General features: G+C 66.2%; 50 protein-coding genes. 25 read left to right on the forward strand and 25 right to left on the reverse strand.

The window, feature by feature from the left end; translation table 11 throughout:
• Positions 1 to 182: 182 nt before the first annotated feature.
• Both HLH48_RS18045 and HLH48_RS18050 read right to left on the reverse strand, forming a co-directional pair.
• Positions 183 to 449, reverse strand: coding sequence for a transposase (locus HLH48_RS18045; protein WP_373320199.1), 267 nt, complete (start codon positions 447 to 449; stop codon positions 183 to 185).
• Between the two features lie 154 nt (positions 450 to 603).
• Positions 604 to 1,500 carry an AraC family transcriptional regulator gene (locus HLH48_RS18050; protein ID WP_182998875.1) on the reverse strand — a complete coding sequence of 299 codons (897 nt, stop codon included), beginning with the start codon at positions 1,498 to 1,500 and terminating at the stop codon, positions 604 to 606.
• A 171-nt stretch (positions 1,501 to 1,671) separates the two neighbouring features.
• Between HLH48_RS18050 and HLH48_RS18055 the strand changes: the two genes are divergently transcribed.
• The 3 genes from HLH48_RS18055 to HLH48_RS18065 all read left to right on the forward strand — a co-directional run bounded on the left by HLH48_RS18055 (position 1,672) and on the right by HLH48_RS18065 (position 3,397).
• Positions 1,672 to 2,631: an aldo/keto reductase gene (locus tag HLH48_RS18055; RefSeq protein ID WP_182998876.1), complete on the forward strand. Its 960-nt coding sequence runs from the start codon at positions 1,672 to 1,674 to the stop codon at positions 2,629 to 2,631.
• Between the two features lie 137 nt (positions 2,632 to 2,768).
• Entirely contained in the window at positions 2,769 to 2,999 is a 231-nt protein-coding gene (locus tag HLH48_RS18060; protein ID WP_182998921.1) for a hypothetical protein, read from the forward strand.
• Positions 2,996 to 3,397: an SDR family NAD(P)-dependent oxidoreductase gene (locus HLH48_RS18065; protein ID WP_264812407.1), complete on the forward strand. Its 402-nt coding sequence runs from the start codon at positions 2,996 to 2,998 to the stop codon at positions 3,395 to 3,397. The genes HLH48_RS18060 and HLH48_RS18065 overlap by 4 nt, the downstream gene beginning before the upstream one ends.
• Positions 3,398 to 3,638: 241 nt before the next feature.
• Here the strand turns inward: HLH48_RS18065 and HLH48_RS18070 are convergent, their stop codons facing one another.
• The 4 genes from HLH48_RS18070 to HLH48_RS18085 form a co-directional block, all read right to left on the reverse strand.
• On the reverse strand, positions 3,639 to 3,815 hold the full coding sequence (locus tag HLH48_RS18070) for a hypothetical protein (RefSeq protein WP_182998877.1): 177 nt from the start codon (positions 3,813 to 3,815) through the stop codon (positions 3,639 to 3,641).
• A gap of 51 nt (positions 3,816 to 3,866) precedes the next feature.
• Positions 3,867 to 4,202, reverse strand: coding sequence for a hypothetical protein (locus tag HLH48_RS18075; protein WP_182998878.1), 336 nt, complete (start codon positions 4,200 to 4,202; stop codon positions 3,867 to 3,869).
• Positions 4,203 to 4,267: 65 nt separating this feature from the next.
• Positions 4,268 to 5,083 (reverse strand): family 1 encapsulin nanocompartment shell protein, encoded by an 816-nt coding sequence (locus HLH48_RS18080; protein WP_182998879.1) that lies wholly within the window; start codon positions 5,081 to 5,083, stop codon positions 4,268 to 4,270.
• 1 nt (position 5,084) lies between these two features.
• Complete coding sequence (locus tag HLH48_RS18085; protein ID WP_182998880.1) at positions 5,085 to 6,107, reverse strand: Dyp-type peroxidase; 1,023 nt, start codon at positions 6,105 to 6,107, stop codon at positions 5,085 to 5,087.
• 313 nt (positions 6,108 to 6,420) lie between these two features.
• Between HLH48_RS18085 and HLH48_RS18090 the strand changes: the two genes are divergently transcribed.
• Genes HLH48_RS18090 through HLH48_RS18120 form a run of 7 tightly spaced genes read left to right on the forward strand, consistent with a single transcriptional unit; the run spans position 6,421 to position 13,557 of the window.
• Positions 6,421 to 7,854, forward strand: a complete 1,434-nt coding sequence (locus tag HLH48_RS18090; RefSeq protein WP_182998881.1) for a cytochrome ubiquinol oxidase subunit I — start codon at positions 6,421 to 6,423, stop codon at positions 7,852 to 7,854.
• Positions 7,855 to 7,857: 3 nt separating this feature from the next.
• Positions 7,858 to 8,877, forward strand: a complete 1,020-nt coding sequence (gene cydB, locus HLH48_RS18095) for a cytochrome d ubiquinol oxidase subunit II (protein ID WP_182998882.1) — start codon at positions 7,858 to 7,860, stop codon at positions 8,875 to 8,877.
• Positions 8,864 to 9,013, forward strand: a complete 150-nt coding sequence (locus tag HLH48_RS18100) for a DUF2474 domain-containing protein (RefSeq protein ID WP_182998883.1) — start codon at positions 8,864 to 8,866, stop codon at positions 9,011 to 9,013. Before cydB ends, HLH48_RS18100 begins: the two co-directional genes overlap by 14 nt.
• Positions 9,014 to 9,041: 28 nt before the next feature.
• Entirely contained in the window at positions 9,042 to 9,491 is a 450-nt protein-coding gene (locus tag HLH48_RS18105; RefSeq protein WP_182998884.1) for a nitrate reductase associated protein, read from the forward strand.
• A gap of 38 nt (positions 9,492 to 9,529) precedes the next feature.
• Positions 9,530 to 11,833 (forward strand): FdhF/YdeP family oxidoreductase, encoded by a 2,304-nt coding sequence (locus tag HLH48_RS18110; protein ID WP_182998885.1) that lies wholly within the window; start codon positions 9,530 to 9,532, stop codon positions 11,831 to 11,833.
• Positions 11,834 to 11,848: 15 nt separating this feature from the next.
• Entirely contained in the window at positions 11,849 to 12,655 is an 807-nt protein-coding gene (gene fdhD, locus HLH48_RS18115) for a formate dehydrogenase accessory sulfurtransferase FdhD (protein WP_182998886.1), read from the forward strand.
• The gene (locus HLH48_RS18120; protein ID WP_182998887.1) at positions 12,646 to 13,557 is read left to right on the forward strand and encodes a LysR family transcriptional regulator; all 912 of its coding nucleotides are present in this window, start codon (positions 12,646 to 12,648) and stop codon (positions 13,555 to 13,557) included. Before fdhD ends, HLH48_RS18120 begins: the two co-directional genes overlap by 10 nt.
• An 18-nt stretch (positions 13,558 to 13,575) precedes the next feature.
• Here HLH48_RS18120 and HLH48_RS18125 read toward each other — a convergent pair whose 3' ends face one another.
• From HLH48_RS18125 to HLH48_RS18150, 6 genes are all read right to left on the reverse strand, one after another.
• Entirely contained in the window at positions 13,576 to 15,363 is a 1,788-nt protein-coding gene (locus tag HLH48_RS18125; protein ID WP_182998888.1) for an adenine deaminase, read from the reverse strand.
• A 22-nt stretch (positions 15,364 to 15,385) separates the two neighbouring features.
• Entirely contained in the window at positions 15,386 to 16,774 is a 1,389-nt protein-coding gene (locus tag HLH48_RS18130; RefSeq protein ID WP_182998889.1) for an NCS2 family permease, read from the reverse strand.
• Positions 16,764 to 17,912: a nucleoside hydrolase gene (locus HLH48_RS18135; RefSeq protein ID WP_182998890.1), complete on the reverse strand. Its 1,149-nt coding sequence runs from the start codon at positions 17,910 to 17,912 to the stop codon at positions 16,764 to 16,766. Before HLH48_RS18135 ends, HLH48_RS18130 begins: the two co-directional genes overlap by 11 nt.
• A 2-nt stretch (positions 17,913 to 17,914) precedes the next feature.
• Positions 17,915 to 20,173, reverse strand: a complete 2,259-nt coding sequence (locus HLH48_RS18140) for a TonB-dependent receptor (RefSeq protein WP_182998891.1) — start codon at positions 20,171 to 20,173, stop codon at positions 17,915 to 17,917.
• Between the two features lie 138 nt (positions 20,174 to 20,311).
• Positions 20,312 to 21,118 carry a TatD family hydrolase gene (locus HLH48_RS18145; RefSeq protein ID WP_182998892.1) on the reverse strand — a complete coding sequence of 269 codons (807 nt, stop codon included), beginning with the start codon at positions 21,116 to 21,118 and terminating at the stop codon, positions 20,312 to 20,314.
• Entirely contained in the window at positions 21,115 to 22,413 is a 1,299-nt protein-coding gene (locus HLH48_RS18150) for an allantoate amidohydrolase (RefSeq protein ID WP_182998893.1), read from the reverse strand. The genes HLH48_RS18145 and HLH48_RS18150 overlap by 4 nt, the downstream gene beginning before the upstream one ends.
• A 188-nt stretch (positions 22,414 to 22,601) precedes the next feature.
• On the opposite strand from HLH48_RS18150, the gene HLH48_RS18155 reads away from it, so the two are divergent.
• Complete coding sequence (locus HLH48_RS18155; RefSeq protein WP_182998894.1) at positions 22,602 to 23,582, forward strand: LysR family transcriptional regulator; 981 nt, start codon at positions 22,602 to 22,604, stop codon at positions 23,580 to 23,582.
• 28 nt (positions 23,583 to 23,610) lie between these two features.
• On the opposite strand, the gene HLH48_RS18160 is transcribed toward HLH48_RS18155, so the two are convergent.
• The 7 genes from HLH48_RS18160 to HLH48_RS18190 all read right to left on the reverse strand — a co-directional run bounded on the left by HLH48_RS18160 (position 23,611) and on the right by HLH48_RS18190 (position 33,140).
• On the reverse strand, positions 23,611 to 25,623 hold the full coding sequence (locus tag HLH48_RS18160) for an FUSC family protein (RefSeq protein WP_182998895.1): 2,013 nt from the start codon (positions 25,621 to 25,623) through the stop codon (positions 23,611 to 23,613).
• An 84-nt stretch (positions 25,624 to 25,707) separates the two neighbouring features.
• A complete protein-coding gene (locus HLH48_RS18165; protein ID WP_182998896.1) occupies positions 25,708 to 26,475 on the reverse strand; it encodes a class II aldolase/adducin family protein in 768 nt (255 codons plus the stop codon).
• A gap of 2 nt (positions 26,476 to 26,477) precedes the next feature.
• Positions 26,478 to 27,530, reverse strand: a complete 1,053-nt coding sequence (locus tag HLH48_RS18170) for an isopenicillin N synthase family dioxygenase (protein ID WP_182998897.1) — start codon at positions 27,528 to 27,530, stop codon at positions 26,478 to 26,480.
• A 1-nt stretch (position 27,531) separates the two neighbouring features.
• Positions 27,532 to 28,386: a sugar phosphate isomerase/epimerase family protein gene (locus HLH48_RS18175; protein WP_182998898.1), complete on the reverse strand. Its 855-nt coding sequence runs from the start codon at positions 28,384 to 28,386 to the stop codon at positions 27,532 to 27,534.
• Between the two features lie 22 nt (positions 28,387 to 28,408).
• Complete coding sequence (locus HLH48_RS18180) at positions 28,409 to 30,670, reverse strand: TonB-dependent receptor (protein ID WP_182998899.1); 2,262 nt, start codon at positions 30,668 to 30,670, stop codon at positions 28,409 to 28,411.
• A 117-nt stretch (positions 30,671 to 30,787) separates the two neighbouring features.
• Positions 30,788 to 31,546: an amino acid ABC transporter ATP-binding protein gene (locus tag HLH48_RS18185; RefSeq protein WP_182998900.1), complete on the reverse strand. Its 759-nt coding sequence runs from the start codon at positions 31,544 to 31,546 to the stop codon at positions 30,788 to 30,790.
• Complete coding sequence (locus tag HLH48_RS18190) at positions 31,536 to 33,140, reverse strand: ABC transporter substrate-binding protein/permease (RefSeq protein WP_182998901.1); 1,605 nt, start codon at positions 33,138 to 33,140, stop codon at positions 31,536 to 31,538. Before HLH48_RS18190 ends, HLH48_RS18185 begins: the two co-directional genes overlap by 11 nt.
• 196 nt (positions 33,141 to 33,336) lie before the next feature.
• Between HLH48_RS18190 and HLH48_RS18195 the strand changes: the two genes are divergently transcribed.
• A complete protein-coding gene (locus HLH48_RS18195) occupies positions 33,337 to 34,209 on the forward strand; it encodes a dimethylarginine dimethylaminohydrolase family protein (protein WP_182998902.1) in 873 nt (290 codons plus the stop codon).
• Positions 34,210 to 34,303: 94 nt separating this feature from the next.
• On the opposite strand, the gene HLH48_RS18200 is transcribed toward HLH48_RS18195, so the two are convergent.
• A complete protein-coding gene (locus HLH48_RS18200) occupies positions 34,304 to 37,264 on the reverse strand; it encodes a ribonuclease E/G (RefSeq protein ID WP_182998903.1) in 2,961 nt (986 codons plus the stop codon).
• 580 nt (positions 37,265 to 37,844) lie between these two features.
• Here HLH48_RS18200 and HLH48_RS18205 point away from each other — a divergent pair.
• From HLH48_RS18205 to HLH48_RS18215, 3 genes are all read left to right on the forward strand, one after another.
• Positions 37,845 to 38,729 (forward strand): N-acetylmuramoyl-L-alanine amidase family protein, encoded by an 885-nt coding sequence (locus HLH48_RS18205; RefSeq protein WP_182998904.1) that lies wholly within the window; start codon positions 37,845 to 37,847, stop codon positions 38,727 to 38,729.
• A 72-nt stretch (positions 38,730 to 38,801) separates the two neighbouring features.
• A complete protein-coding gene (locus HLH48_RS18210) occupies positions 38,802 to 39,338 on the forward strand; it encodes a chloramphenicol phosphotransferase CPT family protein (protein WP_182998919.1) in 537 nt (178 codons plus the stop codon).
• A 309-nt stretch (positions 39,339 to 39,647) separates the two neighbouring features.
• Positions 39,648 to 41,228 carry a 2-isopropylmalate synthase gene (locus HLH48_RS18215; protein WP_182998905.1) on the forward strand — a complete coding sequence of 527 codons (1,581 nt, stop codon included), beginning with the start codon at positions 39,648 to 39,650 and terminating at the stop codon, positions 41,226 to 41,228.
• Between the two features lie 72 nt (positions 41,229 to 41,300).
• On the opposite strand, the gene HLH48_RS23350 is transcribed toward HLH48_RS18215, so the two are convergent.
• Positions 41,301 to 41,702 carry a hypothetical protein gene (locus HLH48_RS23350; protein WP_246387488.1) on the reverse strand — a complete coding sequence of 134 codons (402 nt, stop codon included), beginning with the start codon at positions 41,700 to 41,702 and terminating at the stop codon, positions 41,301 to 41,303.
• Positions 41,703 to 41,771: 69 nt separating this feature from the next.
• Positions 41,772 to 42,047: a cell envelope biogenesis protein OmpA gene (locus tag HLH48_RS18225; RefSeq protein WP_182998906.1), complete on the reverse strand. Its 276-nt coding sequence runs from the start codon at positions 42,045 to 42,047 to the stop codon at positions 41,772 to 41,774.
• Between HLH48_RS18225 and HLH48_RS18230 the strand changes: the two genes are divergently transcribed.
• The 7 genes from HLH48_RS18230 to HLH48_RS18260 all read left to right on the forward strand — a co-directional run bounded on the left by HLH48_RS18230 (position 42,034) and on the right by HLH48_RS18260 (position 48,690).
• A complete protein-coding gene (locus HLH48_RS18230; protein ID WP_182998907.1) occupies positions 42,034 to 42,255 on the forward strand; it encodes a hypothetical protein in 222 nt (73 codons plus the stop codon). The genes HLH48_RS18225 and HLH48_RS18230 overlap by 14 nt on opposite strands.
• A 184-nt stretch (positions 42,256 to 42,439) precedes the next feature.
• The gene (locus HLH48_RS18235; RefSeq protein WP_182998908.1) at positions 42,440 to 43,486 is read left to right on the forward strand and encodes a rod shape-determining protein; all 1,047 of its coding nucleotides are present in this window, start codon (positions 42,440 to 42,442) and stop codon (positions 43,484 to 43,486) included.
• Positions 43,487 to 43,580: 94 nt separating this feature from the next.
• Positions 43,581 to 44,486: a rod shape-determining protein MreC gene (gene mreC, locus HLH48_RS18240; protein ID WP_182998920.1), complete on the forward strand. Its 906-nt coding sequence runs from the start codon at positions 43,581 to 43,583 to the stop codon at positions 44,484 to 44,486.
• 12 nt (positions 44,487 to 44,498) lie between these two features.
• The gene (locus HLH48_RS18245) at positions 44,499 to 45,062 is read left to right on the forward strand and encodes a hypothetical protein (RefSeq protein WP_182998909.1); all 564 of its coding nucleotides are present in this window, start codon (positions 44,499 to 44,501) and stop codon (positions 45,060 to 45,062) included.
• A 37-nt stretch (positions 45,063 to 45,099) separates the two neighbouring features.
• Positions 45,100 to 47,013 carry a penicillin-binding protein 2 gene (gene mrdA / locus HLH48_RS18250; RefSeq protein ID WP_182998910.1) on the forward strand — a complete coding sequence of 638 codons (1,914 nt, stop codon included), beginning with the start codon at positions 45,100 to 45,102 and terminating at the stop codon, positions 47,011 to 47,013.
• 70 nt (positions 47,014 to 47,083) lie between these two features.
• Positions 47,084 to 48,235 carry a rod shape-determining protein RodA gene (gene rodA / locus HLH48_RS18255; RefSeq protein WP_182998911.1) on the forward strand — a complete coding sequence of 384 codons (1,152 nt, stop codon included), beginning with the start codon at positions 47,084 to 47,086 and terminating at the stop codon, positions 48,233 to 48,235.
• Positions 48,232 to 48,690 carry a DUF3293 domain-containing protein gene (locus HLH48_RS18260; protein WP_182998912.1) on the forward strand — a complete coding sequence of 153 codons (459 nt, stop codon included), beginning with the start codon at positions 48,232 to 48,234 and terminating at the stop codon, positions 48,688 to 48,690. Before rodA ends, HLH48_RS18260 begins: the two co-directional genes overlap by 4 nt.
• On the opposite strand, the gene glyS is transcribed toward HLH48_RS18260, so the two are convergent.
• A complete protein-coding gene (glyS, locus tag HLH48_RS18265; protein ID WP_182998913.1) occupies positions 48,671 to 50,731 on the reverse strand; it encodes a glycine--tRNA ligase subunit beta in 2,061 nt (686 codons plus the stop codon). The two genes, HLH48_RS18260 and glyS, sit on opposite strands and share 20 nt — an antisense overlap.
• A 3-nt stretch (positions 50,732 to 50,734) precedes the next feature.
• Positions 50,735 to 51,607: a glycine--tRNA ligase subunit alpha gene (locus tag HLH48_RS18270; RefSeq protein WP_182998914.1), complete on the reverse strand. Its 873-nt coding sequence runs from the start codon at positions 51,605 to 51,607 to the stop codon at positions 50,735 to 50,737.
• A gap of 184 nt (positions 51,608 to 51,791) precedes the next feature.
• Between HLH48_RS18270 and HLH48_RS18275 the strand changes: the two genes are divergently transcribed.
• The 3 genes from HLH48_RS18275 to HLH48_RS18285 all read left to right on the forward strand — a co-directional run bounded on the left by HLH48_RS18275 (position 51,792) and on the right by HLH48_RS18285 (position 54,064).
• Positions 51,792 to 52,520 carry a DUF2076 domain-containing protein gene (locus HLH48_RS18275; RefSeq protein ID WP_182998915.1) on the forward strand — a complete coding sequence of 243 codons (729 nt, stop codon included), beginning with the start codon at positions 51,792 to 51,794 and terminating at the stop codon, positions 52,518 to 52,520.
• A gap of 314 nt (positions 52,521 to 52,834) precedes the next feature.
• Positions 52,835 to 53,194, forward strand: coding sequence for a YidB family protein (locus HLH48_RS18280; RefSeq protein WP_182998916.1), 360 nt, complete (start codon positions 52,835 to 52,837; stop codon positions 53,192 to 53,194).
• A 60-nt stretch (positions 53,195 to 53,254) separates the two neighbouring features.
• Positions 53,255 to 54,064 (forward strand): transglutaminase-like domain-containing protein, encoded by an 810-nt coding sequence (locus HLH48_RS18285; RefSeq protein WP_182998917.1) that lies wholly within the window; start codon positions 53,255 to 53,257, stop codon positions 54,062 to 54,064.
• Between the two features lie 1,156 nt (positions 54,065 to 55,220).
• Here the strand turns inward: HLH48_RS18285 and HLH48_RS18290 are convergent.
• Positions 55,221 to 56,075: DUF4393 domain-containing protein (locus HLH48_RS18290; RefSeq protein ID WP_220795192.1), on the reverse strand; the 855-nt coding region annotated here is incomplete at its 5' end.

The raw sequence follows: 56,075 nt of genomic DNA on the forward strand, positions 1-56,075 counted from the left end.
CGCACTCATCGGAACCCGCTCAATGGCAGCGACAATGAAATGCGCCATATCGTCCGCCGGAAGCCACGACTTCAGGTCAGGCGGCAGAAGATATGGCTGGGATCGGTCAAACGGGATGAAACGGCTCATCCCAGCATACTATACCCTCGCCACTTCAAAGGGTACCCCAACCCGACAGGCTGCTAAAACATGCGAAAGTGATGACATGACGACTTGCGCGTGTTGAAGCATAACGCGCGTAATCCTTGACGAGCCTGCGGCATCCCGCTCTGTGGCATCGAACGCAAGGTTCGGCTGTCGAGGATGGCCGCCGTGGGTTCTGCCTTGCGGCCGGAGGCCATGCGCAGCACAGCCCGCAGGTCAGAGGCCAGTGCTTCGAAGCAGCCTGCCTCTATCCGGCGACGAGATTGCTGATAGACCGCCGACCAAGGCGGAAGGTCATCCGGCATGGCGCGTCAGGCCATCCCGTAGCGGATCACAGCGCAACCCGTTGAACAGTTTGCGCAGATCATGCCGCCGCTGTTCCGCGTCCTCATGCATAAGAGCAGGGTTCCACGCCTTCCGGGATGCGGCGGGTGAGGTTCGGTGTCGCCAGGCTTGAATTCAAGCGACCACGGCCAAGCCGGGCGACGCGCGCAAGCGGGCGATGTCGCGCGCCGGCGGTTCTCCGAAGTGGCGGCGATATTCGCGACTGAATTGCGAGGCGCTCTCGTACCCCACGCGCAAAGCGGCGGTCGCGACGTCAACGTCCTGGACCAGCATCAGACTGCGCGCGTCCTGTAGACGGAGCTGCTTCTGGAACTGTAATGGCGTCATCGCCGTCACGGCGCGAAAATGCTCGTGGAGGCTCGACGGACTCATGCCCACTTCCGTGGCCAGCCGCTCGATGCTGAACCGGTCGCGGAAGTTCTTTCCGATCCAGGCGATGGCGCGGCCGATCTGCGCGACCCGACCCTGACCGGAGGTGATGTGGTGCATCCTCGCGCCATCGGGGCCGGCGAGCAGGCGATAGAGAATTTCCTGCTCGGCAAGCGGCCCCAGCACGGGCAGTGCCGCCGGATCATCGAGCAGGCGCAGCAGGCGCAGCACCGCGTCGAGCAGGCCAGGGCTGGCGTCGGATACCATCTTGCCGATGGGCGGGGATGGCGTTTCCGGCGACGGTACGCGCGACGCCAACTCGCCCAGCATGACGGGATCGAAGTCGAGGTACAGGCAGAGATACGGGTTGTCAGGCGTCGCTTCGACCACATGGGCTATCGCCGGCAGGTCGTAGGTCACGACTCCATAGCGGCCCGGCGCATATCGGAACATGCGGTCGCCCAGCGTGACCTCCTTCTGCCCCTGCGCGACGAAGCACAATTGCGGCCGGTAAACATTCGGCATCGGCATCGTCACGGTGGAGGATCGAACAAACGTCATGCGTTCGATGGGGGTGGCGTGGAAACCATCCTTCGAGACGTACCTTACGATTATCGCTGCAATTTCCCTCAGTGCTTCCATGAATCCGATCATCGCACGCACACTGAAGCACGGCAACGAGAACCGGCCGTTCCCGGAGGATCAGGCAGAAATCTCGGCGCATTAGGCTCACGATTCGGCCGTGCCATGCATCACAGTGCCGGCGGCGCGTCGGCCATGCAAAGATTGCCGCAGAACAAGTATGGAGCAAACATGACAACCGAAAATCTGAATATCCCGCCGGTCGCACTGGGTACCTGGGCCTGGGGCGACGGCGGTGAGACTGGCGATGGCTATTTCGGCAGCAGCCTCACTCAGGCTGGCCTGGAAGAGGTTGCCGACAAGGCGCATGCGGCTGGCTTTACCCTGTGGGATACCGCCGTGGTGTACGGCATGGGTCGTTCGGAAACCGTGCTCGGGGGCGTCCTGAAGCGCTTCGACCGAAGCGCCTACCAGCTCTCGACGAAGTTTACCCCGCAGGTCGCGGGAGAAGGCGACGATCCGGTCGCCGACATGCTGGAGCAGAGCCTGGCACGCCTCGGCACCGACTATATCGACCTTTACTGGATTCACAGTCCCGCGGACGTAGCGTGGTGGACTCCGCACCTGATCCCGTTGCTGAAGAGCGGGAAGGTCAGACATGTCGGCGTGTCGAATCACAATCTGGGCGAAATCGAGCTTGCCGACCGGATTCTGGGCGAGGCGGGCTTTCGGGTCGAAGCTGTCCAGAACCACTATAGCCTTCTCTATCGCAGTTCCGAGCAGGCCGGCATCCTGGACCACTGCCGCAAAGAGGGCATTCGATTCTTCGCCTATATGGTGCTCGAACAGGGCGCGCTGAGCGGCAAGTACAGCCCCGAGAACCCGCTGCCGGAAGGCACCAACCGCGCGCAAGCCTACAATGGTATCCTGCCCCAGTTGAAGGCCCTGACGAACAAGCTTGCCGCGATCGGCGCGAAGCAGGGCGCAGCGGCTTCCGATGTCGCTATAGCCTGGGCGATCGCCAAGGGCACGACGCCGCTCATCGGCGTCACGAGGCCTGGCTACATCGATGGTCTGGCCCGGGCCATCAGCATAAGGCTCTCGGGCGACGAGATTGCGGAGCTGGAAGCTCTCGCTGACGCCGCACGCGTGAACACCTGCGGCTGGTGGGAAAAAGAGATGCGAGTCTGAGGCTCCGCTGTCTCGACGTCCTCGACCCTGCCACAGCGCGGGCGGTCGTCTCGTTCCGCCTGGGCGGCCGCAATCTTGACGGAGGACGGTCACGGCGAGGCATCGCCACCTCGGGGTCCGCGCTGCGACTGAAGGGAATGCAGCCCCGTGTCACGCGGCTGTCGCGCAAGGTGCTGATCGGCCTGGGCTCGGCCTCCGCCCTTGCGATCGCGGGCGCCATCGCGGTCTATGAAACATCGTCGTTGGCGCGACGGTTATTGGATATCCAGGTCGCCGCACAGCGTGCGTCGGTCCACCCACGTCGTTACGTCCCGGTTGGGCTTCAACAGACACCTTACGTCAGATTTAGTCGAGACTTCTACACGTGAACAATGCCGGCTACGGCTATTTTGGTGCAATCGAGGAGGGCGAGGAAGCGGGCGTCCACGCGATGTTCGAAACCAATGTCTTTGCGCCGTGGCACATGGCCAAGGCGGTGCTTCCGGGCATGCGCAGGCGCGAGCACGGTCACGTCGTCAATATCAGCTCGGTCGGCGGGATGGTCACCCATCCCGCTGTAGGCTTCTACCATATGGCCAAGTTCGCGCTGGAAGGCTTCTCCGAGACGCTGGCCAAGGAGGTTGCACCATTTGGCATCGGCGTGACGGTTGTCGAGCCAGGCGCCTTCCGCACCGAGTTTCGCGGTATGTCAAGCAAGCAGTCGAGCATCCGCCTGTCCGCCTATGCCGCAACCGCGGGCAAGGCGCGCGATTATCCAAGCGGTTGAGGCGGACAGGCCGCCGCTGCATCTCGTGATCGGCGGGGACGCGCTCGACCAGATTCGAAAGAAGCTGATGGAACTGAACCGGGAACTCGACATCTGGGAAGATCTCACGCGCAGCACGAAGTTCGCTGACGCGTCACCGCTTCCACCGTCGCGGCGAGCCTGGTCAGGAGTTATGGCAGGAGCGCGGGTTGCGCCGCCCGTTCGCTGACTGCGATTTGCTGACTGCGATGGACGAATGGCGTCAGAAGGTGGGGGCGGCCGGTTCCGGGTCCGGTTCCTGCTCGTCGATCGACAGGAGGGCCTGTTCCCTGCTGGAGAAGGGGCCAGCCAGAAGGATGGTGGTGCCATCCATGATGTACCACCCGTTCTCGCGGGGCGCGACGGGAGCGGTCCTGTCGTCAAGATAGATCGCGATCATCCGGGACGCTCCTTCATGGACGATCTGTCGGGGGCCGGCGGCCGAGGGCCGTCAGGTTTCGTCCTTCAGGGTCTTTTCTTCTTCCTGCCGGGTTGCGAAGGGGGTTTCCCGCTTGTCGTCCAGGGGATTCATGGAGCCGCCGGGATTGCCGAGATTGTCTTCCAGCCAAGCTTCCTCGATGGGCTGGCCGTTGGCGTCGAGAGGGACGGGCGAGGCGACCGGAATCTGCCCGGCATCGGCATTGAGTTCCATCCCGATCAGGTCGGACGCGGCTTCCATATAGGCGTCGGGGCCGGAGGCGGGCCTGCCGTCGGCGACCCACATTTCCTTTGCCTTGGCGAGAATGCGGGCGTCTCGTTCAGGGGAGGAGTCCAGCGGGTTTTCCATATGTCCTGTCCTTGGGCATCGCCGGCATGAAACGCTTCATGCCGGGGTTTGTTGCGGGCGGGCGATCAGGCGGCGGGGGCGGCGGGTTGATCGAGGGCGACGGTCGCCTCGCTGGTCAGGACGCGGAAGACGAAGCTCTCCTGGAGGTACAGTTCGACCGTTTCCGCGGTGTGCGACAGGTAGCCGATCGAGAAATCCTGCCCGACATCCAGCATCAGGTCGCCGCCGCGCATCGAGACGACGAATGCGCCCTCGATGGCCGGGGCCCAGATGATCTTTCCGTCGATCATGCTCTCGATATGTTTGAGGATCGGGTAGCCGTCATCGTCGCCGCCGCTGACATTGGCATAGGCCTGCGCGCCGAGGACGATGGCATACGGGCCGTTGACGCCGGCCAGGCGCAGCGCGCCGAGGGCGGCGGCGAAGGCGCGGGGATAGTCCTTGGCCTGGGCGGGGAGCGCCAGGTGGGCGTTGGACGTGCCGTGGCGGATGCCCAGGATGCCGGCCGCCGCGTAGCCGTCGAAAATCGCGCGATCCTCGGCGAAGGCGATCTGCCGGGCCGCGTCCTTGACCGGCTGCCAGTCGGAATCCAGCGAGCCGCGATCGACGGCATCGATTTCGGTGCGCAGCAGGGTGAAGGGCACGCGCAGTTCCACCAGCGGCAGGACCTCGCGCCGCAGGGCGCTGATGCCGGTGCCGGGGGCGTCGATCGGCGTGCCGCGCCCGGTGCCGATGCCGGCGAAGGCGGTGCCTTTCGGCTCCGGCGTGTCGACGACGCGGCGACCGGCCAGGTGACGGCGGATGGTGCGGGCGGCCTCGTCCTCGATCTGCGCCCAGGCCTCGCTGGAGATCGGGGCCAGGTGTTTGTGGAGATTGCTCATGTCAGGTGTCCTTCCGGAGGGAGCCGATGCCCAGCGAGCCGTCCTGCGGGCCTGTGGACGGCTGATCGGTGGTGGGGGCGGAGGGAGGGGCGGGGGCGTCCATGTCCGGCGCGTTGTCGAGGAAGTCGCCGGTGGGGATGAAGAACAGCGCGCCGGTAACGGCGGTGCTGACATCCAGCAGCCGGTCGTAATTGCCGGGCGGGTTGCCGATGAACATGTTCCGCAGCATCTGCTCGGTGCGCGCGGGAGAGCGCGCATAGCCGATGAAACAGGTGCCGAACTCGCCCTTGCCCACGTCGCCGAACGGCATGTTGTCGCGCACGATCTGGAGTTGCTGGCCGTTTTCCTCGATGTTGGTGAGGACGTTATGGGCGAAGCTGGGCTTGGCCGCTTCCGCCAGCTCGATATCCGACAGCTTTCGCCGGCCGATGATGCGTTCCTGCGTCTCGGTCGGGATGGCGTCCCATTTCTTCAGGTCGTGCAGGTATTTCTGGATGATGACATAGCTGCCGCCCGCGAAATCGGGATCTTCGTCGCCGACGATGGCCGCGTCGATCGCGGATTGTCCGGACGGGTTCTCGGTGCCGTCGACGAATCCGAGCAGGTCGCGCTCGTCGAAATATTTGAATCCGTGGATCTCGTCCACCACGCGACCGGCGCCTTCCAGCCTGGAGACGATGGCGGCCGCCAACTCGAAACAGAGATCCATCCGGGCGGCGCGGATGTGGAAGAGCAGGTCGCCCGGCGTGGCGGGGGCGTGATGCACGCCCCGGATTTCCTGAAACGGATGGAGATCGCGCGGGCGGGGCGTGCCGAAGAGTTGGTCCCATGCGCGCGAACCGATGCCGGTGACGCAGCTTAGCCTTCCGTCGGGGATGCGGAAGCCGACGCCACGGACGAGGGAGGAGAGGTCGCCCATGAGGCCGCGGACCTGCGCGTTGATCGATTCGCTCTCATCCAGCGTCACGACGAGAAAGATCGCGGCCTGGGTCAGCTTCGCATCGACGGGTTGGGGTGTGGCCAATGAACTGGAACTCCCTGCCGACGGGCTCGTATGACATTCACTGCCCGCCAACATAGGCGGATGGCGCTTCATGACAAGAGATCGGCGGTGGCTAAATAACCTGATCGATCACATATCCATCATCGTTATAATCTGTGCGCATAATGCCATAAGCAAAAGGTCTTGGACGCATCCGGCGCGCATGATCTAGCGAGACGGCGGCACATCATGGCATATCCGGTGAGACGGGCCGGAAGGCATGCCGCGGGAGCGGAAGCGCGCTTTCCGCGTTGTCCCGACGATGACGGATGTCCACGCTTTTAGGAAACCATCGATGCAGACCGCCCCCGACCCCGCACTGCTTCTCGCGCGCTTCCAGTTTGCCTTTACCGTGGGTGTCCATATCGTCTTCCCGGCCTTTTCGATCGGGCTGGCGGCGTACCTGGCCGTACTGGAGGGGGCGTGGCTGAGGACCGGGCGGCAGGTCTTTCTCGATCTCTACCGATACTGGATCAAGGCTTTTTCGATCGTTTTCAGCATGGGCGTGGTCTCGGGGCTGGTCATGTCCTACGAGTTCGGGACCAACTGGTCGGTCTTTTCGAGGAAAGCGGGGCCGATTACCGGTGTCCTGCTGTCGTACGAGGTCATGACCGCCTTCTTCCTGGAGGCCGGGTTCCTGGGCGTGATGCTGTTCGGCATGAACAAGGTCGGGCGGGGGCTGCATTTCGCGGCCACATGCTGCGTCTCGGTGGGGACGCTGATTTCGATGACCTGGATCCTGGCTTCGAATTCCTGGATGCAGACGCCGCGCGGCTATACGATCGACCCCGCCACCGGACGCTTCATGCCCGATGACTGGCTGGCCATCATCTTCAATCCGTCCTTTCCGTTCCGGCTGGTCCATATGGGGCTGGCGGCGTTTCTCTCGGTCGCGTTCGTCGTGGGGGCGACCGGCGCGTGGCATATGCTCAAGGCGCGGCGGGCGGGGGCGATTGCCAGCGAGCCGGTGCGGGTGATGTTCTCGATGGCCATGTGGATGGCGGCGATCGTGGCGCCCTTGCAGGTGTTGGCTGGCGATGCGCACGGCCTGAACACGCTGAAATACCAGCCGGTGAAGATCGCCGCGATGGAGGGCGACTGGGACACCGAGGGGCGGGCGCCGGAGATCCTGTTCGGCATTCCGAACATGAGGACGGAGCGGACCGACTATGCCATACGGCTGCCGCTCGCGGGGTCGCTGATCCTGACGCACAGCCTGGACGGCAAGGTGCCGGGGATGAAGGATTTTCCGCGCGACCAGCGGCCGCCTTCGCCGGTCATCTTCTTCTCGTTCCGCATCATGGTCGGTCTGGCGATGCTGATGGTGCTGGTCGGGTTCTGGTCGCTGTGGCTGCGGCGGACCAGCGCGCTGTTTACCAGCCCGGTCTTTCATCGGGTGGTGCTGTGCATGGCGCCCGCCGGCTTTATCGCGCTGCTGTGTGGCTGGGTGACCACCGAGGTCGGGCGGCAGCCCTGGACCGTCTATGGCCTGCTGCGGACGTCCGACAGCGTTTCGCCCATCGTACTGTCCAGCATGGCGGTGACGATGGCGGCTTTCGTGGTGGTGTATGTGATCGTATTCGGGTCGGGGCTGGGCATCCTGCTGCGCCTGCTGGGGCGCGCGCCGGTGGAAGGCGAGCAGGGGGCCAGCCCCGCGCACCCGGCCGACGTGCTGGCGACGCATACGCATCCGGGGATCGCCGGCCCCATTCCCGGTGAAGGAGCCTGAGCCATGATGGATTTCGCGCATTGGCTGCCGATCGTGTGGGCCGTCATCCTGGTGGCCGCGATCAGCATCTATGTCATTCTCGACGGGTTCGACCTCGGGATCGGGATGTTGTTCGCGCTGGAACGCGACCGGGGGCGGCGGGATGTGATGGTCAATACCATCGCCCCGGTCTGGGACGGGAACGAGACATGGATGGTGCTGGGCGGCGCCGTGATGTACGGGGTGTTTCCCGGGGCCTATGCCACGCTGCTGCCGGCGTTCTACCTGCCGATCGTGCTGATGCTGCTGGCGCTGATCTTTCGCGGGGTGTCGTTCGAGTTCCGTGTCATGACGCGGGAGACGGCGCGGGAGGGGCTGTGGGAGATGGGTTTCCTGGCCGGGTCCGCCATCGCCGCGTTCAGCCAGGGGGCGATCCTGGGCGGGGTGATCCAGGGGGTGGCCATTACCGACGGCGCCTTCAGCGGCGGCGCGCTGGACTGGCTGACGCCGTTCAGCGCCCTGTGCGGGGTGGCGGTGATGTGCGGCTATGCCCTGCTGGGCGCGACCTGGCTGGTGTGGCGGACGACCGGGGTGCTGGAGGCATCGTGCCGCCGGTGGGCCGGGCGGCTGGCCATCGCGCTGTTCCTGGCCATCGTCGCGGTCAGCCTGTGGACGCCGCTGCTGCATGCGCCCTATCTGCGGCGCTGGACCGACTGGCCGAATATCCTGTTCGTCGCGCCGGTGCCGGTGCTGGTCGTCGTGCTGGGGGGGCTGCTGGCCGCAGGCCTGCGGCGCGGCCATTCGCGGGTGCCGTTCCTGTGTGCCCTCGGCTGGTTCTTCCTGTGCCTTTCGGGGCTCGGCATTACCGTCTGGCCCTATGCCGTGCCGCCCAGCCTGACGCTGTGGGATGTGTCGTCGCCGCCGTCCAGCCAGTTCTTCCAGCTTGTCGGCACCGCCATCCTGCTGCCGATCATCCTGACCTATACCATTTATTCCTATCGCGTGTTTCGCGGGAAAGTGACGGAAGCCGATGGCTATCACTGACGTCGTACGGGGGAATGGCGACGGCGCGCCGAAGCGCCTGACGGCGCGGATCGGATGGTTCGTCGCGATCTGGGCGCTGAGCACGGCGGCGTTCTTCGTGGTGGCGTCGCTGCTCCACCTGATCGTACCCCGGTAGCGAGGCCGGGGACCCTGGACCGGATCCGATGATTTTCGACTTCGAGAGCGACTTCGCGGGCTCGCTGCGCTGTATCCCGATGATCGCGCGGCAGAAGCTCGATATCGCCGGCATCAAGCTGAGCCTGCGGCAATGGAGCCAGTTGTCGCGCGAGGGGCGCGGACGGCTTGCCGACCTGCGGTGCGGGACGGCGGAGGAGCGGGAGGCCTATCGGGCGCTGGTGCTGTGCCTGATCGCCGCGCGGAGCGACGAGCCGCCGCGCTATCTGGCGACCGCCGATTTCGCGGACTGGCGGGAGGCCGGCCGGATGCCCGATGCCGTGCGCGCGCAGGCGGACGCGGACGGCGTGCCGCCCCCGACGCCGGCGCAATGGGCGGCGTTGACACCGTTGCAGCGTTTTGCGCTGATCAAGCTCGCGCGCTCGCAGCATGAAAACGAGAATTTCGTCCCGGCCATGAGGGAATTCGGCGTCCTGTGACGGACCCGAGGCGCGGCCGGCCAGAGGAGGATGATGTCATGAGCAAAGAGAAGCCGTCGGAGTTCAAGCCGTATCATCATCCGGCCGGTGGCTGGGGGGCCGCGGGCGCGACCGCGAAGGTGCTGATGGAGCAGAGCGTGCTCGTCAAGGGCTCGCGGGGGCTGCTGGCCATGAACCAGCCGGGTGGCTTCAAATGCCCGAGCTGCGCGTTTCCCGACCCCGATCATCGCAAGACGCTGGAATTCTGCGAGAACGGCGCCAAGGCGCTGGCGCATGAAGCGACGAAGGCGCGGGTGACGCGTGACTTCTTCGCCCGGCACACCGTCACCGAGCTGATGCAAAAGAGCGATTACTGGCTGGAGATGCAGGGGCGGCTGACCGAGCCGATGCGCTATGACGCCGCCACCGACAAATACGTGCCCGTCGCCTGGGACGATGCCTTCGCGATGATCGGACGGCATTTGCAGGCGTTGGACAGCCCGCACCTGGCGGAGTTCTATACCTCCGGCCGGACCGCCAACGAGACGGCCTTTCTCTACTCGATCTTCGTCCGTGAATTCGGCACCAATAACTTCCCCGACTGCTCGAACATGTGCCACGAGCCGACCAGCCGTGGGCTGCCGCCCGCGATCGGTGTCGGCAAGGGCACCATCGTCATGGCGGATTTCGAGCATGCCGAGGCGATCTTCGTCATCGGGCAGAACACGGGCACCAATTCGCCGCGCATGATGACGAACCTGGTGGAGGCGCGGAAGCGCGGCGTGCCGATCGTGCTGATCAACCCGATGCCGGAACGGGCGCTGATCCGCTTTACCGAGCCGCAGGACGTGTTGCAGATGGCGACGTTCGGCTCGACCCCGATTTCCAGCGAATTCGTCCATGTGCGCATCGGCGGCGACCTGGCGATCTTCAAGGGGATGATGCGGGCGCTCTTCGAGGCCGAGGAGCAGGGCGAGCGGGTCCTGGACCTGGAGTTCATCGCCCGACATACCGCCGGCCTCGACGCGCTGCGCGCGGATGTGATGGGCTGTTCGTGGGCGGAGATCACGAAGGTTTCGGGCGTGTCGGAGGAGCAGATCCGGCGGGTCGCGGAGATCTATAAACGGTCGAAGGCCACGATCATCTGCTACGGCATGGGGCTGACGCAGCACCACGAAGGATCGCGCCTGTTGCAGCAATTGGCGAACCTGCTTCTGCTGCGCGGCAATTTCGGCAAGCCCGGCGCGGGCATCGCGCCGATCCGCGGCCATTCCAACGTGCAGGGCGACCGCACCGTCGGCATCGACGAGAAGCCGACGCAGATCTACCTGGATCGGGTTCGCGATGCGTTCGGCTTCGAGCCGCCGCGCGCGCATGGGCACCATGTGGTGGAGGCGGTCGAGGCGATGGAAGCCGGCACCGCCCGGGTGTTCATCGGCATGGGCGGGAATTTCATCCGCGCGGTGCCGGATACCGATCGGTCCTATGATGCTATGCGGTCGCTGGACCTGACGGTGGGGATTGCGACGAAGCTGAACCGGGGACATCTGGTCCATGGCAAGGACGCGCTGATCCTGCCGGTGGTGGCGCGGTCGGAGATCATCCGCACCGCGGCGGGCGAGCAGTTCGTGACCATCGAGGATGCGATGGCGAACGTGACGGCCTCGCGCGGGGTGTTCGAACCCGTCAGCGAACATGTGCTGCCGGAGACGGAAATCGTCTGCCGGATGGCGATGGCCACACTGCCGCATTCGAAGACGAAATGGGCGGAGTATATGGTCGATTACGGGCCGATCCGCGACAAAATCGCCGAGGTCTATCCGGAGATCTATGCTGATTTCTCGGAAAAGATCAAAAATCCGAAGGGCTTTCACCTGGATATCCCGCCGCGCCGGCTGGTATGGACGACGCCGAACGGCAAGGCGAACTTCCTGGTCTTTCCGGGCCTGGAGGTGAACCCGGTCGTCGCGGACCCCGCGATGCTGCGCCTGGCCACCATCCGGTCGCACGATCAGTACAACACCACCATCTACAGCAACAGCGACCGGTATCGCGGCGTCTACAACAATCGGCTCGTGATCTTCATGAACCAGGACGACATGAAGGATCGCGGGCTGGAGAGCGGCGCGGTGATCGGGCTGGAGACCTATAGCGACGACGGGGTGCGGCGCTATGTCGACGGGTTGACGGTGATCGACTATCCGATGTCGCGCGGGGCCATCGCCGGCTATTATCCCGAACTCAATCCGTTGATGCCGCTGGGGTTCTTCGACGAGATCAGCGGCACGCCGGCCGCGAAGTCCGTGCCCGTCAAGGTGGTGGCCAGCGTGGCCTCGGCGGTGCCGATCCGGATCGCCGGGTAGCGCCCGGAGGGATCGATGTCCGTGCTGTTTCAGCCATTGCGTGTCACGGCGCTGGGGCGGCCGGACGAGGCGTTCGACCTGAACGTGGCCGACGAGGTGCCGGTCCGCCTGACCTTCAACGGGATCTTTCCTTATGGCGTCATGATGATGACGCCGGACGATCTGGAGGATTTCGCCGTCGGCTATTGCCTGACGGAGCGGATCGTGGGCACGCCGGCGCAGATACGGTCGGTCGTGGTCGGCGCGGCGGATGACGGGCTGACCATCGATGTGGCGATTGCCGGGGAAGCCCTGAGCGCGCTGATCAGGCGCCGGCCGCGCGTGCAGACGGGGCATTCCGGTTGCGGGATCTGCGGCAGCGACGAGATTCCGTCCGGCGAGGGGGTGGGCGTGCCGGCGCTGCCCGCCGGCCCCGTGATCGCGATTGCGGCGGTGCATCGGGCATTGGACGAAGTTGGGACGTGGCAGACGCTGAATGCGGCGACGCGGATGGTGCATGCGGCCGCCTGGGCGGATCGCGATGGACGGATCGTGACGATCCGCGAGGATATCGGGCGGCATAACGCGCTGGACAAGCTGATCGGCGCGCGGGTGCGCGCGGGCGACGGGGGCGAGGGGTTTTGCCTGCTGACCAGCCGCTATTCGTTTGAAATGGCCGTGAAGACGCTGCGGGCGGGGATGGCGATCGTGGTGGCGATTTCCGCCCCGACCTATCGGGCCTGTCGGCTGGCCGAGGAGATGAACCAGACGCTGGTGGCCATCGCGCGCCGTGACGGGCAGGTCCTGTTCTGCGGGCGGGAGCGCCTTGTACCATGTTCCTGAGACAGCTTTATTATCTTCGGGAAATCGACAGGCTGCGGAGCTTCTCGAAGGCGGCCGAGGCCTGCAACGTGTCGCAGCCCGCACTGTCGCGCGCCGTCCGGCAACTGGAAGAGGAACTTGGGGTCGTGATCGTCGACCGCAGGAAGAAGGTCTTCGGCCTGACGGCGGAAGGCGTGCGTGTCCTGAAATGGGCGCACGATATCCTGCGCGGCGTGACGGAGATGCGCAGCGAGATCGCGCTGTTTCGGCAGGAACTGGTCGGCGCCGTCAAGATCGGCGTCATTCCGACGGCCGTGCATATCGTGCCGATCCTGCTGGCGGCGATAAAGGAGAAGATCGGCGATTTTTCAGGCGATGTGTCGGTGCTGCCGAATGCGGACATCATCGACCGGCTGGCCAGCAAGCAGCTTGATCTCGGGATCATGTATTACGACCAGTGCCCGCAGGCGCAGGCCTTTACCGTCCGGTCGCTGTACGCGGAGGAACAGGTGCTGGCCGGGACGACGGCTTTCGCCTTTCCCGACGCGCGGGAGATAAGCTGGGAGGAAGCCGCGCGATTTCCGCTGGCGTTGCTCGGCAAGGACATGCGCTGCCGCCAGCTTGTGGATATCGGGTTTCAGACCGCCGGAGTGGAGCCTGTCATTCGGCTGGAGACCGGGTCGCTGGAACTGATCCATGCCGAAATCATGCGTGGCGACCTGGTGACGATCCTGCCGCTGTCGTCGTTTCCCCTGCGGGTGCCGCCGGCCGGGCGCTTGCAGATGCGCAGGCTCACCGGATTCTCGCCCGGGGCGATCGGGCTGGTGCGGCTGAACGAGGCGCCGCCGTCGGATTTCGTCGACCGGGTCTGGTCCGTCGCGCTGGAGACGGATTTCCGCGAGGAGCTGGGCCGCCTGTGCTGACGGGCGAGGGGCATCCCGTCACGCGATGAGGCTGTCGGTCACGATCCGGCCGCTCATGCCGTCGGTGATGCCGAGATCGGTCACGTGCGGGCCGGGATTGCAGGCGAGGCTGGCGCCGATCACCAGCTTGACCAGCGGGTAGGACAGGCCGCTGGCCACCTCCAGTGACGCTTCGCGCAGGGCGGCGAAGCGTTCGGCGACCTTGTGCGGCGGGTCTTCCGACAGCAGGCCGCAGACGGGGAGGTCGAGCACGCTGAGGGGCTTGCCGCCGATCACCGCCGCCATGCCGCCGCCGCAGGCGATCAGGGCGTTGGCCGCGACCGCGAGGTCGGTGGGATTCCGGCCGAACACCGCGAGATTATGGCTGTCATGCAGGATGGTGGTGGCGAAGGCGCCGTGCCAGGTGCCCCAGCCCGCCAGCACCCCGAGGCCGGGCGGGCTGTTGGCGCCGTAGCGGTTGAAGACGGCCATGTAGATGCAGTCGTCGGGCAGCACGACCGCGCCGTCGCGCACCATGGCCTCGCGCTCCGCCCAGCGCGTGAAGCGCGGCGTGTCGACGGTGTGGATGCGGACGGTGGCGCCGTCGGCGATGCCGGGGACGGGGATGCGGAACATGTCCGCCGTGACCGGCGCCAGGTGCATCGTGCTGGTCGGCGCGGGGCAGGCGTCCGGGCGCAGGGGCACTGTCATGACGCCGTCGGCCGCGACCTCGCGGCCCGAGACGAAGACCCGTTCCACGGGGAAGCTGTCGAGATCGCCGAATACCACGAGGTCGGCCCGGCGGCCCGGCGCGACCAGGCCGAGATCGTTGCGCCTGAGCCAGCGCGCGGCGTTGAGCGTCGCGCAGCGCAGCACGTCGAGCGGCCGCATGCCCGCGCCGACCAGCAGGCGCATCAGCGCGATGATGCCGCCCCTGGCAGCCAGGTCGTCGGGGAAGATATCGTCGGTACACAGCGTGACGGTCTGCGGGACGTGACCGAGCTTTTCGAACGCATGCAGCGCCTCGATCGCCATCGCGGGGTGCGAGCCGCGGAGTTCGATCGTCATGCCCGCGCGCAGCTTGGACAGGGTGTCGTCCTCGCCCGTCAGTTCGTGGTCGGATTCCACACCGGCGGCGCAATAGGCCTGGAGCGGTGCGTCCTTCAGGTCTCGGGCGTGGCCGAAGACGGTCTTGCCGCTGTCGAGCCCCGCCTGGACGATGGTGCTCATATGCGTCGAGCGTTCGATGACGCCGCGCATGTCCATGACTTCGGCGATGCCGATCACCTCCGGCCAGGACAGCATCTCGGACAGGGCGGAGGCGTCGAAGACGCTGCCCGAGCGCTCCAGCCCCGGAGCGGAGGGCACGCAGGACGGGGCCTCGACCAGGATGCGCAGCGGCAGGTCGCGCGAGGCCGCCACCGCCCAGCGCACGGCGTCCAGCCCGCCGACATTGCCGACCTCGTGCGGGTCCCAGCAGATGGTCGTCGTGCCCTGGGGGACGACGATTTCGGCATAGCCGCGCGGGGTGATCATCGAGCTTTCGATATGCAGGTGCGTGTCGATCAGCCCCGGCGCCACGATCGCGCCGTCCAGCGGGACGATCCGCGCGGCGTCGGATCGGCTGGCGGACGGATGGACGCTGGCGATCATCGGGCCGACCAGCCCGATATCGGCCGCGCGCAGTTCGCCCGTGACCATGTCCGCCACCCGGCCGCCCGTGAGCAGGACGTCGAAGGGCAGCGTGCCGGACGCCGCGCGGACGGCGCGGTCGCGCAGCGCGGGATCGTCGAGATCGGCGGCGGCCTTTGCGGGCTTGGAGGTCATGTCCGGTTTTCCTCGGGGCAGTTCAGGAATGGCGCGCGAGCGCGCTGAGGAGCAGATACAGGGCCAGCAGCCCGTCCGTCAGCAGCAGGACGGGCGACAGGCGGATGCGCAGGGCGAGCGCCATGAACGTATAGGCGAACGCGCCCGCCGCAAGGCCGACGACCAGATTCCCCGTCGTGACCGTCAGCAGCATGATCAGGACCGCGCTGACCGTGTTTTCCAGCCTTGTGCAGTCGAGATGGCGGATGCCGTCCATCATCATCACGCCCACCATCACCAGCGCCGGCGTGGTCGCCTGGGGAGGAATGGCGGCGATCAGCGGCCACAGGAAGGTGGCGAGCGCGAACAGCAGCGCGACCAGGATCGGCGTGAGCCCGGTGCGGCCGCCGCTTTCCACCCCGGTCGCGGATTCGACATAGGCCGCGACCGTGGGGCTGCCCAGGCAGGCGCCGGCGATCGAGCCCAGGCCGTCCGCCAGGTAGGCGGCCCGCGCGTTGGGCATGCGCCCGGACGCGTCCATCAGCCCCGCGCGGCGCGTCACGCCGATCAGCGTCGCGGTCGCGGAGAAGAAATCGCCGAGAAAGAAATAGCCGGCCAGGGGAAGCGCGAGCGCGAGATGACTGGTAAAGGATGCGAAATCGAAGCTCATCACGTAATCGGACGGCCAGGGGGGCGCCTGGACCAGGGCCGAGGGCAGGTGGGTCAGCATCCGCCCGTCCGCGCCGGGGACGACCAGCCCGATCAGCGTGACCGCCAGAATCGACAGCAGCAGCGCCGCCGGGACGCGCAGCAGGACCAGGACCGGCGTCACCAGCACCGCCGCGAAGGCCAGCATCACCGCCGGGTGGCGCAGGTCGCCGAACTGGCCGGCGGGCGTCAGCAACCCGCCGCCGCGCAGGCCGATCTTGGCGATGAACAGGCCGAGGCCGCATTGCAGTCCGACCCGTATCGCCTCGGGGAAGGCCATCACCACATGTTCGCGCAGGCGGGTGGCGGAAAAGAGGGTGAAGGCGACGCCGCCCATCAGCACCATCACCAGAGCCGTGCCATAGGTCACGCCATGGCCGCCCGCGACCGCCATCGCGAAGACGGCGTTGGTGCCCATCGCCGGGGCCAGCGCCACCGGCAGCCGGCCGATCAGCCCCATCAGGAGCGAGCCCACCATGGCCGCCAGCGCCGTGATCACGATCAGCGCGTGGCGGTCGGCCCCGGTGACCGAGAGGATCTGCGGATTGACCACCACCACATACCCCATGGCCCCGAACGTGGTCAGCGCGGCCAGGATTTCCCGCCGCAGGGTGGTCGGTGGCGGATTGGACCGGTCGGGCGACAGGAAGCGCAGCAGCCCGGTGACGGGGGGCGCGAGGGGCGGGGAGCGGGTCAGCAGCGTTCTCCTGGAATCAGCGCGCACAGGCCGCTGACGGGGCGGTGAAGCTTTCGGCGAACAGGCGGTAGAAGGCGGCCATGTCCACCGAAGTCACGATCCGCACCGTCGGCATATCCCGGGGCGACAGGGAAGGCGCGCGCGCATGCGCGCGGCCGTAGAACAGTCCGCGCGCCGTTTCCACATCCATCGTCGCTTCCCTGGACCCGGTGACGAGGTCCGGATGGATGGCGACGGCGGCCGTCAGTTCGTCCCACATCGGGATGCCGACCCGGGCGTAGCGGCTGAAATAGGCGGCCAGCGGGGTGGTGCCATGCGCCGCGCCGTCGCGCAGGGCCTGGGTCAGCGGCACCGCGAGGGTGACGTTGCCCAGGTTGGTGATGCTGGCCCACGGCGCGGTCAGCACGATATGCGCGGCCTCGGGGTCGAAGATCATGTTGAAATCGGTATAGAAATCGTGACCGTGCTGTTTTTCGAGATCGACCTGCGCGCCGTCGATGTCGATCAGGCCGCCCATGAAGACCAGCCCGCGCGCCAGCGAAACGAATGTGTCGTCCAGCCGGATGGCCTCGGCGAGATCGGTCAGCGGGCCGGCCGCGATGATCGTCACTTCATGCGGATGGCGATGGACCGCCTCGATCATCGCCTGGGCCGCCGAGGGGCCTTTCGGCAGGGGCGGGGCCGGCCCTTCGGCCATCGGCGGGATCAGGGACGGCTGGTCGGGGTGGCCGGCATGACGGGGGCTGGCGGACTGCCAAGCCCCCTTCCAGAGCAGGGGGCCGTATTGTGCCTCCCATGCCGACATTTCGGCGCGGGTACGCAGCAGTGGCCGGTTCGCGCCGAGATAGACGGGAATCAGGCCGCATTGCGTCTGTTTGAGGAAGGCGAGCAGATGGGCCGTGCCTTCGTCGCGCCAGGCATCGCCGGTGACCGTGCCGATTCCGAGCAGCTTGACGTCGGGATCGGTGAGCAGCGGGTAGAGGGACTGGATATTGGTTTCGCCGGGACCGGAAAAATCGTTATCGAGAAAGACATAGTTCGGAGCGTCCGTGGAGGCGCGGGCGGATGCCGGGCCGATGGCAAGGCAGAGCGCCGCCAGGGCGTGGCGCGCCGCGCGGGCGCCGCGCCGCATGGCCGGCGCGGCCTTTCGTTCTGCGGTCTTCATGGTCAGAAACTATAGCGGATCAGGCCGCCCACGATGCGCGGATCGTTGATGTACCCGGTGTAGTTGTCGAAATCGAGCGCGCCGACCCCCACGACCTTGTTTGTGATGTTGCGGACGAAGACGCTGGCCTGGAGGTGGCGCTTCGTGTCCTCGAAGGCGAGACTGGCACCGCCCAGCAGCAGCGGGCGCCCCTCGAACTCGTAGGATTTGTAGAGCGTGAAAAATTCCTGGCTGCGCCAGGACCAGTCGCTGGACAGTACGAAACGCTGGGTTTCGTTGAGCGGTATGCGATAGGACACGTTGAGGTTGGCGATCCAGCGGGGCGCGTAGGGCAGCGCATTGCCGTTGATCTCGGCAAAGCCGGTGTGGGGATCGATCGGGTTCTGCATGGTGCAGCCGACGCCGCAGGCCGAACTTTCCAGGCCTGGCGACTGGATTTCGGTGAAATTGTAGCTCATGTTCGCGTCGACCGAGAGGTTCTCGATCGGGTAGGTGACCGCGCTCCATTCGAAACCGCGACCCACGACGTGATCGGCGTTGAGCAGGCGGATCTGGTTCGAGGTGCCGCCCGCCGCCGTGAGCTGCATGTTCTTGGTGTCCCACATATAGGCGTCGGCGGTGAGCTGGACCCGGCCATGGGCCAGATTGGCCTTGTAGCCGATTTCGAACGAGGTGTTCCGCTCGGCCGAGGCGCGGGAGGTATGGTCGCCGCTGGTCAGGCGCCCCTGGAAGCTGGGGGCGAGGAAGCCGGTCGCGGCGCGGAAATAGACGCTCATGTCCGGCGTGATCTTGTAGTTCAGCCCCACGTCCCAACTGATATTGTTCGACCGCGCGCTTTCGCTGGAGGCGATCGGGCCGTCGCCGCCCAGGGCGCGGGCGGCGCTGAACCGCTTGAAATCGTAGGTATAGCGGACACCGGCCGAGAGGCTGAGCGACTTCAGGATGTCGTAGGAGGCCGAATCGAACACGCCGACCGAGTTCTCGTTCTGGCGCTGGTTGGCCAGTTCGGTCGTCTTCATGGTATTCGAATTGAAGTTGGCGTCGTAGTCGTCGAGAAATTCGTTGAAATAATAGACGCCCGCCTGATCGAAGAATTTTCCGGTCTTGATCGTGTAGGCGCGGAATTCCTGCGTGATCTGGCTGATCTTGGGCGCGGCGGTGCCGGTCTCCACGCTGAACGGCACGTTGCCGGGGCTGCCGCCGTCGATCGAGCCGATCGAATTCAGCGACCCTTCGGTCCAGGAACTGATGAATTGCAGGCCGACATGGCTGAAATTCTTGGTTGCCTTGATATGGCCGCCGGCGGTCGTCAGCGTCTGGGCGTTGTTGCCGTTCTGCGATACCTGATTGATGTCGTAGCCGGGCCGGATGCCCTGGTAGCCATGCTCGTACAGATTTGCGCGGAACACCGTCGCCGTGCCTTCGAGATGGCGGGCGTTGATCTCGAACAGGATGTTGGCCGTGTCGTCGATGGTGTACAGCCCCTGGAGGCGCCCGGCGATATCCTCGTACCCTTCCAGCCCCTTGCGCCAGCGGAAGCCGTCATAGGTGTTGCGCACCCAGTTGTCGCGCCGCTGGTTGATGATCGAGAGGCGGATGGCGAATTTGTGCGGTACCAGCACGACGTTGCCGACGCCCTGGGTGACGGCGGAGGAATAGGTGCCGTAGCTCTGGCTGATATAGCCGGTATTGCGGTCTTCCGGCCCCCGGGAGTGAATGCTGATGACGCCGGCGGGCGTGTTGCGCCCGAACAGTGTGCCCTGCGGACCGGCCAGGACTTCGGTATTGGCCAGGTCGAACAGGGGGAAGGAGCGCAGCACCGGGTTGTCGAGCACCACGTCGTCGTAATACAGCGCCACCGGCTGGGCGGAATTGGTGTCGAAATTCGGATTGCCCAGGCCGCGGATATAGGTGCGCGGGAAGGTGCGGCCGAAGGAGGATTCGATGTTCAGGCTGGGCGTGCGGGCGGCCAGCGCGCGGATATCGTCGCCAGCCGCGGTCAGGGTCGCGATTTCGGACGATTTGATCGTGTAGACGGCGACCGGCACGTCGGTCAGTCGCTCGGTCCGGCGCCGGGCGGTCACGTTCAGGGCCTCTTCACGCGGGGCGACGGCGACCGGGGGGGCCGCGCGCACGCGCGGCATGGCACCGGACACGGGCGCCGGGGCCCGTGGGGCCGCCTTGTGCGGGGCCTTGTGCTGTGTGGAGGCGGCAAGCGCCGGGCCGCGTTCCATCCCCAGGACGGAAACGGATGCTGTCAACAGAAGAACCGAGCGTCCTGACCATTTCCTGGCTGGCGACATCGACATCTATTCCCTTGGGCTTGCGGTTTTCAGAACGCGGCGACTGCGCAATGTTGCGATATCGCATCTGATGGCGGCAAGTTTAATTTTTATCACTCACCGTTCTGAAAAACAGAACGCATCGGGCGGGGGGACCTTGGGGAACGCCCGCAGGAAATTGGCCGTCGTCCGGGCCGCCAGTCGCTCGATCGGGACGCCGCGCAGGCGGGCGAGGAACGCAAGCGTATGCACCAGATAGGCGGGTTCGTTACGCGTGTCGGTGTAGGGCGCCGGGGCGAGGGAGGGGGCATCGGTCTCGATGAGGATCCGGTCCTCGGGCAGGTGGGCCGCGATATCGTGCAGGGCCTCGCGGCCCTGGTGGGTCAGCAGGCCGGAAAAGGAGAGATAATGCCCCATCTCGACATTCGCGCGGGCCAGCGCCGGGCCGCCGGAAAAGCAATGCATCACCACCGGGAAGCGGCCGCGTGCATCCTCGCGGCGCAGTACGTCCTCCATCGCCGCGTCCTCGCCCACGGAATGGACGATCAGTGGAAGCTGCGTCCGACGCGCGGCGTCGACATGGACCAGGAGGTTGCGCATCTGGGCCGCCCATGGCGCGTCGGTCAGGATCCGGTCCAGCCCCACCTCGCCAATGCCCACGACCTTGGGATGCGCGGCGTGGGCCACGAGGTCCTCGGCCGTCACGTCCTGTTCCTCTCCGGCCCAGTGGGGATGCGTGCCGACCGAGACGAACACGTCCTCGGTCCCGATCGCGCGGGCCAGGACGCGCGCATGCTGGCGGACCTGGGTGCCGATGCTGACGAAGCGGCGGATTCCGACGGCGCGCGCGCGGTCCATGACGGCGTCGAAATCGGGCGCCAGTTCATCGAAATCGAGATGGCAGTGGCTGTCGGCAAGGATCATGAGAGTGCTCCGTCGCGCGGGGGTGCCAGGACCCGGGGCAGGCGTTGGATAAAGTCGGCCATGACGGCGAACGCGGCCCGGACATCGGCGATGTCGACCCGTTCGTCGGGGTGATGGCTGACGCCGCCGGGACTGCGGATGAACAGCATGGCGGTCGGCACCCAGTCGCACATCATCATCGCGTCGTGCCCCGCGCCGCTGACCAGCCGCCGGGCGGGCAGCCCGCACGCCGTCATGCTGCGCGCCATGAGGGCCACCAGCCGGGGGTCGCACAGCGCGGGCTGGAATGCCTGATGGTCGGACAGCACGGCCTTTATCCCGCGTCGGGTGGCGATCCAGGCGATCCGATCCTCGATCGCGCGCAGGCCGTCGTCGAGGCATGCGCAATTGCCGGAGCGCAGTTCCACCGTCAGGGAGACCTCGCCAGGAATGACGTTGATCGCGCCGGGCCGGGCCTCGATCCTGCCCACGGTGGCCAGCAGGCCCTCCTGGCGTGCCGCCAGGGCCTCGACGGCGAGGACGATCTCGCTGCCGGCGGCCAGCGCGTCGCGGCGCAGGGAGGGGGGGACCGTGCCGGCATGGCCGGCAACCCCGTGCAGGCGGACATGAAAGCGGCGGATTCCCGCGATCGCTTCGACCGCCGCGACCGACAGGCCTTCGATATCCAGTACCGGACCCTGTTCGATATGGGCTTCGAAATAGGCGAGGATATCGCCCCTGGCGCGCGTGGCCTCGGGCAGGCGATCGATGTCCAGGCCCGCCTGGTGCATGGCCTCGCGCAGGGTGATGCCCGCCTGGTCGGTCATGGCGGCGACGGCGCCGTATGCCTTGCCCGCGAAAATCCGCGCGCCGAGCATGGATTGCGGGAAGCGCGAGCCTTCCTCGTCGCCGAAGCCCACGACCTCGATCGCGAAGGGGAGCCGCTGCCCGGCGGCGTGGAGGGCGGCGACGGATTCGATGGCGAGCAGGACGCCCAGCATACCGTCGAACGCGCCGCCGTCGCGCACGCTGTCCAGGTGCGAGGCCAGGACCAGCGCGGGGGCACCGGGCTCGGCGGCCTCGTAGCGGCCGATCAGCGAGCCGGTGGCATCGCGGCGGGTGGACAGTCCGGCCTCCTCCATCCAGGCCGCGACGCGGGCCTGGGTGGCCAGGTGCGCGGGGCCCAGAAACGGGCGGAACAGGCCGCCCGCCATGTCGCTGTAGGGCGCTTCGGCCAGTTGCCGGCAGCGCGCGACCGCGCGTTCCGCCGCGTGTCTGGCGGTTGCTCTGGCGGCTGCGTCGCCATGGCTTGTCATCGGTCACCTCGCCCCTGGTCGCGCGGGCGGGAACGCCCCGGCGGACGGAGCACCATAGAAATGCGGAAACGGCACGGGAAAGGGCAAAGTTTCGGACGTCATGTTGCCAATTTAAGTACACCTGCCGTAGACAATGGGCGGACGGCAGGCAGGCGGGGATGGCACCCGGGACGCCAAAGGAGGTGTGTGTGGTTCTCCTTTCGAAATTCTCCCGCTATTTCCAGGAGATTGTGGCGTGCGGATCGATCCGGAAGGCGGCGGACGTGCTGAATATCGCGGCATCGGCGGTCGACCGGCAGGTTCTCAACGCGGAAGAAAAGCTGGGCATACGATTGTTCGACCGGACGCCGGGCGGCCTGCGCCTGACGGCGGCGGGAGAAGCGGTATCGCACCAGATCGCCCGCTGGGCGCGTGACGAGATCACGCTGCACAGCCATCTGGAGGAACTGCGCAGCGGGACGGGGGGCGAGATCAGGCTGGCGGTGGCGGACGGGCCGGCGGCGAGTTTCATCCCCACCTTCGTCGAGCGGCTGAGCGCCGAGCGGCCCGGCCTGCGCTTCGGCGTGGTCGTCGGCAGCGCGGACATCGTTGCGGCGCTGGTGCGGAGCGGAAAGGCGGATATCGGCCTGACATTCGATCCGTCCTCGTTCGCCGGCCTGCGCATCGAAAGCCAGGCGGCCTCGCGCCTCGGCGTTCTGGTGCCGGCGGACCATCCGCTGACCCGGAAAAAAGGCACGTTGCATCTGGCGGATTGCGCGAATTTTCCCGTCATTGCCCCGGACGGCTCGACCGCGCTGGCCCAGATGGTCGAGCGGCTGTTCGCCGACGTGCCCCGGCCCTTCAATGTCGTGTTCACCTCGAACAATGTCGCGCTGCTGTGCGACATGGTGAAGCGGCGGATGGGGATCGCCTTCATGCGCGATCTGGACGCGTTCGGCCATTATACCGAGCAGGCGGTCTTTCTGCCGTTATGCGACATCAGGATGCCGCCGCAGCGGCTGTCGCTGATCGTGGCGGCGCAGCAGCCGCTGGCACCCGGGCAGGCGGCGATCCTGGCGGATATCGCGGCGGCGCTCGACGAACTCGGCGCGTCGCGCGGGCCCGCGGAAACCCGCCCCGGGTCTGCGCCGGCGGCGCGTCGGGGCAGGGGGAGGGCGGCGAAGGCGTGATCGGGGCGGGCGTTCCGTCGCAGGGGGTTCAAAGACGCTGTTTGAGAAACAGGAGCATTTCACGCAGATGTTCCGGGGGCGGCGCCGCGTGGGCCGGATCGGCCAGCAGGGTGGAAAAATGGCGCAGGGCCGCCAGGTCGGCCTGGTTCTCCTCGGCTGGGGCGCGGTGGGGGGCCCGTTCGAGCCAGTTTGTGCTGGCGAGGCCGGCCAACTGGCGCAGGTGGAAGAGAATTTCCGTGCAGATCTTGAGGTTTTCCGAACGGCGGAGACCTTCGAGGCTGGTCTGCTGGCAGAGGATTTCGGCCTTGTTGGAGGTCGTGCCCGCCTGGCGGCGTGCCTGCTCGGTTTCGGCGCGGCTGTCCGCGCCGGTGGCGACGCGTGCCGCGTAGCGCAGATTGGCCATGAAGGCGCGGCTGACGAGGGCGGGGAGCGACGCGGTGGATTTTTCCGGCCATAGCAGCAGGCAGGCGGCCATGCCGACCAGGCTGCCGATAATGTTGTTCTGCGCGCGGGCCAGGCCGAGCAGCCAGCCGGCGTCGGAACCGACGAGGTCGGTGACCAGGATGAAAAGCTGGGTCATGAAGGTGACGCACAGCGTGTAGTTGACGCCGCGCAGGGCGATGGTGGCGGCCGAGAGCGGAAAGATGAGGATCAGCACCAGCCATTTCGGGCAGAGCGTGCCGGCGATGGCGGCAAGGATGCCGCCCGCGACGCTGCCGGCGACGCGTTCGATGGTGCGGGAGAGCGTGGTGCTCATACCCGGCTGGGTGACGACCACGGCGGCCATCATCGCCCAATAGGCATAGGGCAGGCGCAGGCCGAACGTGATGCCGCCGGCGACCAGCACCGCGACCGACAGACGCCCGGCGTGGCGCAGGAGGACCGGGCTGAGTGGCTGCGACAGGGTGGAGGGCGTGAAGGGGGCATTGCCGTCGCCGGACGGGTTGCCGCCGGCCTGCCATGCGGTTTGCAGGTCGGTCAGGGCGGCGGCGTTCCAGGCGGCGGCGCGGGTGGACAGGGCATTGGCGTGGGCCGGGAGGCGGGTCAGCGCGCGGACATAAGGACCGGGACTGTCGGGGGCATGCCGGCCGCATGCGATGTCGCGCGCGATGCGTCGGAGGGCGGCGGCGGTGATGCGGATGACGCGGGCGGTTTCGGGCGGCAGGGGGGCGGAGAAGGCGGCGTGTTCGAAGGCGATGAGGGTGACGAAGATGCGGTCGGCGGTCTCGATCGCGGGCAGGAGGGCGGCGCGGGCCGGGCTGACCGGCGCGTCGCCGGGGAGTTTTTCGACCGATGAGCGGACCTGTTCGATGCGATGGCGGATATCGCGCCGCCAGGCGCTGAGTTCCTTCTGCCGGGTCGGCAGGCTGGCCCTCTGGAGGTGCGGCAGGGCGAGCAGGCGGAAGGCCATGCCGGCCTGTTCGCGAAACAGGGCGGCGCAGGCCTGTTTCTGCGGGGTGCAGGGATCGACCGGCCATGCCAGCAGGCAGATCAGCTTGGCCCACAGCACGCCGAGCGAGAACAGGCCGGCGAGGGTCAGCGCCCCCAGGGGTGTCCGGGGGTAGCAGATGGCGACGACGGCGACGATGGCGGCCAGCACGCTGACCTGAGTCGCGGCCGGACCTCGGACGCGAGCCAGTCCGCACAGGAACGCGCAGACGCCCAGCGCGGCGAAGGCGGCGGCGGTGTGGTAGCCCGCCAGGGTGGAGAGGGTGCCGGTGATGAGTGCGCCGGCCAGGCCGAAGGACGCCATGGTCCGGATCCGGGGGCGGAGCAGGCCGCCGGGGTCGGCCAGGCAGGTCCAGAACGCGGCGAAGGCGGACCAGGCCATCAGGGGCATGTCGATATGCCAGGCGACGAGCATCACCGTGCTGACGGCGACGCCGGCGCGCAGGCCCTCGCGGATGGCGATCTGTTCCGGGGCGATGGCGATGGCGCGCGCGCCGAGCCAATGGGTGACGACCGACGGCATCAACGTGTGGGCCATCGCCCCGAGAAAGCGGGGCCTGCGGCGACGGGCGGGGAGAAGGCGGTTTTTCATCGGGCCGGAGCAGGAAGCGGGCCGCGGACCATATAGACAAATTCACAAAAAAGGGAGGGTGATGTGGCGGTTGTGGCGGGAGCGTCAGCGGAGATAATCCGGCTGTTCGCGGTCGAGCTTGCGGCGCAGGGCGCGCCAGACCAACTGGCCCTGGTCCGGATCGCCCTCGAACTGCGCGCGGGTGCGCAGCAATTTGTCTTCCGAGGGCAGGTGCAGCGGGGCGCCCGTCGATTGCGCGGAGACCTGGATGCGGCAGGCCTGTTCCAGGTAATAGGTGCGATAGAAGGCCTGCGCGACCGAGATGCCGACCGTCAGCAGCCCGTGATTCTGCAGGATCAGGGCGATATTGTCGCCCAGGTCGCGGACCAGCCGTTCGCGTTCGCTGAGATTGTCGTCGGCCGCGATGCCTTCGTAGGGGTGGAAGCCGACCCGGTTGTGGAATTCGACATTGATCTGGTTGAGCGGCAGCAGGCCGTTCTGCTGCGCGGCCACGGTCATGCCGGCCAGCGTGTGGGTGTGCATGACGCAGGCGGCGTCGGGGCGGCTGCGGTGGACGGCGGAATGGATCACGAAGCCGGCGGGGTTTACCGGCCAGCTCGTCGCCTGTTTCGGCAGGCCTTCGGCATCGACCACCACCAGCGAACTGGCCGTGATTTCCTCGAACAGCAGGCCGTACGGGTTGACCAGGAAGGTGTGGCCGGGGCCGGGCAGGCGGACCGAGAGATGGGTGTAGACCAGGTCCGTCATGTCGAACAGCGCGAGCAGCCGGTAGGCGGCGGCGAGATCCTCGCGCAGGGACTGTTCGTCCTGTCCGGCCGGTGGCGCGTCTTGTACGGCGGTGGATGAGTCCATGTTCATGCCTGCTGCGTTTTTCGCTTGAAATGACCGAATGTCGCGGTGCCGCGTGCGCCGGCCGGGAGAGCCAGCTCGCCCCGCTCGACCCTGCGGACCAGATATTGGTAGGTTTGCAGGGCCTGTGACCACATGTGATCGCCGATCCCGATCGTCTCGTATGCCTCGTCGCCCCTGGCGAAGGCCGGGAGGGGACGGATCTGGGTATGATAGTCGCAGGCGTAGAACAAGGGGAAGGAATAGCGTTCCTCCTTCACGCTGCGCACGCGGTGGGCGGTGGCGACGAAGGCGCCCGCCGTCATGACTTCCAGCATGTCGCCGATGTTGACCACGAACGTGCCGGGGATCGGCGGCGCGTCGATCCATGTGCCGTCGCCGTTCATGACTTCCAGCCCCGGCCGGTCGGCCAGCAGGATGGTGAAGCATTCATAATCGGTATGGGCGCCGATGCCCGGCGCGTCGTGCGCCGCGCCGTCATAGGGATAATGGATCATCCGCAGTTTCGAGGGCGGGAATTGCGCCATGTCGTCGAACGCATTCTCCGGCAGGCCCAATGCCAGGGCGAAGCCCTGGAACAGCAGATGCCCCAGCGCGAACACGGCGCGGTAATAGGCCTCGGCCCGTTCGCGGAACAGGGGCACGTCCGGCCATGTATTGGGGCCCAGCAGCGGCGTGCCGGACAGGACCAGCGGATTGTCGGCCGGGACCTCGAACCCGATATCGAAGGCTTCCTTATGGTCCGGGCGGTCCTTGTTGTAGACCTCCTCGCCCTCGGGCACGAAGCCCTTATGGGTGGCGGAGGCGCCGATATAATGGTCCATCTTGCGGTCCAGGGGCAGCGCGAAGAAATCCTTCGCCGCCGCGCGCACGCCGTCGATCACCGCCTGGGGCACGCGGTGGCCGGCGATATAGAGGAAGCCGACATCGCGGGCGGCGGCGCCGAGCCGGTCCGCGACCGCCTGCCTGTCGGCGGGATCGGCGGAATACAGGCCGGCGATATCGATGACCGGGATCGCGGTGAAGGCCTCGCGCCGGCCGGGGGGGGCTGTCGTCATGTCAGGTCTCCTGGGAGGCGTGTTGGAATGCATTGAAATGCCGGCGTTCGGTTTCCGCGATCCAGCGGTTCAGATCCCACAAATCGGCCACCGGCGCGTTGGTGAAGGGCAGTGTGTGCAGGTAGCCGTCGGGGCCGCATTCCGGCGTCAGTGTCGTGATGCCATAGCCGCGCCTGGCCTGCGCGGCCCAGACCTGTGCCCAGACCCGCTGGTGGAAGGCGAGCGCCGCCGCGTATTCCGGCGCGCCGGGATGGGGGACCTGCGGACCCTGGTCGTAGCCGATGCGGGCCTGGATGTGATGGACGCGGTCGAGGAAGGCGGTGAAATCGTCCAGGGGGTCGTCGAGCAGCCGCTCGCAGGTGACGACCCAGTGGCTGATATCCAGCGTGAACGATGCGTCGGGGCATTGGCGCAGGACGTCCCGCGCGATCCATGGTGAGGACAGGATGCGCGCGCGGTGGGTTTCGAACACGCAGCGCAGTCCGGCGCTCTGCCCGATCTCGTGCGCCTGGTTGATGAAATCGGCCTGCTGGGTGGCGCACCAGCGGTCGTTGCCGCCCAGCACGTTGACGAAGCGGGGCTGCATGACGGCCGCGCGGCCGAGCGCGTGGCGGAGGTCGGACAGGTGATCGGCCAGGGTGGCGCCCTGGCGGGGGATGACGCCGCCGCCGGTCAGGGCGATGGCGATCACGGGCACGCCCTCCTGTCGCAGGAGCAGGGCCTTGTCGGCCGCGTCCCGCGCGGTGTCGGGGATACGGGCCTCGATGCCGTCAAAGGCCGCGACCCGCATTTCCGCGATGATGGACGACCAGGGCCGGGGGTCGCCCCAGAGCGTTTTGAACAGTTCGAGACGCATGGCGGCGGCCTTGTCTCCGGGCCTAGAAATTATAGCGCAGGTCGCAGCCGACCCAGCGTGGTGTCTGGATATACTGCACGCGGCTGTTGTCGCTGCCGGTGAAGGAATAGGTGTCGCCGTGCTGGTTCAGCATGTTGTCGACATACACGGCGGCCGTCCATTTGCCGGTCTTCGGTCCGACTTCCATCCGCAGGCCCATCGAGCCGATCTTGCTTGTCTTGCCGTTCGGGTCGCCCAGCGCCACCAGCATGTTGTCCTTCCAGGTGTAGCTGGCCTGCAAGGTCACGCGATAACGCTGCGTCACGTCGATGCCGTAGCGCGCGACCGCGCTCCACGAAAAGCGCGGCGCGAAGGGCAGGGCGGAATGGGAGGCCACGTTGCCCAGCAGCGGCAGGCCGCCGATGGAACTGACCGAACTGATGGTCTGCGCGTCGAGATAGGCGAAGGAACCGCGCAGGTCCAGGTTGGGCACCAGATCATGCAGCGTGCTGGACAATTCGCCGCCGCGCGTGCGCGCCCTGGGGATCAGGCCCAGGCTGAGCGACGTGATGTTGCGTGGCATCTCGGCCACGAACAGGGTCTGGCGGTTGTGATATTCGTAATCGAACAGCGAGCCTTCGATCTGCAACTTGTTGTGCAGCAGGCTGGTCTTGGCGCCGATTTCGTAGGCGATCAGGTTTTCGGGATGGACGTAGTCCAGCGCCTGGGGGGCCGTGACCGGCGCCGCGAAATAGGCGCCCGCCTTGTAGCCGTTGGAGATGGTGCCATAGACCAGCGTGCCCGGCAGGATCGTGTAGCGCAGGCCGACGCGGCCGGTCAGGCGCTCATAGTCATGGGTCTGGTCGACATAGGACAGGTGCGAGCCCGCCGTGCCGGTGACCGCGCCGGTATTGTCCACCGTTCCGCCGTTGAAGCCCCGTTCGTCATAGGACAGGCGGCCGGCGGCGATGAAATCCAGCCCCTTGACGATGTGTGTGACGGTGTTGACGTACAGGCCGGTCGAAAGATTCTGCTGGACGAAATGGTCGGTCAGGCTGGCGTTCGGCGAATCCAGGATAAAGGAGCGGTAGCTGGTATAGGCGCCGTTGATCTTGTCATAGGATTCATAGACGCCGACCGTCAGGTTCAGCCGCTTGGCCAGATTCATGCTGAGATGCATGTCGTGCGACTGCGCGATGGTCGTGTCGTTCCAGCGATAATCGCCGACATTGACCGATTCGCCATCGTAATTGTCGTAATCGTCGCGGCGGTAGAGATCGATGCCGGTGGCCGAGGTGAATGTGCCGAAATCGAAATTCCTGGTGTAGTTGATGCCGACGCCGCCGCCATTCTCCTTGCGCGAGGCGCGGTTGTCGCCGACATTCACCGCATTGTAATTGGCGTTCGAGCCCACGCTGATCGTGCGGTCGGGCAGGCCGTTGACCGCGTCGCCATTCACGTCCTGCGGCGAGACCGGAGTGCCCTTGTCGCGCGTGTAATGGATGTTCAGCATCAGCGACGAGCGGTCGTCGATGACGAACTGGGTGAGGTTGCGCAGCGACAGGATGTCCTGCGCCCCGTAGCGCCGGCCGGTATGGATGTCGTGCTGCCAGCCCTCGCCATTGATGTAGCTGAAAGCGAAACGGTTGAAGATCCGATCGGTGACCGGCGTGTTGATGGCGCCGCGCGCGGTGTTGGTGGCGTAGCTGCTGTAGCCCCAGTCCAGGTAGCCGCCGAAATGACCGGTCGGCTTGACCGATTCGATGTTCATGCTGCCGCCGGTGGTGCTGCGGCCATATTCGAAGCCCTGGGGGCCTTTTTCGACGCTGACCGTCTGCACGTCGAACATCTGGCCGTTGTACAGCACCGGGTAGGGCGCGAAGACGCCGTCGATATAGATGCCGATCCCGCCCATGTTGGTGCCGATATAATCATCCAGGCCTATACCGCGGATCGAGAAGATCGGCGTGCTGCCCGAGGTGGCGTTGACGGCGGTCACGCCGGGGATGAAGGCCGCGATCTCCTTGGGGCTGACGATGTGCAGCGCCTGGAGTTCGCGACCGCTGAGCGTGTTGACCGTGTTGGCCATGGTATGGAACCGCGCCGTGCGCGCGCTGGTGACGGTGATGGCCTCCAGCGTCGGGCGCTGGGGAGCGTGGACGTGGCGGGGTGCGGCCCTGTGGGTGGCGGGGGCGGCATGCGCGGCGATGCTGCTGACCCCCGCCAGAAGCAGCGCGGAGAACAGGACATGCCGGTTCCTCTGTGTGATGGCGGTACGACAGGGGGAACTGGTGCGTGCTGTCATGATGTCTTTCCGTCCTGGATGATCTTGTTCCCATCCAAGAACGAAAAGGGGGATCGTTTCGTTGAGAAGGTTCCAAAGTTTACTTTGTCGTCGTGCCGCGTGGCGTCGGCGAACGGGTCAGTGACGGATCATCTGCGCGAGGAAAGCCTGCGCCCGGTCGGTGCGCGGGGCGGTGAAGAATTCCTCGGGCGGTGCGATTTCCAGCACCGCGCCCCGGTCCATGAAGACGATGCGGTCGGCGATGTGGCGGGCGAAGCCCATTTCGTGAGTCACGCAGATGGTGGTGATGCCCTGTTCCGCCAGGTCGCGCATGATGCCGACGATACCGGAGATGGATTCCGGGTCCAGGGCGGCGGTGGGTTCGTCGAACAGGATGATCTCGGGGCTCATGCACAGGGCGCGGGCGATGGCGACGCGCTGCTGCTGGCCGCCCGAAAGCTGGATCGGGAATTTGCCGGCCTGTTCGGCGATACCGACCTGGGACAGGTAGCGCCGCGCCGTGGCCTCGGCGTCGGCTTTCGCGATGCCGCGCACCAGGCGCGGCGCCAGCGTGCAATTGTCCAGCACGCTGAGATGGGGGAACAGGTTGTAGTTCTGGAACACCATGCCGACCGCGCCGCGCAGCGCCGCGAGATCGGTGCGGTCGTCGATGACCCGGCCGTCGATCATCAGCACGCCGCTGTCATGCGGTTCGATGCGGTTGAGGCAGCGGATGAAGGTGGATTTGCCCGATCCCGACGGGCCGAGCACGACGACCTTCTCGCCCTTGCGGATGTCCAGGTCGATCCGGTCGAGGGCCAGATAGTCCTTGTAGAACTTGCTCAGGCCACGGATCGAGATGCGGGCGGTGGGGTCGGGTGCGGTGCTATGCTGCATCGGCGGATGCCTTGTTGCGGTCGGCCCAGACGAAGCGGCGCTCGATCCGCTTTTGCAGGAACAGGAAGAAGAAGACCATTGCGAGGTAGTAGACCAGGGCCGCGGCATAATATTCGGTGAACTGGAAGGTGCGCGCCACCTGGATCTGGGTCACGGCCAGCAGTTCCTGCAACGAGATGACCGAGGCGAGCGAGGTCGTCTTCAGCAGGCTGATGAATTCGTTGATGGTGGGTGGCAGGGCGATGCGCAGCGCCTGTGGGAAGATGACGTGGCGATAGGTCTGCGCGGTCGTCATGCCCAGCGCGTCGGCCGCCAGCACCTGTCCGGGATCGACGGCGCGCAGGGCCGCGCGGTTGATTTCCACCTGGTAGGCGGATTCATTGATCGACAGAGACAGCCATGTCGCCAGGAACGGGGTGAACCAGCCCTCGCGGAAGATGGGAAAGAATTGCGGCAGGGCGTTCCAGATGAACAGGAGCTGGAGCAGGGTCGGCGCGCCGCGGAAGATGGCGACGTAGAAGCCGAGCAGCCTCTTGATGATCGAATCGCGGCCGTTCAGCTTCATCGCCATTGGAATTGAAATCACGATGGCCGTCAGGTGCGACAGCACGGCGATGACGAGCGTCAGGGCCGCGCCCTTGAGGAAGGCGGCGGAGAACAGGGCGCCGAAGAAGGTGGCGACATCGAAGCGCGAAGGGGCTTTGCCTTCGGTGAACACGCTTTGATGGTCGCCGGAGATGCCCCATTGCTTCGCCATCGCGGCGATCTCGCCCTGGCGGGTCAGCGTGTCGATCGCCTTTTGCAGCAGGGCGTCGTCGTGGGCATTCTTGCGGATATAGACGGCGAACTGGTGAAAATCCGGATAGTCGGGCGCCAGGATGATCGTGACCTTTCCGCCCAGTTGCTTCTGCCGGTAATAGAGTTCGACATCCTGGCTGACGAAGGCATGGACCCGGCCGATCAGGACCTGCTGCACCACCTGGTCCTCGGTCGGGTATTGTTGGAGGAGGATCGGTGGCCGGCCGGCGGCGCGCAGGCGATCATTTTCCCGCTCGATCTGCGCGGCGTAGCTGGTGCCGGACTGCACCGCCACGGTCTGTCCGGACAGGTCCGCCATTTCGCGGAGTTTCGGGGTGCCGACGCGGGCGACCACCACCACGCCGGAGTCCAGGTAGGGCACCGCGTCGTAATTGCGCAGCCTGCCGGCCTGCCGCAGGACGCCGCTGATCACCATGCCGCAGCGCTGGGCGGAGAGGCTGGGGAACAGTCCCTCGAAATCCATCGTCTGGGGGACCAGGGTCACGTGCCAGTAGGCGGCCAGGCGCCGGGCGAGGTCGATATCCATCCCGGCCAGGGCATCGGTGTCGGACCCGTCGACGAATGTCATCGGGGGCAAGGTAGGGTTGGTACACAGCGTGAGCTGCCCGTCATGCACGAAGCCGGGGAGGTCTTCGGCCTGCGCCCGCGCGCCCGGCACCGCGATGGCGAGGGCGAACAGGGCCAGGGCCAGGATGTGGCGCAGGATGCGATCGGAGGCTGGCAGGGATCGGGAAGGCATGCGGGCAGACGGGCGGGGGTTCGGCAAACGGTCCATCCTTCGTGGGGCGGAATGGTCCGGCTGGCGCCAGCCGGATCGGGACCCTATACACCATTTCGGTTGGTTTTTGATTTGTCAAAACCCAAAGGGAACTCCACCAGATTTAAATCGCGCGGTCGGTGCCTTCGTCCTAGCTTACGGTCGAGAATGGGGTCTGACGCCCATGACGGACGAGCGGAAGGAGAGAGGGTACATGACGTCGAACCGGTGGTTCATCGACAGCGAAACCGGCGAATTGTCGGATGTTCTTTTGTGCCCGCCCGACAATTACACCTGGATCCCCAGCAACGACATCGCGATCCAGACGATGGCGAAGGGCGCGCGGATCGACAGGGCGGCGCTGGCGGCGCAGTTCGGCGAACTGGTTTCGGCCCTGGAAGGGGCCGGCGTGGCCTGTCATTTCCTGCAACCGCGCGCGGGCATGCCCTATCAGGTCTATACCCGCGACAGTTCGCAGACCACGCCCTGGGGGACCGTCGTCACGCGCCTGATGCGGCCCGAGCGCCGGGCGGAGGAAGGTGAGATCCGTACCTTCTTCCAACCCGACGAGATCTGGAAGAGTGCGAGCCAGGGCCATATCGAGGGCGGGGATATCCATATCATCCGCCCGGGCCTGGTCGTGGTGGGCGTGACGGGCGGCCGCACCGACGAGGCGGGCGCGCGCGAGTTCCTGGGCTGGTTCGAGGCCGCCGGATGGACGACGCGCATGATCCGTTTCCCGGAACATTTCCTGCATCTGGATGTCATTTTCACGATGGTGACGGAAAACCTCGCCATCGCCGCCATCGACGTGCTGGATGACGAGGATCTCGACTGGCTGCGCGGCCAGGGCATCCGGCTGCTGCCGGTCAGCTACAAGGAGGCGATGCGAGACATGGGCTGCAACGTGCTGGCGCTGGGCCGCGACCGGGTGGTCAGCCCGCGCCATTCGGTGCGGATCAACGAGATGCTGCGCGCCGAGGGGTTGACCGTGATCGACCCCGAACTGAACCAGTTCTCGCAGGGCGGGGGCAGCATCCATTGCATGACCATGCCGCTGCGGCGTGCCTCGCTCGTCACAGGCTGACGACAAAAAGGCCCGCCCCGGTGGGGCGGGCCTGTTAAATCGGCTTCTATCGGTCAAGGCCCCGCATCCGGCAAGGATGCGGGGCCTTTTTCCGTCAGCGCCGCCACCAGCCGGTGCGGCGGGCCGGGGCGGGCGTGGCTTCGTCGATCACGGTCGGCTGCGCCGCCGGTTCGTCCGTCGTCGCGGCCTTGGAGGCCGGAGCGGCATCGGTCGCTTTCACGGCCTTCGCGCGCGCCGGAGCCTTGCGGACGCGCTTGGGCTTGGCTGCGGCCTCGCCCGTGTCGGTCGCCTCGGGAGGCGTGGCCTCGACGGCTTCGACGGGTGCGGCCTTGGCGGTCTTCGTGGTCTTGCGCGGCTTGGCGGCCGTCGCCGCGCGTGCGGCCGGCTTGCGACCGGGCTTCTTCTTCTCCGGTGCTTCCGCGACGGGTTCGGCGACCGTCTCCACGGCCTCCACCGGCGCGGCCGGGGTTGAGTCTGCGACCTTGGCCGTGCGGCGGCGGCGCGTCCGGTGCGCCGGGGCGGGGTCTTCCTCCGTCACGGGCTCGGGGACCGGCACCGCTTCCACGGGGGCCGCGACCGGCTCCGCCGACGCCGGGAGTGCTGCGGGCTCGGCATCCGCATCCTTGCGGGCACGTGGGCTGCGACGGCGGCGGGGCTTGGGCGCCTCCTCGACCGGCGCGGCCTCGGACGTGCTTTCGGGCTCGGCTTCCACCACCACGGTCACTGGCACGGCCTCGGGTTCCGACACCGCCAGCGTTTCGGCGATATCGACGATCTCCGCCAGTTTTCCGGCATCCACGGCCGATTTGGCTTCGATGACCGGCTGCCGGGGCGCGGGGGCGACCGGCGGCAGGGATTCGGTCGATTGCTCGATCACGTCGAAGATGTCGATGATGCCGTTGCCGAACGGATTGGCCGGCGTCGGACCGCGATAGGGGGCATCGACAAGCCGGGGCTCGCGCCGGTCGTTCCGGTCGCGTCGGCGGCGCGACCGGTCGCGGCCATCATCCGTGCGCTCGCGCGGCGGCTCGGCTTCGACGGGCTCGGGCGACGCGACGACGGGTTCGGCGGTGTCCGCCTCGGACTCCTCTTCCTCGTCGCCGGCTTCGAGAAAGGTCGATTGCTGCGTGCCATCGGCCGGCCGCTCGCCGCTCCGCCGCCGCCGACGACGCCGGCGCCGCCGACGATGGTCGGTGCCGTCGTCGGTGCCCTCGGCGGTACGCGGAGCATCTTCGATGGACGCCGGGGCTTCGGCCTGGATCGGGATTTCGCGCACCACGGGGGGGGCCGGTTCGGTCTCGATCGTGGCTTCGACCTCGGCCTCGACCGGCTCGGGCAGGGCGGCGTGGACCACCGGTTCGAACCGTTCGGTCTGCGGGCGCACGCGTTCGATGCGCAACTGGGGCGGCAACAGAGAAGCATCGGGCGAGAACACCACGCGCATCTTGTGCCGCTTCTCGATCTCGTCGAGCCAGGCGCGCTTGTTGTTGAGGACATAGAGCGCGATCTCGGCCGCCACATGGACCGTGATCTCGGCCGCGCGGCGGCGGGCGCCTTCTTCCTCGACCGCGCGCAGAACGTGCAGGGCGGCGCTTTCGGTGCCGCGGATGATGCCGGTGCCCTGGCAGTGCGGACAGGGGGTGAAGGAGGATTCGGTGATCGACGGCCGCAGGCGCTGGCGCGACATTTCCAGCAGGCCGAAATGCGAGATCGTGCCGACCTGGATCCGCGCGCGGTCGGTCCGCAGCGCGTCCTTCAGACGCCGCTCGACCATTCCGTTATGCTTGCGGCTTTCCATATCGATGAAATCGATGACGATCAGGCCGGCCAGGTCGCGCAGGCGCAACTGGCGGGCGACCTCGTCGGCGGCCTCCAGATTGGTGCGCAGCGCGGTTTCCTCGATATTGCGCTCGCGGGTCGAGCGGCCCGAATTGACGTCGATCGCCACCAGGGCCTCGGCCTGGTTGATGACCAGATAGCCGCCCGAGCGCAGTTGCACCGTCGGCGACAGCATCGAGTCCAGCAGGCCCTCGACGTTGAAATGCGAGAATAGCGGCTGGGCGCCGTCGCGCCAGCATTTCACCTTCGGCGCGCTCTGCGGCATCAGCATGCGCATGAAGTCGCGCGCCGATTTCCAGCCCGGCTCGCCATCCACCAGGATCTCGGTCACGTCGCGGGTATAGATGTCGCGGATCGCGCGCTTGATCAGGCTGGCTTCCTCGTAGATCAGCGCGGGGGCCACCGAATTCATCGTCAGGTCGCGGATGTCGTCCCACAGCCGCAGCAGATATTCGCAGTCGCGCATGATCTCGGGCCGGGGGCGCTGGGCGCCGGCGGTGCGGACGATCATCGCCATGCCGCGCGGGATCTGCAATTCCGCGATCACGTCCTTCAGGCGCCTGCGGTCGGCGACCGAGGTGATCTTGCGCGAGACGCCGCCGCCGCGCAGCGAATTGGGCATCAGCACGCAATAGCGGCCGGCCAGCGAGATATAGGTGGTCAGCGCGGCGCCCTTGTTGCCGCGTTCTTCCTTGACCACCTGGACCAGCATGACCTGACGGCGCCGGATCACTTCCTGGATCTTGTAGTTGCGCAGGAAGCGGGCGATGCGGCGCTGGACCAGGCTCTCGTCGCCGGTATCGGTCTCGCCGCCGACGGTCTCGGGCAGGGGTTCGGCTTCGCCCTCGGGCGCGTCCTCGGCCACGGCGTCCGTTACGGGGGGCGCGTCGCCGGTGTCGTCTTCCGCCTGGGTTTCCTCGGTGCGGGCTTCCTCCTCCTGGAGGGCCAGCAGCTTTTCGCGGTCCGCGACCGGAATCTGGTAATAGTCGGGATGGATCTCGCTGAAGGCCAGGAAGCCATGGCGGTTGCCGCCATATTCGACGAAGGCGGCTTGCAGGCTCGGTTCTACCCGGATGACCTTGGCCAGGTAGATATTGCCCTTGAGCTGCTTCTTGGCCGACGCCTCGACGTCGTAATCTTCGAGCCTGTTACCATCCATCACGACCACGCGGGTTTCTTCCGCGTGGGTCGTGTCGATCAGCATGCGCTTGGTCATTAAAAACGGAACTCCGGTATGCCCGCTCCGGCTGTCTGCCAGGCGTCCTCATGGGGGACGCGCCATTGCGACGGGGGGGAGGGGCAAAGATAGACATGGGTAACAAAACGACGGATCCGGAAGCCGTTGCGGCGAAATCCGCGCAGATCATGCCCGCGCGCGCCCCATGTGACGTGCGCTGTGCCGGGCTGTCTGCGGACGCGGATCGCGTGGCGTTCATCCATCCTCATCAGGCGGTGACGCGCACCTGCGCGTGCGCGGTGCGGCGTCGGAATAAAGGGCGTCGTCATCCTGCGCCGGCCTTGCGGACGGGTGGAGCGGCATCCGTGGCCCGCGAAGCGGGGGCGGCCTGCCGGATGGGCCCGGTCCTGCCGGCCTTGCCGTTTTCCGGCACCGGCCGACGCGGACCCATCACGGCGTAAGCATGACCCAACTGGGGCCGCGCTGCAAGCGCTGTCGCTGTCTGGAATGAACGGCTGACGGCCGGTCTCAATGATCGCGCGCAAGCCTTTGAAATGCAGACGAAGGGGGTGAACCCTGCTATCATCGGCGCCGGAAATGGCCATAAGGGGCGGTTTCGATGGTTGCAGATCATTCCGAAGGGGCGGCCGGCGGTCGCCGGGGGCGGCGGTCGGTCCTGCTGGCCACGCTGGGCGCGGGGCTTGCCGCGCGGGCCGGCGCGGCGGGAGCGGCGGCACACCGGACGGTGGCCCATCCCCGGCATGCGGCGCGGGCACCGGCGATCGTGGGGCGGGCGGCGGCGCCGCTGCCGCTGGTCATGCTCGATCCGGGCCATGGCGGGAAGGATCCCGGCGCGATCGGGGTGTCCGGCACATATGAGAAACATATCGCCGAAGCCGCCGCTGCCGAACTGCAACGGCAATTGCTGGCCAGCGGCGCCTATCGCGTGGCGATGACGCGGGCGGACGACCGCTTCATCCCGCTGGAAGGGCGGGTGGAGATCGCGCATGCGCATAATGCGGCGCTGTTCATTTCGATGCATGCCGATGCGCTGACCGACCGTTCGGTGCGCGGGGCCAGCGTCTATACGCTGTCGGGGCAGGCGTCGGACGCGCAGAGCGCGGCCCTGGCCCGGACCGAGAACAGCGCGGACCGGTTCGGTGGCCCGCGCGTGCATGCCAATTCGCCCGAGGTCGCGGCGATCCTTGCCAGCCTGGTGACCGAGGAGACGCGGCGGGGGGCCGCCCATATGGCCAGCAGCGTGGTGGAGGCGTTCCGGCCGCGGATCGGCCTGCTGACCCATCCGGCGCGTCATGCGGCGTTCGTCGTGCTGAAATCGGCGGATATTCCCTCGGTACTGGTCGAGATGGGATTCATGTCGAACCGGATGGACGAGGCCGCGCTGCGCCAGGCGGGGCACCGGATGATGGTCGCGGGCGCGATGAAGCAGGCGGTCGACCGGTATTTCGCCTCGGCCGGCGGGGTGACGCGCCTGACGGGGTGAGACCGCGGCGGCGCGGTTGTCGCCGCATATCGTTCATCGGAGGCCTGTAGGGTTCGGCAACCCTGTGTCGTCATCCTCAATGGCGTGGGCAGCGTCGGGAAGAGTTCCGCTGCGCGGGTGCTTCTGGGCCTGCTGGACCGGCCGTTCCTGCATGTGGCGATGGACGATTTCATCGGCATGCTGCCGCCCTGGGCGCATGATCATCCGGACGGTCTGCGGTTTCTTCCGGAGGTGCGGGGCGGGCACCCGTCGATCGCCATTCGCAGTGGTCCGATCATGGCGCGTGCCATGCGCGGCATGCGGCACGCCGTGGCCGCCATGGCGGGGCAGGGGAACGATCTGATCGTGGATGACGTGATGCTGGATGTGGCCGACGCGCGGGAGTATCGCACGCTGCTGGCAGGTTGCGATGCGCGGCTGGTCGGCCTGTTCGCGCCGCTGGCGGTTCCGGAGGCACGGGAACGCGCGCGCGACGGCCGCGCGATCGGCCTGCCCCGCTGGCAATATGACAGGATGCATCGGGGCATGCAGTACGATCTGGAACTGGATACGGCCGATTTGACGCCCGAGCAGGTTGCAAAGAGCATCCGCGACAGGCTGGCATTGTGATGCGCCCGCCATAGCGGGCGGCCAATGGCCTTTTCTGTTGCAATCGATGGGGCGGCCTGTATGGTGCGCGCCATGGTAAACGCGATCACCATGACGGCAGGGCTGTCCGGCGCCAAGGCGCTGTTGGTGTCGCGCGCCCGCGATCGGGCGGGCCTCCTCCTTCGTCTTCGACTTATCTGCCCCTGAGCGTTCAGGGTCGGCGTGATGCCGGCGCGCCCAGGGGAGATGGCGGGAGCGATCCCGCATGCGAGGAGGCGGCGCCCATGTGGCGCTTGCAGGCGAACATTCCGGACCTGTCCGAGGTATTTCATGACAATCCACCATCCGTCCTTCGGCCGTATTGACGACGACCGGGTCATCATCTTCGACACGACCCTGCGCGACGGCGAACAATCCCCCGGTTTCTCGATGAACCTGGCCGAGAAGCTCCGGATGGCGGAGGCCCTGGCCGAACTGGGAGTCGACGTGATCGAGGCCGGCTTTCCGGTGGCGTCGAAGGGCGATTTCGAGAGCGTGCATCAGATCGCGTCCGCCATCCGTGGTCCGGTGGTCTGCGCCCTGGCCCGCACCGGCGGCAAGAACGACATCGCGAGCGCGGGCGAGGCCATTCGCCCAGCCGAGCGGGGGCGTATCCATAATTTCATCTCCACGTCGCCGCTGCATATGAAATACAAGCTGCGGATGGAGCCGGAGACGGTGCTGGACCTGATCGTCGCCGGCAACCGGGCGGCGCGCCAGTTCACCGATGATGTCGAATGGTCGGCCGAGGACGGGTCGCGCACCGATCCGGATTTCCTGTGCCGATGCGTCGAGGCCGCGATCAAGGCCGGGGCGACCACGATCAATATCCCCGACACTGTGGGCTACGCGACGCCCGAGGACATGGCGCGGATCTTCGCCGACGTGAAGGCGCGTGTTCCGGGTGCGGACACGGTGATCTTCTCGGCTCATAATCATAACGATCTGGGTCTGGCGGTGGCCAACACCATCGCGTCTCTGGCGGTGGGCGTGCGACAGATCGAATGCACGATCAACGGCATCGGCGAGCGCGCGGGCAATGCGGCGCTGGAAGAGATCGTGATGGCGCTGCGCACGCGCCAGGACGTCCTGCCTTACAAGACGGGTATCCGGACGCAGAACCTGCTGCGGATGTCGCGCATGCTGGCGACCATCACCGGTTTCGACGTGCAGCCCAACAAGGCGATCGTCGGGCGGAATGCCTTCGCCCATGAAAGCGGCATCCATCAGGACGGCGTGCTGAAGAATGCCGCGACCTACGAGATCATGACCCCGGAGAGCGTGGGCTGGACCCGGTCGTCCCTGGTGCTGGGCAAGCATTCCGGCCGGGCGGCCTTTCGCGACAAGCTGAAGGCCATGGGGTATGGCGAGATGGACGAGGTGCATCTGAACGATGCCTTTGCCCGTTTCAAGGACCTGGCCGACCGCAAGAAGGTCGTCTACGACGAGGATCTGGCGGCCCTGGTGGATGACGAGGCGCGCGACCATGCCCGCATCCGCTTCGTTTCGCTGGATATCGAAGCCGGGTCCCGTCGGCCGGCGCGCGCGGAGCTGACGCTGGAGGTCGATGGCGAGGCGCGCAGCGCCGACGTGACCGGGCAGGGGCCGGTTGACGCTGCCTTCAACGCCGTGCGGGCGATCTTCCCGCATGAGGCGACCCTGCAACTCTATTCGGTCGGTGCGGTGACGGAGGGCAGCGATGCCCAGGCGCGGACCAGTGTGCGGCTGGAAGAAGGCGGCAAGCTGGTGGACGGGCAGGGAGCCGACAGCGACACGCTGGTGTCGGCCGTCCGGGCTTATGTGCATGCGCTGAACAAGCTGCTGGTCAAGCGTGCCCGGACCGAGCCGGAGGCCCTGACCGTGCCCGCGTGACAGCGGGGCGTCGCTGACTGATGGAGAGACGGGACCTCCTGTGGGAGGTCCCGTTTTTTGTGCCGTCCGGCGTTAGTAATCGTAATAGCCGGGAGGGGGCGGCGGAGGCGGCGGGGGCGGATAGGCCGGCTGCGCGTACGGTCCGTACTGTCCGTAGCCGGGCGCCGCGTAGCCGTTCGGCGGCGGGTAATAATAGGGACGCGGCCGCTGTCGGGGCGTGGTGGCGGCGCCGGTCGCCGCGCCGACCGCGCCGCCGGCCAGCGCACCGATCGCGGCACCCGGACCGCCGCCGGCCAGCGCGCCGATCGCGGCGCCGCCACCCGCGCCGATCAGGCCGCCGCCGATCGCGCGCTGGCCAGGATCGTACGGATTGCTGCACGCCGCCAGCGACAGCGCGAGCGCGCCCAGCGCCAGGACACCTGCCTTGCGGACGGGTCTGTGGGCCAGAGGGGGGGGAATGCGAAGAGAGGTCATGGGATTCTCGTGGTTTCAGGCCGGCACCCATTATGGGGCCGGCATGATGGGGGCGATGACGACCGCGACTCAATAACCCGAATTGTAACGGCGCGGCGGCGGATTGGGGGTGGTGGCGGCCCCGGTTGCGGCACCGACCGCGCCGCCGCCCAGCGCCCCGATCAGCGCTCCCGTGCCGCCGCCGGCCAACCCGCCGATCGCGGCCCCGCCGCCCGCGCCGATCAGCGCGCCGGTTCCGGCACGGGCGCCGGGATCGTACGGATTGCCGCAGCCCGCCAGCGCCAGAAGTCCGGCGCCGAACAGGGTCGCCCGGGTGAAGTGAGAGACAGTGATGCGGATCGTCATGATCTTCTTCCTCGTCGAAAGGGCGCGACGCGCGCCGACTGCGGGATATCGTCTTTCGATGCAGCCGGTTTCCACCCCGTTCGTGTGTCTGGCGGGGCGGCACGGTGGCGAAAACAAGGCAACCGTCTTTTGTCTGATCGTCTCCGCTGGGCGCGATGGCGCACAGACAGAGATAGGGAGCGGTTACGACTTTTTTATGCCCGGATAACGCGGATGGACCGAAAAACACGAATTAATGTGACTGGGCCTTGCCCGGGTCCTGCGGCCCCGGTAAGCCCTCGGCCTATGCCGGCTGATGGTGACGCGTCGCGACGGGCTGCCGTCCGGCAGGTCGAGCGCCGCCTGTTCCAGGCCGTGTGCCGCGCGCTGTGCTTGTTTGTCGGGAGTTCTGGATGTTTGCTCGTCTGCTGGGTCTATTATCGGCCGATATGGCCATCGACCTCGGCACGGCCAATACCCTTGTCTATGTCAAGGGACGCGGCGTAGTCCTGAACGAACCCTCGGTGGTCGCCATCGCCGATGTGCGCGGCAAGAAGCAGGTGCTCGCGGTCGGCGAGGAAGCCAAGCAGATGGTCGGGCGCACGCCGGGCAATATCACGGCGATCCGCCCGCTGCGCGACGGCGTCATCGCCGATTTCGAGGTCGCGGAGGAAATGATCAAGCATTTCATCCGCAAGGTGCATAACCGGCGGATGTTCGCCAGCCCGCTGATCATCGTCTGCGTGCCTTCCGGCTCCACCGCCGTCGAGCGCCGGGCGATCCAGGAAAGCGCCGAGAGCGCGGGCGCGCGCAAGGTGCTGCTGATCGAGGAACCGATGGCGGCGGCGATCGGTGCCGGGCTGCCGGTGACCGAGCCTTCGGGCAGCATGATCGTCGATATCGGCGGCGGCACCACGGAGGTCGCGGTGATCTCGTTGGGGGGAATCGTCTATGCCCGTTCGGCGCGTGTCGGCGGCGACAAGATGGACGAAGCCATCATTTCGTACATCAGGCGCAACCATAACCTGCTGATCGGCGAGAGTTCGGCCGAGCGCATCAAGATCGAACTGGGTTCGGCCCTGCCGCCCGACGACCCCGACGATGCGGGCGGCTGGCGCGAGGTCAAGGGGCGCGACCTGATCAACGGCGTGCCGCGCGAAGTGGTGGTGTCGCAGGCGCAGATCGCCGAAAGCCTGGCCGAGCCGGTCAGCCAGATCGTCGATGCCGTGACGACGGCGCTGGAAAACACGCCGCCCGAACTGTCGGCGGACATCGTGGACAAGGGAATCGTCCTGACCGGTGGCGGCGCGCTGCTCTATCGTCTGGACGACGTGCTGCGCCGGGCGACCGGCCTGCCGGTCACGGTCGGCGAGGACGCGCTGTCATGCGTGGCGCTGGGCACTGGACGGGCACTGGAAGAAATGAAACGTTTGAAGAATGTCCTGACCAGTATGTACTGACGGCGGGCGGAATGCGGAGGGCCGAGGCGATGGACGTCCGGCGGGATGACGGGTGTGACTGGCGCGGATATGCACGATGCCCGGCGAATCCGTCATGATTCCGCTGTCCATCCCTCTGCGGCAGGCGCTGGACCGGCTGGTTCTGCCCATTCTGATCGTCGCGGCGCTGGGGATCATCCTGCTGGGGCAGGCCAATCGCGCCCTGACCGAGCGGGTGCGCATGGGGTTGGCCGATATCCTGGCCCCGGCGTACGAGCTGGTCGCGTGGCCGCAGGAACAGGCGCGGGCATTGCTGGACCGCATGCGTGACATGGGCCGGATCGAGGCCGAAAACCAGCGTCTGCGCACCGAAAACGCCAATCTGCGGCACTGGTACGACGTGGCGGCCGCGCTGGTGGACGAAAACGCGGCCTTGAAGGCCAATCTGCACTGGATGCCCGATCCCGCGCCCTCGTTCGTCACCGGCCGGGTCGTTCGCGATACCAGCGGCCTGTATGCGCGCAGCGTGCTGGTGGCGGCCAATGTCGAGGCGGGAATCCATAAGGACGGAATCGTGCTCGACGGGTCGGGCATGGTCGGGCGGGTGACCGAGATCGGTAGCCGGTCGGTCCGTGTCCTGCTGATCACCGATGCGTCCAGCCGCATACCGGTCAGACTGGAAGTCAGTCACGGGGCCGCTATAATGGCCGGTGATAATTCGGGTAGCCCTCGCCTTATCTACTATCCTCAGGACAATCCCCCGATCGAGGGAGAACGTGTCGTCACCAATGGCGAGATCGATACAATGCCTCCGGGCCTGCCTGTCGGGCAGATCCATTATCTTCGGCCAGGCCAGCCGGTCGTTATCCCCTTCGCGTCGCTGGGGCATCTCGACATTGTCCGGGTCTTCGATTATGGCCGCTCGACTGTCGTTCCTCCCGACGCGCCGGGGCGGATTCCGCTGCGCCGGCCGACCGATTCCTTCACAGTTCCGTTTCCCTCCCCACTTGGCCGTGGATGAGAGAGTGCATGGATGACGCCCGACCAGGCCCCAGAGTTCCAGGCGGGTATCCAGCCCCGGACCAGCCTGTGGCGGCGGCTGGACATGCTGTCGCGTCGCGGCCTGCCCGCCGTGCTGACCGGGGTGGCCGTACTGCTGCTGTCCGCGCCGTTCGGCGTGCCGGGGCAGGCGGAGTTGCTGCCGGGTGTCCTGCTGTCGTCCGTCTTCTTCTGGTCGGTGTTTCGTCCGGCGTCGATGTCGTCGCCCATCGTGTTCCTGCTGGGGGTGCTGGTCGATCTGCTGGGGTTCGGACCGCCGGGGGTGATGCTGCTGGTGGTGCTGCTGGTCCATGGGGTCGCGCTACTGGGCCGCTATGGGTTCGCGCGCGTGCATGTCCTTGTGCTGTGGCTGGTGTTCAGCGGCGTGTCGCTGGGGGCGACGGTGCTGCAATGGGGACTGATCTCGGCGTTGTCCCTGCGTCTGGTAGCGATTCCCGCCTTTGCTTTCCAATGGGCGCTGGGGGTGGGCGTGTTTCCGCTCCTGTGCGTGGTCTTCACTGGTCTTGGGCGTTCGATCGCCAATCCGGATCGGGCCTGATGGCGAGGCCCGATTTCGCGCGGACCCGGATGGCACGATGATGGGACGGCGCAGGACCTTGCAACGTCTGATGTCGCGGCCCGACGCCGATACGCCGTCGCGCGGGGTCTTTACCCGGCGCGCGCTGGTGGTGCTGGGCGCCCAGATGGCGGCGTTCGGGCTGCTGGGGCATCGGCTGTACGGGTTGCAGGTGCTGGAGGGCGATCATTTCGCCCGCATGGCCGAGAATAATCGCGTCAGCCGCCGTCTGATCGCCCCGCCGCGCGGGCGGGTGGTCGACCGGTTCGGCATTGCGGTGGCGTCGAACAAGGTCAACTGGCGGGCGCTGCTGTTGCCCGAGGAGACCAGCGACATACCGGGCACGCTGGATCGTTTTTCCGCCCTGGTGCCGATCGAGGCCCGGGACCGGGCGCGCATCGAGCGCGAGGTCCGGCACAAGCGGCGCTTCATACCGGTGCTGCTGCATGATTTCCTGTCCTGGGACGACATGGCGCGGATCGAACTCAACGCGCCATCGCTGCCTGGCGTGCTGATCGATGTCGGGACCACGCGGAATTATCCGTTCGGGCCGCTGATGGCGCATGTGGTGGGCTATGTCGCGCCGCCGGGCGACAAGGACGTGGCGCAGGACCAGACGATGGCGCTGCCCGGGATGCGGGTGGGCCGCGCGGGCATCGAGCAGACGCAGGACGGATTGCTGCGCGGGCAGGTGGGCGCGGTGGAGGTCGAGGTCAACGCGGTCGGTCGCCTGATGTCCGAACTGTCGCGCGACGAGGGGCAGCCCGGCGACGAAATCACCCTGACCGTCGATTCGGGCTTGCAGCAGGCGGTGCTGGGGCGGATCGGCGACCAGTCGGCCAGCGCGGTGGTCATGGATTGCCGCAACGGCGAGGTGCTGGCCATGGTCAGCAACCCGTCCTTCGACCCTTCGCTGTTCGATAGCGGGGTCAGCCAGGCGCAATGGCAGGAATGGACGAGCGATCCGCGCACGCCCCTGATCAACAAGGCGGTGGCTGGTGTCTATCCGCCCGGCTCGACCTTCAAGCCCGCGGTGGCGATGGCGGCGCTGAAGGCGGGGACCCTGTCGCCGACCGACAGGATCTTCTGCCCCGGCTATCTTGATGTGGGCGGGACGCGCTTCCATTGCTGGTCGCGCTACGGCCACGGTTCGATCACCCTGCGGGAAGGGCTCAAATATTCCTGCGACGTGTTCTTCTACGAAGTGGCGCGGCGCACCGGCATGGATGCCATCGCCGCCGCGTCGCACAGTTTCGGGCTGGGCACCAACCTCGATATCGAGTTGCCGCATACGCGCGCGGGGCTGATCCCTACCCCCGAATGGCGGCGGGCGCACGGCCAGCACTGGAATGGCGGCGACACGATCGTCAGCGGCATCGGCCAGGGGTTCGTGCAGGTGACGCCGTTGCAGCTTGCGACCTATGTTTCGCGGATCGCCAGCGGGCGGGCAGTGCAGCCGCACCTGGTGCGATCGGTCTCCGGCCGGCTGGCCGATGGCACCGATAGCGCTCACTGGCCGGCGCTGGACATGCCGGAGCCGTTCCTGGCCCAGTTGCGGGCCGGCATGTACGCCGTGGTCAACGAGGAGCGCGGTAGCGCGCCCAAGGCGCGCCTGGATATTCCGGGCGTGCAGATGGCCGGAAAGACCGGGTCGGCCCAGGTGCGTCATGTCTCGCGCGCGTTGCGCGAAAGCGGGCATTTCGATTCGTCGGCGCTGCCGTGGGAATATCGGCCTCATGCGCTGTTCATCTGTTTCGCGCCGTATGACGCGCCGCGTTATGCGGCGGCCGTCGTGGTCGAACACGGCAACGCGGGCGCGGCGGTTGCTGCCCCGCTGGCCCGTGATATCATGACCGACACGCTGACCCGCGACCCGTCCAACCGCAAGGAGCCGCCAGGCCAGGTGGTGGCGGAAGTCGAGGACTTTCAATAGCCTTATCCCACGGGCCCCGCATCGATGGACGTTCGTGCGGTGTCGCGGGCGATGACGCGGGACCGAGAGTATGAATTTTCAGAAGCGCCTTCTGCGCGCCGAACCCAATTTTCGTATCCTGGCCAAGCTCTGGCAGGTCAACTGGCTGTATGTGCTGTTGATCTGCGCCTTGGCCATGGTGGGGTACGGCGCGCTTTATTCCGCCGCCGGCGGCTCCTCCCGTCCGTTCGCCGGGCCGCAGACCATTCGCTTCGCCATCGGGCTGGTGATGATGGTGTGTGTGGCGCTGATGAGCCCCCGGGTGCTCACGCGGCTGGCTTGGCCGCTCTATGGGCTTTCGCTGGTTCTGTTGGCTGCCGTGCTGCGCGTGGGGCATGTGGGCAAGGGGGCGGAACGATGGCTGATCGTTGGCGGCTTGCAGATCCAGCCGTCCGAACTGGCCAAGATCGCGTTGGTGCTGGTGCTGGCGACCTGGTTTCATCGCGTCAGCTACCGGCGCATGGTCAATCCGCTCTATCTGCTGCCGCCGGCCGCCATGGTGTTGCTGCCGGTGGGGCTGGTGCTGAAGGAACCCAATCTGGGCACGGCCGTCATTATCGGCGTCGTTGGGGCGACGATCTTCTTCGGCGCCGGAATGCGGCTGTGGCAGATCGCGCTGTTGCTGGTGCCGGTGCCTTTTCTGGGCAAGATCGCCTACAGCCATCTGCATGACTACCAGAAGGCGCGCATCACCACCTTCCTGAACCCCGAGAGCGACCCGCTGGGGGCGGGATACAACATCATCCAGTCGAAGATCGCGCTCGGCTCGGGCGGCATGTGGGGACAGGGCTATCTGCATGGCACGCAGGGGCAGTTGAACTTTCTGCCTGAAAAACAGACCGACTTCATCTTCACCATGATCGCCGAGGAGTGGGGCTATGTCGGCGGGATCGCGGTGATCGGGTTGCTGACGCTGATGGTGATCGGGGGCATGCTGATCGCGATGCGCAGCCGCAACCAGTTCGGGCGGCTGCTGGGGCTGGGGATCGCGACCAATTTCTTCCTGTATTGCGCGGTCAACCTGTCGATGGTGATGGGGACGATTCCGGTTGGCGGCGTGCCGTTGCCGCTGATTTCCTATGGTGGTTCGGCCATGCTGACGGTGATGTTCGGCTTCGGCCTGCTGCTGTCCGCCTGGGTGCATCGCAACGATCATTTCGGCGAGGCCGGGGACGGCGCGTGACCGGCCTGCGGCCGGTCGACGCCGCGACCGCGCGTGCCTATCGGCGTAGCCTGTATCGCGCGGGCGGGATCGCGATACGGGTCGGGCAGCGCCCGATGGCGGACGATCCCGGCGCGCCGGCCTGGTGGCGGCACGGTGACGTGGTGTTCGTCAGCGCGGCCAACCCGGGCGGCCGCCGACGGCCCGAGGGATGGAACCGGCGGCGGATGCGCGTGTTGGCTGGCCATGTGGCGGGGTGCGAACTCCATGAGGGCGAGGGCAGGCTGGGGCAGTGGTCCGAACCGCTGTTGGCCGTGCGCCTGCCATTGGCGCGCGGGCGGGTGATTGCACGGCGGTTCGGGCAGAATGCTGTTGTGCTGGTGCGGGGGGGAGGCCCGGCGCGGCTGGTGTTTCTTGCGAGCCCCGCCCAGCGGTGCGGCTGGGCGGGGGATATATTCAGCCTTCGATCTGGCTGAAATCCGCGATCAGCACCGTCATGCGCCGCAGTTCGGCCAGCAGGCGCAGCCGGTTCAGGCGGAGTTCGGCACGGTCGGCATTGACCGTGACGGCCTCGAAGAAGCGGTCCAGCGCCGGCCGCAGGCGCGCGGCCTCGCGCATTGCGTCCGTATAACGTTCATCGGCGATGGCAGCCTCGACGGCGGGAATGACGTCCAGCAGCATGTTGGCCAGCTCGCGTTCCTCGGGCTGTTCGTACAGCGTCGGGTCGGGCGTGCCCTCATGCGGGCCGTCCTTGCGGTCTTCGATCCGCAGGATGTTGGCCGCGCGCCTGGTCGCCGCCAGCAGGTTTTTCCCGTCATCGGTGGCGAGCATGGCTACGAGCGCGTCGGTGCGAGCCAGCAGCCGGGTGATGTCGCTGTCTTCATTGCCGCTGGAAATCGCGGCCAGGATGTCGTGGCGGGCGCCTTCGGCGCGTAGTTGCACGCGCAGGCGCTCGGCCACGAAGCCGGGCAGCAGCGCCAGGTCCGGCGCGTCGCGCAGGGCGGAGGGCAGGGCGTCGGCCGCCAGCACGAAGAGCCGGACCAGATCCAGCCGCAGTGCGTTCTCGCGGATGATGCGGATGGCGCCCAAGGCGGCGCGGCGCAGAGCGTAAGGGTCGCCCGATCCGCCGGGTTTTTCGCCCGCCGCGAAGAAGGCGGTCAGGCTGTCGAGCTTGTCGGCCAGGGCCACCGCGATCGAGACGGGGGCTGTCGGCACGCCGTCGGTCTGGCCGCGCGGCATGTAATGCTCGGCGATGGCGGTGGAGACGGCAGCGGGTTCGCCGTCATGCCGGGCGTAGTATGACCCCATCACGCCCTGAAGTTCGGGGAATTCGCCCACCATGCCGGTAGTCAGGTCGGCCTTGGCGAGCCGGGCTGCCCGCTCGGCCTCCGCGGCTGGAGCGCCCACCATCGGCGCCAGCAGGCCCGCCAGGCGGACGATGCGGCGCACGCGCGCACCCTGGCTGCCAAGGGTGGCGTGAAAGACGATGGCATCCAGCGCCGCGACCCGGCTGGCCAGGGGGCGGGAGCGGTCCAGGTCCCAGAAATGTCGGGCGTCGGCGAAGCGGGCACGCAGCACGCGTTCGTTGCCCGCGATGGTCAGTGCGCCACCGTCCTCGGGTTGCAGGTTGGCGACGAAGGCGAAGCGCGGCGCGGGCGAGCCGTCGTCGCGGACCAGGGCGAAATAGCGCTGGTTGACGCGCATCGACACCTGCATGACTTCGGGCGGAAGGTCCATGAAGGTGTCGTCGATCCGGCCGAGGAATGGGACGGGCCATTCGGTCAGGCCTGCGACTTCATCCACCAGGCCGGGGTCGGCGACGACGCGCAGGCCCTCTTCGGCGGCCAGGCGGGCGGTACCGTCCGCGATCAGCGCGCGGCGTTCCGCCGCATCCACCAGAACCTGCCGGGCGCGGAGACCATCGCGCCAATCGCGGGTGCCGGTCACGGGGAAGGCGGCAGGTGCGGTGAAGCGATGGCCTTCGGTCAGTCGGTCGGCGCGCAGGCCGTGGCCGTCATCCTCGCCGTCCACCAGGGCGGCATCGACGACCTCGCCATCCAGCAGGCACAGGATGCGACGCAGTGGCCGGACCCAGGTGAAGGCGCTTCCGTGACCCCAACGCATGGATTTGGGCCACGGAAAGCGGCGTAGCAGGGGTGGCAGGATTTCGGCGACGCGGGTGGCCGCGTCGACCGGCGAGATGGTGCGGTTCAGCACCCAGAAACCGTTCTCCAGCACGAGGTCGTCCTGGGTGACACCATGCTTGCGCGTAAAGCCGGCGAGCGCCTTTTCGGGCGCGCCGTCGCGCGGGCCGCGTTCGGCGATGGTCGTGCCGGGGACCGTGCCGTCCAGCGTCAGGGACAGGGCAATGCGGCGGGGGCCGGCGAAGGCGGTGGCGTCGCGCGGGTTCAGCGGGGCCAGAGCTTCCGTTACCAGCCGCAGCAGGTCGTTCGCCCCGCTTGCCTGCATGCGCGCGGGAATTTCCTCGGAGAACAGTTCGAGCAGAAGTTCGGGCATGACTTATTCCTCGCCAGCCAGCCATGCGTCGCAGCAGCGACGGGCCAGGGCCCGCACGCGGCCGATATAGGATGCGCGTTCGCTGACGCTGATCACGCCGCGCGAATCCAGCAGGTTGAACAGGTGACTGGCCTTCAGACACTGGTCGTAGGCGGGCTGGGCGATGCCGGCTTCGGCCAGGGCAGTCGCCTCGCGCTCGGCATCGATGAAATGGCGATGCAGTATTTCGGTATCGGCGAGTTCGAAATTATGGCGCGAATAATCCCGCTCGGCGCGCAGGAACACGTCGCCATAGGTCAGTCCCTGACCGTTGAAATCGAGGTCGTAGACATTTTCGACCCCCTGGACGTACATCGCCAGACGCTCCAGCCCGTAAGTCAGTTCGGTGGACGGCAGCACCGTGGGAATGCCGCCGACCTGCTGGAAATATGTGAACTGCGTCACCTCCATGCCGTCGCACCAGACTTCCCACCCCAGTCCCCACGCGCCGATCGTGGGATTTTCCCAATCGTCCTCGACGAAGCGGATGTCGTGCTCCAGCGGATCGATGCCGATGGCGCGGTAGCTGTCCAGCAGCAGCTTCTGGCTTTCCTCGGGCGTCGGCTTCAGCAGCACCTGGTACTGATAGTAATGTTGCAGCCGGTTCGGATTTTCGCCGTACCGTCCGTCGGAAGGCCGGCGACAGGGTTGGACGTATGCGGCTTTCCACGGCCGCTTGCCCAGTGCGCGCAATGTGGTGTGCGGCGAAAGCGTGCCGGCCCCGACCTCGGTATCGTATGGTTGCAGAATGGCGCAGCCCTGTGCGGACCAGAATTGATGCAGTTTCAGGATCAGGTCCTGAAAGGACAGGGGACGAGGCGCGGAGGCCGGGACCATGGACAGGGATGCTCCGGGTAAGCGATGGAAAACGCGTGCCATCCGGCACGCACAGGGGCCGCACCATACAGCCATGATGCGTGGATCGAAAGGCGGGGCATGACATGGCGGTGCGGGGTTGCGAAATCCATGCGCACACGCCACATCTAAGGCTGGCACTCTTGTCGGAGACAGGACGGAAACGATGAATAGCGAAGAACGCGACCTGATTACGAAGTTCGTCGCCCGGGTGGGGGGAGCGCCGCAGGGAGGCTTCGGCAGCGTGCCCGCCACGACGCCCAATCTGCCGCCGATCGATCCGGAGGCCGATCAGTTTATCGGCCAGATGTTCCAGCAATATCCCGAGGCGCGCTACCGTGTCACGCAGATGGCGGTGGTGCAGGAGGCGGCGCTGGTGGCGGCGCAGAATCGTATCCAGCAATTGCAGTGGCAGCTTCAGCAGGCGCAGCAGGCCATGCAGGCGCAGCAGCGCCCCGCCGGCGGCGGTGGCCTGTTCGGCGGCCTGTTCGGCGGTGGCCAGCGTGCGCAGTCCGCACCTCCTCCGGGCTGGGGCCAGCAGGCGCCTCCGCCGCCACAGCCGCAGCAGGGCTATCCGATGGGCATGCAGCCCGGCATGTTTCCGGCGCGTGGCACGGGCTTCCTGGGGTCGGCCCTGACGACCGCGGCTGGCGTCGCCGGCGGCATGATGGTTGGCAATGCCCTGACGGACCTGTTCAGCGGTCATCATGACGCGGGCGGTTTCGGCGGCGGTATGGGTGGCGAGACCGTCATCAACAACAATTACGGCGCCGCGCCCGGCGGCGATCCGTTCGGGGGGGGTGGGACGGATGTCGATCCGGGCTTCGATGCCGGCGGTGGCGGCGACGGCGGCTTCGGTGGCGATTGGGGTGGTGGCGGCGACGATAATTTCTGAACCGCTCCTGTTTCGAAAATAATGGAAAAGCGGCCGGAAACGGCCGTTTTTTTTATGTTCTGGACGATAATTGCGCTTCTTTCTCACTTTGCTGTGAGGGGGATTGATGAAAAACATGAATTAGTGTTATTCAGAAATCGGCCGCTAAGGCCATTTCCTCTGTGTCGTCTCATCCGCGGGAAACCGGGGCCGTCAGGTCCCGGTTTTTCCGTTTGGGGATCCGTTTCCGATCTCAAACATTCGGGAGGGTGGAACATTGCGGTTTTCGGGGCGTTTGCCTGTCAGGCCACAACGTTTCGAGAATGGAGAGGCTCATGTCCATCACCGACTCAGCAACGAAGCTTGGCGATTTCCTGACCGGGGCCCGTTATGACCATTCGGGCCTGGTGAGCGCGATTCATGAATATCTGGACGGCGTGAAGCGCGAATACGGGCTGAATGGCTTCGCCGAGCGCGCCGCCGCCGCGGGCTATGGCGATATCGTCGCGCGCTGGAAGGCTGACGACACCGCCGGTCCGATGACCGAGGAGATGCTGCGGGCCCTGGTCGCGCAGCCGGATCTGGACCGTTTCGCCGAACAGACCGGCCTGTCGGAGTCGGCCGTGGTCACGATCCTGGCGAGGCAATTGCCGATCGTGATCTACAAGCGGGCGCATGCGGTCGAACCGCACTGATCTTGACATGGTGAATGGGTACAGGCGGGGTGAGAGGAATAGCCAAAAGGGAAAAACGGTGTGCTGATTCGTGCCGGTTATGACATTGCCCTGACGGTTCAGGCACCTACGCCGATGGTTCTGATGCTGGAGGTCCATCCGGATCGTGAGCCGGACCTGATGACATCCCAGGTGCCGATCTTCGACCCGCCCGTCGCCACGCAGCGCTATCTCGATGGATACGGCAATCGTTGCACTCGGTTGGTGGCTCCACCGGGCACGTTGCGCACCAGCCTGTCTTTTCTCATCGCCGACAGCGGGCTGCCCGACCGGTGCATGCCCGGCGCGCGGGAAGTGCCGGTGGGGGACCTGCCGGCGGATTGCCTGCTGTTCCTGATGGGCAGCCGGTATTGCGAGACCGATCTTCTGTCCTCCGTCGCCTGGTCGCTGTTCGGCCATCTGGCGCCGGGGTGGGGGCGTGTGCAGGCGATCGTCTCGTTCGTCCACCAGCATATCCGCTTCGACTACCAATTGGCGCGGCCGACCCGCACCGCCTACCAGGCCTATCAGGAGCGGGTGGGGGTGTGCCGGGACTATGCCCATCTGGCGGTGACGTTCTGCCGCTGCATGAATATCCCTGCGCGGTATTGCACCGGCTATCTGGGGGATATCGGGATTCCGCCGGTCGATTATCCGATGGATTTCTCGGCCTGGTTCGAGGTCTGGCTGGAGGGGCAGTGGTTCACCTTCGACGCACGTCACGACACGCCGCGGATCGGACGGATCGTGATGGCGCGGGGACGCGATGCGGTGGATGTCGCGCTGACGACGACCTTCGGCCCCGCTGTGCTGTCCAACTTTTTCGTGGCGACCGACGAGGAGATCGGCTGAAAAGCCGTTCCTGGTTCGTCTCGCGCCCCATTTGGGAAATATTGGTGAGCCGGGAGGGACTCGAACCCTCGACCATTCGATTACGTACCACTTCGGCTTTCGCCGCCCCGAGGGTTCGTGGTCTGGACTTTATCTTCACCATAGGCCGAAGCCGTTAGGTGGACCTTGTCAAGTCTCTACACCTTCCATCTTGCGATGGCTTGGCTCGGTATTGGCACGACCCAGAGGTCAGAGCGTTCACCGAGTTTAAGGTCTGTTCCACAGCCCGTTTCCCGACCGCGCTCCCATTGAAAGTCGAATGCTCTACCGACTGAGCTACCGGCTCTCACCAATGCGGCCTCTCTTATAGGGCTTGATCTGAAAGGGCAAGCCCATAGATGGCGTGCCGTGGCCCCCCTATATATATATAAGGTACCGCTGCGCGCTTAGAGGTCCAACGTCAGCCGCTTCCATTCATGGCAGAGCAAGACGGATAGGGGCCTGACGCGGTGCCTGCGACACCTCAAGGCATCTCGGACCTCAGCCATGGTCTTCGTGCCATCAAGCGAATCGAGCCTGACGATTCGCGTCTCATGGCATCTCTGACAGTGAGCCTTTAGCTGCCAGTCCTTATAGGTCGCGACTCGACTCGCCAGGACAAACTGGCGTTCCTCTTCTTTCTTACGTTGTGACACCGCATGGCCCACGATGAGAACATATCATGAACACACGAACTGCGCCAGAACGAGAAACGGCCTGGGGAATTCCCCAGGCCGTTTCCGGTACGTCATGATAGATAATGGTCGGTGTGCCGCATGATGCAAATGGTCACGCGGGCGATCACAACCGCCCTCTGCAAAATCAGGATCAGGCGCGCCTTCTTCACCGGATCTATCGCCGAACCATCAATAGCCCGCCGAAGAACGGATTCGAAGACCGAGAGCAAAAATGGGATGTGTTGTAAATTTGTTATAGTATTACAGAGGACCCGGGGGTCACCCGCCCTTCAAACTTGTATTCATCCAAGCCTCCCATCATAACGCTTGGCGTTCGCACCGTTCGCGAACAAGGCCCAGACGCCCTTTCCAGTTGGTGCGCGCTTCCGCGACGTTCAAGGGCTCAACGAAAACTTTCTCGTGCCACTGGAGGTTGGATTCCAAGGTTGGAAGGCTCGGGATCAGTCGGCGGCCTTAGCAGGCGGAGATACCGCTCGCGCTATCTGGTAGCCCTTAGTTGTTAAACGATATGATTTCCGGAGCCAGCTATTCGTAGCATCCTCTATGTCTTCTCCGTATTCCACACATCCTCTGTCCATGAGAGATTCAGCGGATAGCTTAATGTCTGCTCGTTCGTAGTGACGAGACGTATGATGTTCGACGGACTGCCCAATATCATCGAGATCTATTGGAACAGAAATCATGGCTTCATCAGATTGGTGTTCGTACAATGTGCTCATAACTAGAGCATCTATAGAATTGAACTTGCGAATAAGATCAAACCATTCAGTTCTGATTCTTCTATCTTGCCCTGCCATGACTCTAGCGATCAAAGCTGCCCATAGCTTTTGAAGCTCTTCGCGATCCTCTTCCATAGCAGGCTCAAGGACTTCCTTGGCGAGTGTCGCAGACAGATCATCAACGCGCTTCTGCCCCTTTATCATCTCTTCTGCCAACTCGAACTCGTGTCGAAGATTCTTGAGGCGATTGCACCGGATCAAAGGATCCGTCCAGAAGCCTTTGACCGTCTCATAAAGGGCCTGCTGAAGTCCTGGCACTGCGTGAACAATCGCGCCAACGGCCTTGGCCGAATGTTCAATGGCTTCGGGGTCTAAAGTGGTGAGATCGCTCATGGTATCCTCCCCCATGAGATTGGCTTGGATTCCACGGTTGGAAAAGCCCCGGCCTTCGCAGACCAGGGCTATCCCGGAAATCTCACACGGGAAGGTGCATCGGGCTCTGAAATCGGCGAAAGTTCTTGTTGGAAAAGCAAAATCCGCGAGCGAGGCCAGAGACCCGATGCAGACAGAGTGTAG

It is taken from the genome of Gluconacetobacter sacchari, assembly GCF_014174255.1.
Taxonomy (GTDB): domain Bacteria; phylum Pseudomonadota; class Alphaproteobacteria; order Acetobacterales; family Acetobacteraceae; genus Gluconacetobacter; species Gluconacetobacter sacchari.

What these genes read in the sequence shown, in the direction of transcription:
- HLH48_RS18045 (WP_373320199.1), bottom strand. Translation starts at nt 449, where the DNA reads ATGCCGGATGACCTTCCGCCTTGGTCGGCGGTCTATCAGCAATCTCGT.
- HLH48_RS18050 (WP_182998875.1), bottom strand. Translation starts at nt 1,500, where the DNA reads ATGGAAGCACTGAGGGAAATTGCAGCGATAATCGTAAGGTACGTCTCG.
- HLH48_RS18055 (WP_182998876.1), top strand. Translation starts at nt 1,672, where the DNA reads ATGACAACCGAAAATCTGAATATCCCGCCGGTCGCACTGGGTACCTGG.
- HLH48_RS18060 (WP_182998921.1), top strand. Translation starts at nt 2,769, where the DNA reads ATGCAGCCCCGTGTCACGCGGCTGTCGCGCAAGGTGCTGATCGGCCTG.
- HLH48_RS18070 (WP_182998877.1), bottom strand. Translation starts at nt 3,815, where the DNA reads ATGATCGCGATCTATCTTGACGACAGGACCGCTCCCGTCGCGCCCCGC.
- HLH48_RS18075 (WP_182998878.1), bottom strand. Translation starts at nt 4,202, where the DNA reads ATGGAAAACCCGCTGGACTCCTCCCCTGAACGAGACGCCCGCATTCTC.
- HLH48_RS18080 (WP_182998879.1), bottom strand. Translation starts at nt 5,083, where the DNA reads ATGAGCAATCTCCACAAACACCTGGCCCCGATCTCCAGCGAGGCCTGG.
- HLH48_RS18090 (WP_182998881.1), top strand. Translation starts at nt 6,421, where the DNA reads ATGCAGACCGCCCCCGACCCCGCACTGCTTCTCGCGCGCTTCCAGTTT.
- cydB (WP_182998882.1), top strand. Translation starts at nt 7,858, where the DNA reads ATGATGGATTTCGCGCATTGGCTGCCGATCGTGTGGGCCGTCATCCTG.
- HLH48_RS18100 (WP_182998883.1), top strand. Translation starts at nt 8,864, where the DNA reads ATGGCTATCACTGACGTCGTACGGGGGAATGGCGACGGCGCGCCGAAG.
- HLH48_RS18105 (WP_182998884.1), top strand. Translation starts at nt 9,042, where the DNA reads ATGATTTTCGACTTCGAGAGCGACTTCGCGGGCTCGCTGCGCTGTATC.
- HLH48_RS18110 (WP_182998885.1), top strand. Translation starts at nt 9,530, where the DNA reads ATGAGCAAAGAGAAGCCGTCGGAGTTCAAGCCGTATCATCATCCGGCC.
- fdhD (WP_182998886.1), top strand. Translation starts at nt 11,849, where the DNA reads ATGTCCGTGCTGTTTCAGCCATTGCGTGTCACGGCGCTGGGGCGGCCG.
- HLH48_RS18120 (WP_182998887.1), top strand. Translation starts at nt 12,646, where the DNA reads ATGTTCCTGAGACAGCTTTATTATCTTCGGGAAATCGACAGGCTGCGG.
- HLH48_RS18125 (WP_182998888.1), bottom strand. Translation starts at nt 15,363, where the DNA reads ATGACCTCCAAGCCCGCAAAGGCCGCCGCCGATCTCGACGATCCCGCG.
- HLH48_RS18135 (WP_182998890.1), bottom strand. Translation starts at nt 17,912, where the DNA reads ATGAAGACCGCAGAACGAAAGGCCGCGCCGGCCATGCGGCGCGGCGCC.
- HLH48_RS18145 (WP_182998892.1), bottom strand. Translation starts at nt 21,118, where the DNA reads ATGATCCTTGCCGACAGCCACTGCCATCTCGATTTCGATGAACTGGCG.
- HLH48_RS18150 (WP_182998893.1), bottom strand. Translation starts at nt 22,413, where the DNA reads ATGACAAGCCATGGCGACGCAGCCGCCAGAGCAACCGCCAGACACGCG.
- HLH48_RS18160 (WP_182998895.1), bottom strand. Translation starts at nt 25,623, where the DNA reads ATGAAAAACCGCCTTCTCCCCGCCCGTCGCCGCAGGCCCCGCTTTCTC.
- HLH48_RS18165 (WP_182998896.1), bottom strand. Translation starts at nt 26,475, where the DNA reads ATGGACTCATCCACCGCCGTACAAGACGCGCCACCGGCCGGACAGGAC.
- HLH48_RS18170 (WP_182998897.1), bottom strand. Translation starts at nt 27,530, where the DNA reads ATGACGACAGCCCCCCCCGGCCGGCGCGAGGCCTTCACCGCGATCCCG.
- HLH48_RS18175 (WP_182998898.1), bottom strand. Translation starts at nt 28,386, where the DNA reads ATGCGTCTCGAACTGTTCAAAACGCTCTGGGGCGACCCCCGGCCCTGG.
- HLH48_RS18180 (WP_182998899.1), bottom strand. Translation starts at nt 30,670, where the DNA reads ATGACAGCACGCACCAGTTCCCCCTGTCGTACCGCCATCACACAGAGG.
- HLH48_RS18185 (WP_182998900.1), bottom strand. Translation starts at nt 31,546, where the DNA reads ATGCAGCATAGCACCGCACCCGACCCCACCGCCCGCATCTCGATCCGT.
- HLH48_RS18190 (WP_182998901.1), bottom strand. Translation starts at nt 33,140, where the DNA reads ATGGACCGTTTGCCGAACCCCCGCCCGTCTGCCCGCATGCCTTCCCGA.
- HLH48_RS18195 (WP_182998902.1), top strand. Translation starts at nt 33,337, where the DNA reads ATGACGTCGAACCGGTGGTTCATCGACAGCGAAACCGGCGAATTGTCG.
- HLH48_RS18200 (WP_182998903.1), bottom strand. Translation starts at nt 37,264, where the DNA reads ATGACCAAGCGCATGCTGATCGACACGACCCACGCGGAAGAAACCCGC.
- HLH48_RS18205 (WP_182998904.1), top strand. Translation starts at nt 37,845, where the DNA reads ATGGTTGCAGATCATTCCGAAGGGGCGGCCGGCGGTCGCCGGGGGCGG.
- HLH48_RS18215 (WP_182998905.1), top strand. Translation starts at nt 39,648, where the DNA reads ATGACAATCCACCATCCGTCCTTCGGCCGTATTGACGACGACCGGGTC.
- HLH48_RS23350 (WP_246387488.1), bottom strand. Translation starts at nt 41,702, where the DNA reads ATGACCTCTCTTCGCATTCCCCCCCCTCTGGCCCACAGACCCGTCCGC.
- HLH48_RS18230 (WP_182998907.1), top strand. Translation starts at nt 42,034, where the DNA reads ATGCGGATCGTCATGATCTTCTTCCTCGTCGAAAGGGCGCGACGCGCG.
- HLH48_RS18225 (WP_182998906.1), bottom strand. Translation starts at nt 42,047, where the DNA reads ATGACGATCCGCATCACTGTCTCTCACTTCACCCGGGCGACCCTGTTC.
- HLH48_RS18235 (WP_182998908.1), top strand. Translation starts at nt 42,440, where the DNA reads ATGTTTGCTCGTCTGCTGGGTCTATTATCGGCCGATATGGCCATCGAC.
- mreC (WP_182998920.1), top strand. Translation starts at nt 43,581, where the DNA reads ATGATTCCGCTGTCCATCCCTCTGCGGCAGGCGCTGGACCGGCTGGTT.
- HLH48_RS18245 (WP_182998909.1), top strand. Translation starts at nt 44,499, where the DNA reads ATGACGCCCGACCAGGCCCCAGAGTTCCAGGCGGGTATCCAGCCCCGG.
- mrdA (WP_182998910.1), top strand. Translation starts at nt 45,100, where the DNA reads ATGATGGGACGGCGCAGGACCTTGCAACGTCTGATGTCGCGGCCCGAC.
- rodA (WP_182998911.1), top strand. Translation starts at nt 47,084, where the DNA reads ATGAATTTTCAGAAGCGCCTTCTGCGCGCCGAACCCAATTTTCGTATC.
- glyS (WP_182998913.1), bottom strand. Translation starts at nt 50,731, where the DNA reads ATGCCCGAACTTCTGCTCGAACTGTTCTCCGAGGAAATTCCCGCGCGC.
- HLH48_RS18270 (WP_182998914.1), bottom strand. Translation starts at nt 51,607, where the DNA reads ATGGTCCCGGCCTCCGCGCCTCGTCCCCTGTCCTTTCAGGACCTGATC.
- HLH48_RS18275 (WP_182998915.1), top strand. Translation starts at nt 51,792, where the DNA reads ATGAATAGCGAAGAACGCGACCTGATTACGAAGTTCGTCGCCCGGGTG.
- HLH48_RS18280 (WP_182998916.1), top strand. Translation starts at nt 52,835, where the DNA reads ATGTCCATCACCGACTCAGCAACGAAGCTTGGCGATTTCCTGACCGGG.